The 57,671-nt window shown below is 54.6% G+C and carries 51 protein-coding genes (2 of these 51 cut by a window edge); 14 read left to right on the top strand and 37 right to left on the bottom strand.

Translation table 11 applies throughout. The features are described 5' to 3' along the window. The 34 genes from H5T67_00810 to H5T67_00645 all read right to left on the bottom strand — a co-directional run. On the bottom strand, positions 1-3,542 hold the 5' portion of the coding sequence (locus H5T67_00810) for a DNRLRE domain-containing protein (GenBank protein ID MBC7243859.1). Its footprint begins 115 nt before the window's first position; 3,542 of the gene's 3,657 nt are visible here — the first part of the coding sequence; it begins with the start codon at positions 3,540-3,542; its stop codon lies off the left edge, out of view. Then, entirely contained in the window at positions 3,539-3,739 is a 201-nt protein-coding gene (locus H5T67_00805; protein ID MBC7243858.1) for a hypothetical protein, read from the bottom strand. The genes H5T67_00810 and H5T67_00805 overlap by 4 nt, the downstream gene beginning before the upstream one ends. Positions 3,740-3,917: 178 nt before the next feature. Beyond that, complete coding sequence (locus H5T67_00800; protein MBC7243857.1) at positions 3,918-7,736, bottom strand: hypothetical protein; 3,819 nt, start codon at positions 7,734-7,736, stop codon at positions 3,918-3,920. 168 nt (positions 7,737-7,904) lie between these two features. Further along, complete coding sequence (locus tag H5T67_00795; protein MBC7243856.1) at positions 7,905-11,723, bottom strand: AAA family ATPase; 3,819 nt, start codon at positions 11,721-11,723, stop codon at positions 7,905-7,907. 259 nt (positions 11,724-11,982) lie between these two features. Further along, positions 11,983-12,450, bottom strand: coding sequence for a YbaK/EbsC family protein (locus tag H5T67_00790; protein ID MBC7243855.1), 468 nt, complete (start codon positions 12,448-12,450; stop codon positions 11,983-11,985). Positions 12,451-12,489: 39 nt separating this feature from the next. Continuing rightward, positions 12,490-12,768, bottom strand: coding sequence for a MoaD/ThiS family protein (locus H5T67_00785; protein ID MBC7243854.1), 279 nt, complete (start codon positions 12,766-12,768; stop codon positions 12,490-12,492). A gap of 20 nt (positions 12,769-12,788) precedes the next feature. Beyond that, on the bottom strand, positions 12,789-14,672 hold the full coding sequence (locus H5T67_00780) for an aldehyde ferredoxin oxidoreductase family protein (protein ID MBC7243853.1): 1,884 nt from the start codon (positions 14,670-14,672) through the stop codon (positions 12,789-12,791). Positions 14,673-14,699: 27 nt separating this feature from the next. After that, positions 14,700-16,373: a dihydroxy-acid dehydratase gene (ilvD, locus tag H5T67_00775; protein MBC7243852.1), complete on the bottom strand. Its 1,674-nt coding sequence runs from the start codon at positions 16,371-16,373 to the stop codon at positions 14,700-14,702. 15 nt (positions 16,374-16,388) lie between these two features. Beyond that, a complete protein-coding gene (dapA, locus tag H5T67_00770) occupies positions 16,389-17,273 on the bottom strand; it encodes a 4-hydroxy-tetrahydrodipicolinate synthase (GenBank protein MBC7243851.1) in 885 nt (294 codons plus the stop codon). 12 nt (positions 17,274-17,285) lie between these two features. Continuing rightward, positions 17,286-18,329, bottom strand: coding sequence for a proline racemase family protein (locus H5T67_00765; GenBank protein ID MBC7243850.1), 1,044 nt, complete (start codon positions 18,327-18,329; stop codon positions 17,286-17,288). Between the two features lie 137 nt (positions 18,330-18,466). Next, a complete protein-coding gene (locus H5T67_00760) occupies positions 18,467-19,381 on the bottom strand; it encodes a dihydrodipicolinate synthase family protein (protein MBC7243849.1) in 915 nt (304 codons plus the stop codon). A gap of 99 nt (positions 19,382-19,480) precedes the next feature. Further along, the gene (locus H5T67_00755) at positions 19,481-20,515 is read right to left on the bottom strand and encodes a proline racemase family protein (protein MBC7243848.1); all 1,035 of its coding nucleotides are present in this window, start codon (positions 20,513-20,515) and stop codon (positions 19,481-19,483) included. Between the two features lie 63 nt (positions 20,516-20,578). Beyond that, positions 20,579-21,715: an FAD-binding oxidoreductase gene (locus H5T67_00750; GenBank protein ID MBC7243847.1), complete on the bottom strand. Its 1,137-nt coding sequence runs from the start codon at positions 21,713-21,715 to the stop codon at positions 20,579-20,581. 22 nt (positions 21,716-21,737) lie between these two features. After that, positions 21,738-22,175, bottom strand: a complete 438-nt coding sequence (locus H5T67_00745; protein MBC7243846.1) for a DUF126 domain-containing protein — start codon at positions 22,173-22,175, stop codon at positions 21,738-21,740. Then, positions 22,160-23,440 carry an aconitase X catalytic domain-containing protein gene (locus H5T67_00740; GenBank protein MBC7243845.1) on the bottom strand — a complete coding sequence of 427 codons (1,281 nt, stop codon included), beginning with the start codon at positions 23,438-23,440 and terminating at the stop codon, positions 22,160-22,162. The genes H5T67_00745 and H5T67_00740 overlap by 16 nt, the downstream gene beginning before the upstream one ends. 42 nt (positions 23,441-23,482) lie before the next feature. Beyond that, positions 23,483-24,274: a 3-oxoacyl-ACP reductase FabG gene (locus H5T67_00735; GenBank protein MBC7243844.1), complete on the bottom strand. Its 792-nt coding sequence runs from the start codon at positions 24,272-24,274 to the stop codon at positions 23,483-23,485. A gap of 13 nt (positions 24,275-24,287) precedes the next feature. Next, positions 24,288-26,030 carry a hypothetical protein gene (locus H5T67_00730; protein MBC7243843.1) on the bottom strand — a complete coding sequence of 581 codons (1,743 nt, stop codon included), beginning with the start codon at positions 26,028-26,030 and terminating at the stop codon, positions 24,288-24,290. A gap of 377 nt (positions 26,031-26,407) precedes the next feature. Beyond that, a complete protein-coding gene (locus tag H5T67_00725; protein MBC7243842.1) occupies positions 26,408-27,736 on the bottom strand; it encodes an aspartate aminotransferase family protein in 1,329 nt (442 codons plus the stop codon). 25 nt (positions 27,737-27,761) lie between these two features. Then, positions 27,762-28,475 carry an ABC transporter ATP-binding protein gene (locus H5T67_00720; GenBank protein MBC7243841.1) on the bottom strand — a complete coding sequence of 238 codons (714 nt, stop codon included), beginning with the start codon at positions 28,473-28,475 and terminating at the stop codon, positions 27,762-27,764. After that, complete coding sequence (locus H5T67_00715) at positions 28,456-29,277, bottom strand: ABC transporter ATP-binding protein (GenBank protein MBC7243840.1); 822 nt, start codon at positions 29,275-29,277, stop codon at positions 28,456-28,458. The genes H5T67_00720 and H5T67_00715 overlap by 20 nt, the downstream gene beginning before the upstream one ends. A 59-nt stretch (positions 29,278-29,336) precedes the next feature. Then, positions 29,337-30,263 (bottom strand): branched-chain amino acid ABC transporter permease, encoded by a 927-nt coding sequence (locus tag H5T67_00710; GenBank protein ID MBC7243839.1) that lies wholly within the window; start codon positions 30,261-30,263, stop codon positions 29,337-29,339. Positions 30,264-30,424: 161 nt separating this feature from the next. Continuing rightward, entirely contained in the window at positions 30,425-31,387 is a 963-nt protein-coding gene (locus tag H5T67_00705; GenBank protein MBC7243838.1) for a branched-chain amino acid ABC transporter permease, read from the bottom strand. A 96-nt stretch (positions 31,388-31,483) separates the two neighbouring features. Beyond that, the gene (locus H5T67_00700; protein ID MBC7243837.1) at positions 31,484-32,776 is read right to left on the bottom strand and encodes a branched-chain amino acid ABC transporter substrate-binding protein; all 1,293 of its coding nucleotides are present in this window, start codon (positions 32,774-32,776) and stop codon (positions 31,484-31,486) included. A 147-nt stretch (positions 32,777-32,923) separates the two neighbouring features. Continuing rightward, positions 32,924-33,814 carry a 4-hydroxy-tetrahydrodipicolinate synthase gene (gene dapA, locus H5T67_00695; GenBank protein MBC7243836.1) on the bottom strand — a complete coding sequence of 297 codons (891 nt, stop codon included), beginning with the start codon at positions 33,812-33,814 and terminating at the stop codon, positions 32,924-32,926. Then, positions 33,807-34,970 (bottom strand): FAD-binding oxidoreductase, encoded by a 1,164-nt coding sequence (locus H5T67_00690; GenBank protein ID MBC7243835.1) that lies wholly within the window; start codon positions 34,968-34,970, stop codon positions 33,807-33,809. The genes dapA (H5T67_00695) and H5T67_00690 overlap by 8 nt, the downstream gene beginning before the upstream one ends. 4 nt (positions 34,971-34,974) lie before the next feature. After that, positions 34,975-35,262, bottom strand: coding sequence for a (2Fe-2S)-binding protein (locus H5T67_00685; protein ID MBC7243834.1), 288 nt, complete (start codon positions 35,260-35,262; stop codon positions 34,975-34,977). A gap of 10 nt (positions 35,263-35,272) precedes the next feature. After that, positions 35,273-35,770, bottom strand: a complete 498-nt coding sequence (locus H5T67_00680) for a 4Fe-4S dicluster domain-containing protein (GenBank protein ID MBC7243833.1) — start codon at positions 35,768-35,770, stop codon at positions 35,273-35,275. Further along, complete coding sequence (locus tag H5T67_00675) at positions 35,767-36,855, bottom strand: FAD-dependent oxidoreductase (protein ID MBC7243832.1); 1,089 nt, start codon at positions 36,853-36,855, stop codon at positions 35,767-35,769. Before H5T67_00675 ends, H5T67_00680 begins: the two co-directional genes overlap by 4 nt. Next, a complete protein-coding gene (locus H5T67_00670) occupies positions 36,842-37,171 on the bottom strand; it encodes a (2Fe-2S)-binding protein (GenBank protein ID MBC7243831.1) in 330 nt (109 codons plus the stop codon). The genes H5T67_00675 and H5T67_00670 overlap by 14 nt, the downstream gene beginning before the upstream one ends. A 78-nt stretch (positions 37,172-37,249) precedes the next feature. After that, positions 37,250-37,990 carry a FadR family transcriptional regulator gene (locus tag H5T67_00665; protein MBC7243830.1) on the bottom strand — a complete coding sequence of 247 codons (741 nt, stop codon included), beginning with the start codon at positions 37,988-37,990 and terminating at the stop codon, positions 37,250-37,252. A gap of 758 nt (positions 37,991-38,748) precedes the next feature. Further along, positions 38,749-39,999 carry a glucosyl-3-phosphoglycerate synthase gene (locus tag H5T67_00660; GenBank protein MBC7243829.1) on the bottom strand — a complete coding sequence of 417 codons (1,251 nt, stop codon included), beginning with the start codon at positions 39,997-39,999 and terminating at the stop codon, positions 38,749-38,751. Positions 40,000-40,582: 583 nt separating this feature from the next. Continuing rightward, positions 40,583-40,915, bottom strand: a complete 333-nt coding sequence (locus H5T67_00655) for a cyclic-di-AMP receptor (protein MBC7243828.1) — start codon at positions 40,913-40,915, stop codon at positions 40,583-40,585. Positions 40,916-40,918: 3 nt separating this feature from the next. Beyond that, positions 40,919-42,268 (bottom strand): glycosyltransferase family 4 protein, encoded by a 1,350-nt coding sequence (locus H5T67_00650; protein MBC7243827.1) that lies wholly within the window; start codon positions 42,266-42,268, stop codon positions 40,919-40,921. Positions 42,269-42,271: 3 nt separating this feature from the next. Then, the gene (locus H5T67_00645) at positions 42,272-43,546 is read right to left on the bottom strand and encodes a glycosyltransferase family 4 protein (GenBank protein MBC7243826.1); all 1,275 of its coding nucleotides are present in this window, start codon (positions 43,544-43,546) and stop codon (positions 42,272-42,274) included. A 277-nt stretch (positions 43,547-43,823) separates the two neighbouring features. Here H5T67_00645 and H5T67_00640 point away from each other — a divergent pair, with 277 nt between their 5' ends. The 11 genes from H5T67_00640 (at position 43,824) to H5T67_00590 (ending at position 51,820) form a co-directional block, all read left to right on the top strand. Further along, the gene (locus H5T67_00640; protein ID MBC7243825.1) at positions 43,824-44,492 is read left to right on the top strand and encodes an HAD family hydrolase; all 669 of its coding nucleotides are present in this window, start codon (positions 43,824-43,826) and stop codon (positions 44,490-44,492) included. 66 nt (positions 44,493-44,558) lie between these two features. Beyond that, positions 44,559-44,912, top strand: coding sequence for a Rieske 2Fe-2S domain-containing protein (locus H5T67_00635; protein MBC7243824.1), 354 nt, complete (start codon positions 44,559-44,561; stop codon positions 44,910-44,912). Between the two features lie 251 nt (positions 44,913-45,163). Then, positions 45,164-45,901 (top strand): PTS sugar transporter subunit IIC, encoded by a 738-nt coding sequence (locus H5T67_00630; GenBank protein MBC7243823.1) that lies wholly within the window; start codon positions 45,164-45,166, stop codon positions 45,899-45,901. Positions 45,902-45,903: 2 nt separating this feature from the next. Beyond that, positions 45,904-46,728 carry a PTS system mannose/fructose/sorbose family transporter subunit IID gene (locus tag H5T67_00625; GenBank protein ID MBC7243822.1) on the top strand — a complete coding sequence of 275 codons (825 nt, stop codon included), beginning with the start codon at positions 45,904-45,906 and terminating at the stop codon, positions 46,726-46,728. 94 nt (positions 46,729-46,822) lie between these two features. Further along, the gene (locus H5T67_00620; GenBank protein MBC7243821.1) at positions 46,823-47,545 is read left to right on the top strand and encodes an SIS domain-containing protein; all 723 of its coding nucleotides are present in this window, start codon (positions 46,823-46,825) and stop codon (positions 47,543-47,545) included. A gap of 32 nt (positions 47,546-47,577) precedes the next feature. Further along, on the top strand, positions 47,578-47,994 hold the full coding sequence (locus H5T67_00615; protein MBC7243820.1) for a PTS sugar transporter subunit IIA: 417 nt from the start codon (positions 47,578-47,580) through the stop codon (positions 47,992-47,994). A 25-nt stretch (positions 47,995-48,019) separates the two neighbouring features. Then, positions 48,020-48,523, top strand: a complete 504-nt coding sequence (locus tag H5T67_00610) for a PTS sugar transporter subunit IIB (protein MBC7243819.1) — start codon at positions 48,020-48,022, stop codon at positions 48,521-48,523. A 128-nt stretch (positions 48,524-48,651) separates the two neighbouring features. Beyond that, entirely contained in the window at positions 48,652-49,377 is a 726-nt protein-coding gene (locus tag H5T67_00605; GenBank protein ID MBC7243818.1) for an SIS domain-containing protein, read from the top strand. A gap of 8 nt (positions 49,378-49,385) precedes the next feature. Then, the gene (locus tag H5T67_00600; protein MBC7243817.1) at positions 49,386-50,669 is read left to right on the top strand and encodes a neutral/alkaline non-lysosomal ceramidase N-terminal domain-containing protein; all 1,284 of its coding nucleotides are present in this window, start codon (positions 49,386-49,388) and stop codon (positions 50,667-50,669) included. 1 nt (position 50,670) lies between these two features. Next, positions 50,671-51,114 (top strand): hypothetical protein, encoded by a 444-nt coding sequence (locus H5T67_00595; protein ID MBC7243816.1) that lies wholly within the window; start codon positions 50,671-50,673, stop codon positions 51,112-51,114. Positions 51,115-51,139: 25 nt separating this feature from the next. After that, positions 51,140-51,820: an MtnX-like HAD-IB family phosphatase gene (locus H5T67_00590; protein MBC7243815.1), complete on the top strand. Its 681-nt coding sequence runs from the start codon at positions 51,140-51,142 to the stop codon at positions 51,818-51,820. Here H5T67_00590 and H5T67_00585 read toward each other — a convergent pair. Both H5T67_00585 and H5T67_00580 read right to left on the bottom strand, forming a co-directional pair. Then, a complete protein-coding gene (locus tag H5T67_00585) occupies positions 51,817-52,416 on the bottom strand; it encodes a hypothetical protein (protein ID MBC7243814.1) in 600 nt (199 codons plus the stop codon). The two genes, H5T67_00590 and H5T67_00585, sit on opposite strands and share 4 nt — an antisense overlap. Before the next feature lie 66 nt (positions 52,417-52,482). Continuing rightward, positions 52,483-53,544 (bottom strand): SIS domain-containing protein, encoded by a 1,062-nt coding sequence (locus H5T67_00580; GenBank protein ID MBC7243813.1) that lies wholly within the window; start codon positions 53,542-53,544, stop codon positions 52,483-52,485. Between the two features lie 175 nt (positions 53,545-53,719). On the opposite strand from H5T67_00580, the gene nagA reads away from it, so the two are divergent. Next, entirely contained in the window at positions 53,720-54,889 is a 1,170-nt protein-coding gene (gene nagA / locus H5T67_00575; protein ID MBC7243812.1) for an N-acetylglucosamine-6-phosphate deacetylase, read from the top strand. A 76-nt stretch (positions 54,890-54,965) separates the two neighbouring features. On the opposite strand, the gene H5T67_00570 is transcribed toward nagA, so the two are convergent. After that, positions 54,966-56,096, bottom strand: a complete 1,131-nt coding sequence (locus H5T67_00570; GenBank protein ID MBC7243811.1) for a Gfo/Idh/MocA family oxidoreductase — start codon at positions 56,094-56,096, stop codon at positions 54,966-54,968. A 735-nt stretch (positions 56,097-56,831) separates the two neighbouring features. Here H5T67_00570 and H5T67_00565 point away from each other — a divergent pair. Together H5T67_00565 and H5T67_00560 are read left to right on the top strand one after the other, a co-directional pair. Further along, positions 56,832-57,560, top strand: a complete 729-nt coding sequence (locus H5T67_00565; protein ID MBC7243810.1) for an alpha/beta hydrolase — start codon at positions 56,832-56,834, stop codon at positions 57,558-57,560. Positions 57,561-57,626: 66 nt separating this feature from the next. Then, positions 57,627-57,671 carry the 5' portion of an alpha-glucosidase gene (locus H5T67_00560; protein MBC7243809.1) on the top strand. The gene runs 1,665 nt beyond the window's last position, so 45 of the gene's 1,710 nt are visible here — the first part of the coding sequence; the start codon lies at positions 57,627-57,629; its stop codon lies off the right edge, out of view.

The raw sequence follows: 57,671 nt of genomic DNA, 5'->3' as shown, positions 1-57,671 counted from the left end.
ATGCGATAGCCAGAATTGGTCCACAATCCGAGGTTAGGCGTCCAGCCAGTGAGTGTGCCGTCCTCAAAGTGGTCAGTGAAGCCAGTCGGCGGCGGTGGGAATATCTTCAAGAGCACCGGCAAGTGCAACTGGTAACCGATAAAGACGGTAACTTGGGCGCTGCTCTCCATGCTGTCACTGTCAACAGCCGTGAGTGTAATGACATGCTTGCCCGATGACAGCGATTGCACCATTATCTCGTCTCCGCTGCCCAGTGGGCCATCGCGGTCAGAGTACCAGTGCATGAGCAAGTCAGCAAGGGGGCTATCCTCCCGGTCGAAAACGAGACCGCTCAGCATCAAGGATGTCCCCGGAGGAACCACTAGGCCGTTCTCCGGCACGGCGATAAAGACCTGCGGCGGCTTGCGCTGCACTGCAAATGGCTCACTTGTTGCACTGGACGTGCGCACTCCATCCGAGGCGTAGACTCTGACTCGTGCTGTCTCCGTGCCTGGGAACTGATCTCCGCGCACTAGTAACTCTGGCTCCTGCAGGCGGGTGGCGACAACCTCCCAGGTTTCGCCATTGTCGCGGCTGAAAGCCACGTCGAACCATAACACGCTGCTATCTGGATCACTAGCTTGCCATTCAATGTGGTACTGCCCGTCGGGAACCCACAGTTCCCCACCCTGAGGCAAAGTCAGTTCTACCGTCGGTGGGTGCGCGCTGACGATCCGCTCTGCCAAGAGCTGCTCCCCCTGCCGGATCTGAATCCTGGCTGTGTCAGGGTACCAAGGCAGGATCTCGTAAAACGGAAGGCTGCTGTTCTGCGTTCCCGGCGCTGTCGCCCCCGGCAGCAGAGTGTGCGTCGTAGCCTGCACGTTAAAGCGGCGCTCGAACAGGGTCGAACCATTCTCCGCCAGCAGGTGCAGTTGATATGGTCCCGTGCCTGGTCCGTCGTGGGAGCCAGCCGGGCGCTCCAGGATGGACCATGGATCAAGACTGGCCTCTCCTGCACCGATGAAGCCCGAAGCGAATAGATAAGGCCGCAGATCAGCGTTCGAGCCGTGCGAGTCTCTCATTTGAACGCTTGCTCTATCATCCTCTGCCTTGCTGGCTGCCGCCGTGCTCCCACGGTAAGACAGTATGGCGCGATAGGTGTACTCCGACACCCATTCGTCTTGGCAATAACTCATCAAGTCATACGAGGTCTTGGGCACCACGTAGCCATCGGGATACGATGGCACCTTGTCCCCGCCGGCAAAGTTCCAATCCCAGCCATAGTCGGCGATTATGGCATTGGCATAAGGGTAGGGCGCTGCTACCTCGCCATCGGGTAGTCCACAGGGGGCATGCCCCCGGTTAAAGTTGTGTCCTAGCTCGTGCACCAGAATGTCGGCGCCATCCTCCAGGTTCTCGTGTTGCACGGGCACGCGGCCAATGGCAGCATGGCCTGCCATGTAGGCAAGGCCGGAGATGCTGCCCTGAGCTACCTTGAACGGTATCATACCATACCAGTGTGCATCGGATGGCATCGAGGGATTCTTGTTCCTTAGGTCATTGATCTTCGCCAAGAGTTCGCTCCAGCTTGCTTGCTCCGGTCCGATCGCCTGGCTCCAGTTCAGCACAGGATTCGGGGGCAAGTACCACTGGATGTCCCCCACCGGTAGCACCTTTTTCAGGTAGCCCTGCAGGTTCCCAGGCATGGTCCAGTCTACGATCTCGTTCTTTCCACCCTCTGCGTACCAGATCCAGATGGGCACGATGCGCAGGGGAGGGGTGGTGACGAAGTTGAGGTTCACCGTCTTTTTGTTGTTGTTATAGTTGCTCTCGGGAATGGTGCCAAATGGATTCACCTCCACTTCCAATGTTCCCGAACTAGACACGCCGTGGAGGTAAAAGTTGAGGGTGTCGTTGAACTGCGCTCGGTCGGGGGTCAATTTGGCAGTAATGGTGGGGTTGATAGGCCAGGCAGTGAGCTGTTGCCCGCCTACCTTGGCAATGGCCCGCGCCGAAACATTGGGTACGTCTTGCATGGAGCCGCTGACCTTGATGTACACGCGGGCAAAGGTCATCTTCCCGGCAACCATGGGCACGGCATTGTCTGGGCAGTTGGGGTTGTCCTTGCACTGGATGGACTGTGTTACTTCGATGGCATCTACCTGCAAATCCAGGGCAATGGGCGTGGGCGATTTGGTGGGGGTGGGAGTCACAATGTGCGTGCCCAACGGGACATAAACGGTCAGGTAAGGGGGATTGCTGCCCTCGCGACTGGAAAAGATGCGCGTCCAGCCAGCGCCCTTCTCCTCGCCGAGTAGAGCCATGCCATAGTTCCAGGCAGGGTGGCTGACCCACTCCTGGACCAGCGCGGTCGCGTCCCAAACCCGGTAGCCGGGCTCCAGGCCTACAACCTGGTCAGCGCTGGCAACCAAGGCGTGGCCAGGCTGTTTGTTCCACGTGACAGGTGGCAGAATCCAGCACAGGGGTCCCTCGCACCATTCCTCTTGAATTGCGTGCACTGCCATGCACACCTTGGCGTCTCCCCCTGCTTCCTGCAAATAGACGTGCAGTGTGGCTTTAAGGACCTCGGTGTTCCAGGGGATGGCCGAAAGGTCGAAGAAGAGCAAGGCTTGCTCCGACAGGGGAGTAGCGCCGGCCGTGTAACTCGTGTGCAGCATGCTGGAGTTACCGTAGTTGCTGCTGGGCGAACCCTGGCTGATGTGCGCGTCAGCGACCGCAGGGAACGTGAGCAGTCGTTGACCGACGAGAGATGTGACAAAGAACTCGTTGCTGTCGTAGACACCGGACCCAACCTGCTCAAACTGCAGCCAGCCCTCGCTGGTGAGGCGGCCGCCGCTCTGCGAGTTCGCGCCAGCTACATGGATATCTTCGTTTCCCAGAGCCAGGTTGAGATAGAGCTCCTCATCGCTTGACGGAATGGCCGATTCGAGCACGAAGCGTCCTAACCCATCGGTGCGCACCGTAGTCACGAGTGTGCCTATGTCGCAGTAGATCGGTGCTTTCAAGAGGTGCACAGTAATGTCGGGTAAGGGGTGCGCCCGATTGCCCGGCTCACCTAGGTAGACGACCCCGCTGAAGGTACGCGGGATGAATTCGACGGGCCGCGTGTGCGTTGGCGTGGGCACGACGGTGGTGTTGGTAGGCGTGGCAGTCCACGTCGGTCCGGTGTCAGGGCCAACAGGAGTGAAGGTGGGCGTGGGTGTACGCGTGCGTGTGGGCAGAACGGTGGTGTCGGTAGGGGTAGGCGGTTTGACGTCAGGACCAACAGGAGTGAAGGTGTGCGTTGGCCCGACGAAGGTATCCGTGGGTGTGGGTGTGCGCGTCGGCCGGATGACCGTGTCGGTGGGCGTGGGCGTACGCGTTGGTCGGATGACCGTGTCAGTTGGCGTCGCAGTTTCCCGTACCTGTAGCCAGGACTTGCTGTCAGTTCGCTGCACGGGCAGGCTCTCGTGTTCTGCGACAGGCGTTACCTCCATGCGGAGGTTTCCTAAATTGAGAGCGAACACGACAAATACAAGAACAAGCAACTTCAGAATCCTCATCCTGTACTCTCCTTCCCTCGGTTCATCTCCACGAAACGCCCGATAAAGTCCAGCATGCCCTCTGTATCAGAGAATATGGCACTTTCTCTGCTTTGCACATGCTCAATCCGCCCTCGCCAATGGGCTCCTTCGGCTGACCGCTCCGTCCACAGGCGCACAACGAAGGTATTCATCACAGGGAGCGATCCTCGTTCCATGTCTTTTTCCTTTATCTCCGCTTTCCTCATCGTAGTAGAACAACCAGTTAAGCAACCGTGCCCGCTGGCACGGCCTGCCTGAGGCACCTGTGCTCTGACAGGCAAGGGACGGTTGTCACCGCCGTAGCCGCGAGGTGCCTTGCGCAGGGCTAGCCCACTGTTCCTTCTCTTTCCCGTTCTAGCGGTTGCGTCGAACAAGCGACAGGTACAGCGTATAGCCCAACGTCTTGAATACACCGCCATCTGTCCCAGCATAGACCGTGGCTGGATGCTGCGGGTCAATCGCCAGAGCCTTGACGTTGTTAGTGGTCAGCCCAGCGTTGACTGCCCTCCACTGCTCCCCACTGTCGGTGCTCTTGAATACGCCCCTGACCCAAGTTCCGGCATAGAGCGTGGTTGGGGTCTGGGGATCAATCGCCAAGGCTCTGACGAAATTGCTGGTCAGGCCAGTGTTGACTTCCCTCCAGTTCGCCCCGCCGTTGATGCTCTTGAACACGCCACCATCTGTCCCGGCGTAAAGCGTAGCTGGATGCTGCGGGTCAATCGCCAGGACAGCAACCTTAGCATTGGTTAGGCCGGTGTTGACTGTGCTCCAGTTCCCCCCGCCATTTGTGCTCTTGAATACACCGCCACCCCAGGTTCCGACATAGAGTGTCGCTGGACTCTGCGGGTCAATCGCCAGGGCATGGGCATGCGTATCGGTCAGGCCAGTATTGACTGCCGTCCAGTAGACCCCGCCGTCTGTGCTCTTGAACACACCGCTCCCAGTCGCAGCGTAGAGGGTGGTTGGGGTTGTCGGGTCGATTGCCAGATCCTGGATGTAGGTATTGTACAGGCCAGTGTTGACTGTGCTCCAGTTGCCCCCGCCGTTCGTGCTCTTGAACACCCCGTCGCCGTGTGTCCCAGCATAGAGCGTGTCTGGATGCTGTGGGTCAATCGCTAGAGCGTCAATGAATGTATTGGTCAGGCCAGTGTTGACTGTGCTCCAGTTGCCCCCGCCGTTCATGCTCTTGAACACCCCGCCGCCGTATGTCCCAGCGTAGAGTGCAGCCGGATTCCGTGGGTCGATCGCTAAGGCATAAACCCAGTGGGCGAGCAGGCCACTGTTGACCGCCGTCCACTTCCCCCCACTATCGGTGCTTTTGAACACGCCGCTTCCTGTCCCGGCATAAAGTGTGGCCGGGTTCTGCGGATCGACCGCCAGCGTCTCAGGGTAAGCATTGGTCAGGCCAGTGTTGACCGCGCTCCAGTTGCCTCCACCGTCTATGCTCTTGAATACGCCGTCGCCGACTATGGCAGCATAGAGCGTAGCCGGATGCTGCGGATCAGTCGCCAGGAACTGGACGTAGATCAAGTACGTATGGTGCCAGTGGGGCAGCCCGCTGTTGACCGCGCTCCAGTTGCCTCCGCCGTTTGTGCTCTTGAAGATGCCGTCACCCCACGTTCCGGCGTAGAGCGTGGCCGGCGTGTGGGGGTCGATCGCCAGGGTCCAAACAACGGTAGCGGTCAAGCCGCTGTTGACCCAGTTCCCGCCGCCGTCTGTGCTCTTGAACACGCCGCCATATGTCGCGGCATAGAGGGTGGCCGGCGTCTGCGGGTCGACCGCCAGAGCCTGAACCCAGGTATTGGTCAGGCCGGTGTTGACTGCCGTCCAGTTACTCCCGCCATCTGTGCTCTTGAATACACCGTCCCATGTCGTCGCGGCATAGAGTGTAGCTGGCGTCTGCGGGTCGATCGCCAGGGCCTCGATGCAGGGCCTGGGCAGGCCGTTGTTGACCGGTCTCCAATTCCCTCCGCCATCCGTGCTCTTGAACACACCGCCCTCAAATGTCCCAGCGTAGAGGGTTGTTGGCGTCTGGGGGTCGATCGCCAGGGCCCAAAAGTAGGTATTGGGCAGACCGGTGTTGATTGCCGTCCATTCTCCCCCACCATTGATGCTCTTGAACACGCCGTTCCATGTCCCAGCGTAGAGGGTTGTCGGCGTCTGCGGATCGATCGCCAGGTCCAAAATGCCTCCACCTTCAGGCCCAATGCTGATCCAAACAGGCGGCCCAGGCGGAACGCCAGAGGCCTGTGTCTTGAACGCGCCGCTGCCCCATGTCCCGGCATAGACTGTGGTCGGTGTCTGCGGGTCGATGGCCAATGCTCTGACGTAGGTGTTGCTCAGGCCGGCGTTGAGCGCGCTCCAACTTCCGCCGCCGTCCGTGCTTTTGAACACGCCGCCGCCCCCTGTCCCGGCGTAGAGCGTGGTGGGTGTCCGTGGGTCGATTGCCAGGGCCACAATGTAGGTATCGGTCAAGCCAGCGTTCACGACGCTCCAGTTCCCGCCGCCGTCCGTGCTCCTGAACACGCCGGCGGGTGTCCCGGCATAGAGAGTGGTAGGCGTCTGTGGATTGATCGCCAGGATCCTAACGTATGGACTGGCCATGCCGGTGTTAGACACACTCCAGCTCGCCCCGCCGTTCGTGCTCTTGAAGATGCCGCCACCCCACGTCCCGGCATAGAGCGTAGCCGGTGTCTGCGGGTTGATCGCTAAGGCCATCACGTTGGCATTCGCCAGGCCGGTGTTCACCGCGCTCCAGCTCCCCCCGCCGTTTGTGCTCTTGAATACGCCACCGCCTGTCCCCGCATAAAGCGTGGCTGGCTGCTGCAAGTCGATCGCCAGGGCCCCGACATAGGGATTGGTCAGGCCGCTGTTGACTGCGACCCAGTTCGCCCCGCCGTTCGTGCTCTTGAACACGCCCCCGGCATGTGCGCCGGCATAGAGCGTGGCCGGGTTTTGCGGATTGATAGCCAAGACCATCACGTCGGTATTGGTCAGGCCAGAGCTGATTGCACTCCAGTTCGCCCCGCCATCGGTGCTCTTGAACAATCCTCCCTCCGTTCCGGCGTACACTGTGGTGGGTGTCTGAGGATCGAGTGCAATGGCCCTGACGTTGGTAGCGATAAGGCCGGTGTTGACCGCGCTCCAGTTTCCTCCGCCGTTCGTGCTCTTGAATACACCGCCTCCGTCTGTGGCAGCATAGAGCGTAGCCGGATTTTGCGGGTTGGTGGATAAAGCCATGACGTTGCCATTGGCCAGGCCGGTGTTGACCGCGCTCCAGTTTCCTCCGCCGTTCGTGCTCTTGAACACCCCGCCGCCGTATGTCCCAGCGTAGAGTGCAGCCGGATCCTGGGAATTGATTGCCAGGGCTATCATGTTGCCATTGGCCAGGCCGGTGTTGACTGCACTCCAATTTGCCCCGCTGTTGGTGCTCTTGAAGACGCCGCTACCACCTGTGCCAGCATAGAGTGTGGCCGGGTCCTGAGGGTTGATTGCCAGAGCGTTGATGGGGTAGACAGTGGTTAGGCCGGTGTTGACTGCACTCCAATTTGCCCCGCTGTTGGTGCTCTTGAAGACTCCGCCTGCGGATGTCCCGGCGTAGAGCGTGGCTGGGTTCTGCGGATTGATCGCCAGAGACTGGACGTAAGCACTGGCCAGCTCTGTGCTCACGATGCTCCAGTTGCTGCCGCCATTCGTGCTCTTGAACACGCCGCCACCCCAAGTGCCGGCGTAGAGCGTGCTTGGCGTTTGTGGGTCGATCGCTAGAACCCTGACATCGGTGTTCGTCAGGCCGGTATTGACCGCGCTCCAGCTTGCGCCGCCGTTGATCGTCTTGAGCACGCCGGCGGGCGTCCCAGCATACAGTGTAGCCGGTGTCTGCGGGTGGATCGCAAGGGCCTGGACGTAGCTATGAGCCAGTTCAGTCAGGCCGGTGTTGACCGCAGTCCAGCTTGCGCCGCCGTCCGTGCTTTTGAACACGCCGCCGCCGAATGTCCCGGCATACAGCGTGGCCGGATGCTGCGGATCAACTGCCAGGGTGCAGATGTTTCCACCTTCGGGTCCGATGCTGGTCCACACATTAACCTCGGCAGGGGCGCTACATGGCTGAATGAAGCTCATCAGGAAGGCCAGTAAGCTAATTATCAGTATCTTTCGTGTGGTTGTACATCGCATGATATACTCCCTTCAGGGTGGCAAGGTTTCTCAACACTCTCATACCAAGGTCAGGGTTTTGGGTGACTGAATCATAGTATCAGCACGGACCTTGGCAGGTTTGTCCGGCTCCAATCTGGTACTATCGCCAGTTTAGCACAGGGGTATCAAAAAAGCGTCAAATTCCGCTCAATGTGCAGCGATAATGACGTCCTTCCAGAACCACCATCTGAATGGTGATAAGGGGAGCTTGACCCAGGGCTTGACCAGGAGGTGCAGCCGCTCGTGAGTCAGGGGGATAAGCGCTGCCTCCGCGATCAGGATGCGCTCGGCTTCTCCAAACAACTGCATGCGTTCGACAGCCTGCGGTGTTTGCCTGGCTTTTTCCACTAGCGTGCTGTACGCCGTGTTTTGCCACCCTGTCCGCTGCCATTGCAAGCAGACGCGTAGGAAATTATCGGGGTCGGGGTAGTCAGCCGCCCAGCCACTGAGGAAAAGGTGGGAGGATTTGTCTTCCACCCTGTGCATGAAGCTGGGCAGAGTCGGCAGCTCGAAGGGAACCAGAATGTGGAGGTGCTCTTGCCACTGCCTCTGTAATTCGCTGGCTAGAGGCCCCGTACGTGGATAAGCGTCGCATTGCAGCTCCTGGCTTGGAAAGCCACTCCCTCCGGGGTAGCCAGCTTCCGCAAGAAGTTGTTGAGCTCGCTCTAGGTGGTAAGGCAGAGCAATGCCTGGTGAATAACCGAGCATGGCTGGTGGCACTAAACCACCACTTGCCGGCGAGTGGATACCACCTGTGGCTACATTGACTAGCCTCTCCTTGTCAATAGCCAAGGCAAGAGCCTGTCGTACACGCATGTCATCAAAAGGCGGTTTCCTTGTGTCAAAGGCCAGATACCAGGTGGTAGGACATGGGACGGAGATATAGTCCTCGGCGTGTATCTGGCGCAAGCGGTCCAGTTCGGCTGATACCAGGCCCCGCAAATCGAACAAGTCTAGCTCGTGCGCATCATAGAGAACTTTCGCAGTGTCCCTGCCAAGGAGGCATAGCTCCACGTGTTGCACGTTACCCCTGGAACGACTGGAGTAAGCTGGGTTGCGTACCAGTGTCATGGATTCGCCATGCCTCCAGGCTTCGATCTGAAAGGGGCCATTGACTACCAGATGAGCTAAGTCAGTCCAGGCTGGCCCGTGCTGTTGCACCACAGAGTGCGGAACTGCATAAGCCACCGGGAGAGCCAAAATTTGCAGGAAATAACCCGCGGGTTCGGCTAGTTCGATGGACAGAGTGGTGTCGTTCAGAGCGCTTACGCCGAGCTGTGTCTGGTCAAACATGGCTCCTTCGTGATAAACTTTGGCTCCTTTGATATCATACAGGGCACTGGCCAGCGGCGCGCCAGTTTTAGGGTCCAGCGCCCTTTTCCAGGCAAACTCGAAATCATGTGCTGTTACCGCATGGCCATTGCTCCACCGCGCGTCCTCCCGGAGATAAAAGACGTAGCGGCGACCCCCGTCGAGAACTTCCCAACTCTCAGCGATTGAGGGCAGGATTTCCATGTCCGCGCTCAGCTCCACTAGGCCACAGAATAGCTGGTCTATCACGCCCCCAGAAGCGGTCTCACCTGATAGGGCAGGGTCAAGGGTAGTCGGGTCCCACCATGCCACGCGGAGTGCATGTGGCGCGGCGGCTAGGCGAGCTGGTTGTTGCGCCTGAGCCTTCTTCCAGAGAGTGAATCCCTGCTCGTAGGCGCGGTGGGCCGCGCGAAACTGGAAAGCATTGTGATGAGCGAGTCCTGTCTTCATCCATGTGCGAGCGGCCAGGTCAGGTAGGTCCAACTCCTCCAATAGTGGTAATGCTCTATGATAGAAATCCAGCGCCTCGCTGTGAGCGCCAAGCAGTCGTGCCCGGTCTCCAGCCTGTAGGAGATAGCGGAACGCCTTTTCAGTGAGTTCTGGTGCCACCAAGCGGCCATGCTGAAAGTGAAAGGCAAGCTCACCTGCCAACTGTTCTATCTTACTCCTGTAGATGCACTCCATGGCCTGTCCCACCAAGGCATGTAAGTACTGCCTCCGCCGCAACGGAAGGCTAGCATAGACAACCTCTTGGATCTTTTGATGGACAAAGGCATAGTCACGACCCAGGGGATCCATGTGTTCTTCGATCACTCTATACCGGAGCAAGTCGTCCAAAGCCTGCAGTGTTTCTTCTGTGTCATGCTGCCACGCGGTTCGGAGCAGGTCGAAGTCAAATTCCATACCGGCTACAGAGGCAACATGCAATGCTTCCTGCGCTGCCTCGCTCAGCTGGTTCACTCGGGCCTGCACGGCCGCGCTGATGCTTGTAGGGAGCGGAAGATGCCCACAGCTCAATCGGGCAAAGTCGCCACTCCACACTCCCTCTTCCCTATACAGTGTGCCCGTCTCAAATAGTGCCTGGACGGTTTCCATAAGAAAGAAGGGGTTACCCTCCGTTTCTGCGTGCAAGCGTTTGGCCAAAGGTAGAACGCTGTCCCCTGCGCCCGACATCTCAATGAGCAAGTCCTGCACTGCTGCAGCGGAGAGACAAGCAAGCCTGAGCAGCTTGCAGTATCCCTCCTGAGACAATACCGACATCAGCCCATGTAATGGATGTCCGACACCGACCGATTCTGCGCGGAACGTGCCTACAATCAAAATGGGAGAATGCAAGGTTTGACGGACCAGATAATGGAGCAATTGCAGTGTCGAATCAGTGGCCCAGTGCAGGTCTTCGAGGACCATAAGGATTGCCTCGTGAGAGGATAACTCGGCCACGAATCGGACCACGCTGTCAAACAAGCGTGTCCGTTCTTCATCCAGGCTATTTAGCACTGGTAGCGAAAGCCCTGGGCGGCGCTCGGCCAGTTCAGGTACCAGGCGCGATACCTCAGCTAGCACCCAGGTTGGGAAGCACTCCAGTTCTGTTGCTGATATGGTTGGCAAGATGGAGCGCAAAGATTCGGCGATGGGCTGGTATGGCAGATGCCGCTCGAACTCGTAACAACGGCCCCACAGCAGGCGCACCCCCCGCCAATGCAGACGATTGGCCAGCTCCTGCGCGAGACGGGTTTTGCCCACACCTGCCTCGCCCTCGATCAGCACAAAGCCGCCTTTACCTTCTGTCGCTGATTGCCAGCTCTCCAGCAAGAAGGCTAGTTCGTTCTCTCGTCCAACCAGTCGTGTAGGTTCTGCAATCTGTGGTGGGCCGTATGTGCGCGGAGCTGTCGGCACCGGGTTTGGGGTAGTGATTTGGACAGCATCTACAGCTGGGACTACTGGATGCCGGCCATCCAGGATGCGCTGGTAAAGCTCAGTCGTTTCCGCTGTCGGCTCAACATCTATCTCTTCCCGGACGATGGCACGGCAACGTGCATATTGCTGCAAAGCTGCGTTGCGCTGTCCTAATTGGCAATAGGCCCGCATGGCCGCACGATGCGCATCCTCTCGTAACGGATCACACTCCAGGAGACGGAGTGCAGTAGCCAATGCTGCGCGATGATTTCCCACTGCCTCGTAGCCAGCTATCAGACGCGAGAGGCCTTCCAGGAAGAGGCTCTGCAGCCGGTAGCGTTCGTTGATTACCCAGTCATCATAAAAACCATCGAGGAAATCACCTCGATAGAGCGTTATTCCGCGCTGTAGAGTAAAGAGGTCGTTGGCGCCTAGAGCGGATTCGCATTCGTCTACATCAAGCCATAGGTTCCCTTGTGCGACAAACTGGACGGTGTATACATCGCTCTGGATGAACTGTTCAGTGGGTAGGCAACGACGGATATGCCATAGCGCTGTAGCAAGGGAACGGCGTGCCTTGTGCATTGGTTGTTCTCCCCAGAACAGATCAACCAAGCGGTCGCGAAGTTGTGGCCGGGTGCGGTTCATCACCAAGTAGGCGAGCAAGGACTGCGCTTTACGCGTGGCAGGGGTCGGCAAGGGCTGGCCATCCCAGCTGATCTCCAGCGGACCAAGGAAATACAGCCTCAAAGCAGGCATGGTGAGTCCCTTTCTATTCAGTACTCCGTGGGGAACCCCTCACGAGTGCAGTTGACAACGAAGGAACTACTGCTATCCAAAGACAACAGGCTGTGCCAATGTGATTATAGCACACTCCTGATGCTTATGCCAAATAGCTAGCACGGTTCGGGCAAGTTGTTGAATAGCAGATGTCACCGAATAAGCGGATGCACCATGCCGCTATTCGTGGTGGCACTTATTGATGATCGTCCATCACTGCCCGGGCGCAGCTGGGTGGTTATGCGACAGGGATGACCGTACCACCGGTCATGCGCACCAGAGCAGTGGGCGTGAGGCGGAAAACAGCGTGAGGCGTGCCGGCTGCTGCCCAGATTTCGTCATACTGCAGCAAATCATGGTCAATATAAGTTGGAAGCGGCTGGATGTGGCCAATAGGTGGCACGCCACCAATGGCAAAACCGGTTTGCTCGCGCACATAGTCGGCATCTGCTTTCTCGACGGGCTCGCCGATTAGTTGCGCGAGCATTTTTTCGTTCACGCGGTTAGCACCGCTGGCAAGGACTAGGATGGGCTTGTGCGTCTCTTTGCCACGGAAGACCAGGGACTTGACGATTTGCCCAACGGTGCAGCCCACGGCTTGTGCGGCTTCGGCAGCCGTGTGCGTGCTTTGTGGCAACTCCAGCACTTGGTATGGAAAGCCCAAGTGCTGGAGTGCTTCCTGAACTCTTTGTACGCTGGGTGGCAGTCGCTTCGGTGCTGATTGCTGGCACAACTCCTGCCTCCTCTAGCCTCCCGCTGTAACAGTCATCAATAGGATGCGATCTCCTTCCTGCACAGGCATATCCATGTTAGCAGCGCGGCGGCCATTCACATGGAAAAAGTGCGGTTCCACGAGATCATGTGTCCCTGGAGTGATGAGCGGTCCCAAAAAGGCAGGAAATCTCTGTGCCAGAGCTGCACCAACGTCGCGCAGGGTAGCGCCATCGTTTACCTCTATCTCCGCTTCTGTTTCCTTGCTCAGACGCCGTGCAAGTCCACAATAGAAGCCGATGGTGAGCTTCATAGCGGTTCATCCACTCCGCTTTAGGCCTTAAGTTTTGCAGCCACGTATCCCAGCCCCAGTTCCTCCAGTTTTTCCTTAGTTGGGATACCTGTTTCTTTATTCCATCCCCGGAACTCATAGTAGTAGTCTAGCATTTGGCGGAACTGGTCCTCTGGGATGGCTTCACCCTGATACAGACCTTCGGGAAGCGGCTCCATCAGCCGTGTGGGTAGCACATCGTCTTTTCTCGAAATCCCCTCCCGAACGTTGAAAGCACGGCAAAGGTTGAATGCCCTTTCTCCGACGGTCATCAGTTCAGCCAAGGTGACATCCCATCCGGTTGCGGCTGCTACTATATCTTTGATCGTCTGCAACCTGACGCCGCCTTCGGGCCATGATGCATACATGCACACAGAGAGGCTATCATAGAGAGCCTTAAAGTCCCCTAAAACCTTAACCATCCTGGCTTTCTCTCTCCCCATATCTAGCCTGTCTATTGTCTTGTCTAGGCCAATTTCGGGGAATAGCCAGGCAGGATCCTCGAAGAAGTCGTCGTGTTCGGCTTGAAGGTGGCAGGCTCCCCGATTAGAGACAGCATAGGACAATCCAACGCCTTTCTTTCCTCTGGGTTCGTGCATAGGCACTTCCTGCCCCTTAATATGCATAGCAAAACTCTGGGCGCCTCTGCCAATTTTCTCCGCTGCTCTCTTGACTCCTTCAGCCAGCAGATTGCCAATGCCTTCTCGTTTGGCAATCTTCTCGATGAGCTGGATGATCGCTTGGTCGCTGCCCCAAGTCAGCTCCAGCCCACCAGTGTCTTCCTTAGTGATCAGGCCCTTCTCGTAGCATTCCATGGCAAAGGCGATCGTCACGCCGGTCGAAATGGTATCTAGCGAGTACTTATTGCAGAGTTCGTTGGCCTTGCACAAGACAACCAGGTTGCCGTTCATGCACAGGGAGCCTAAGGCAGCGGCCGTCTCGTACTCTGGTCCACCATAGGTTGGATCAACCTCGTACGGCTCTTTGGCAGCAACTACCAAGTTGCATGTCACGGGGCAGGCAAAACAGGGATCCCGTCTTACCAAGATTGTTTCTGCGATGGTTTCTCCAGTGATGTTTTCATAATCATCGAAGGTGCATTTTTGGAAGTTCTTCGTTGGCAATCGGCCTGTGGCATGGAGGTCATCCAAGTCACCGTCGCTGCCATACTTATGCAATAGGTCTTTGTAGGCACCTTCCCACACTTCCTGATTTGCTTGCTTAGCGAGTTGGAGGACTCGTTCGCGGTCTACAAGCGGGATCTTCTGGGTGCCACGAACCGCAATCGCCTTGAGCTTCTTTGAGCCCATCACGGCACCCATGCCACTTCTGCCGTTAGCATGGTGGATATCGCTCAGCACACAAGCGTACCTCACCAGATTCTCGCCACCTGGCCCTATCAAGGCGATCCGTATATGCTCATCTTTCAGCTCCTCTTTGATCAACCTTTCGGTGTCCCCGGTGATTTTGCCCCACAGATGGCTGGCAGCTCTGATCTCAGCTTTGCCATTGTGGATCCACAGATAGACTGGCTTTTCAGCCTGCCCCTCGATGATAATAGCGTCGAAACCAGCGAATCGGAGTTCTGGCCCGAAGAAGCCGCTGGCGTTCGACTCTCCCCAAATGCCGGTTAGTGGTGATTTGCCCGCAATGACGTAGCGGCAATTTCCGCCGAAAGGCAAGCCCGTCACCACGCCGGCGGCTACAACCAGTTTGTTCTCAGGGCCTAGAGGGTCAATGCCGGGCTTGAGTTCATCAAACAATATTTTCGCACCCAAGCCTCTACCGCCAAGGAAGGCTCTGGCAACGTCCTCTGCCAACTTCTCGACCGTTATTCTGTTGTTGGTGAGATTCACGCGTAGGATTTTCCCCATGTAGCCGAACATTTTCACCCTCCTTCTATGTGGTTTAGTTTAGGTATGTCTCCATTTCTGCATTGCCGCGCCTTGATCGGCTGGCAATGCCATCTGCGCATAAAGTGCGAGGAACCCCGTCTTGGTCTTGGGTTCTGGTGCGCGCCAGTGGGCTAGGCGTCTTTGAATCTCTTCTTCCGGCAACTCCACGTGCAACTGGCGAGCGGGGATGTTAATCTCAATCATATCCCCATCTTCGATGATGGCGATAACGCCGCCCTCCATGGCTTCTGGCGATACGTGACCCACAATGGGACCGCGGTTGAACCCAGAAAAACGGCCATCGGTAATCAGTCCGACCGAACCCTCCAGGCCAATACGATATAGGGCATCGGTAGATAGCATCACCTCCTTCATGCCTGGTGCGCCTTTGGGGCCTTCATAACGCACCACGATCACATCGCCAGGTTGGATTCTGCCTTCTATAATCGCTTTCCAGGCTTCTTGGTCGCTGTTAAAGGTTTTCGCTGGACCTCTGTGTACTAGCATTTCCTTCTTGATGGCAGAGGTGCGCACGATGGCGCCACGAGGCGCGATGTTTCCCTTGAGCACAGCCAGACCGCCCTCGGCTTGCACCGGCTGATCCCTGCTGGAGATAGCAGGGCCCCGGCTTCCACGAACTTGTTGGACATTTTCACCCACAGTCCTGCCATCAACGGTCAAAGCACTGCCGTCGATCAGGTCTCCCAATTCTTTCAGCAATGCAGGGACTCCCCCCGCCTCGTGGAAATCAACTACCGTATGAGGGCCATTGGGGATGACAGAAGCTAAAAGCGGAGTCTTACGGCTGATTTCATCGAACAAATCCAGTTCTATTTGTATTCCAAGCTCTTTTCCCATGCTAATGATATGGAGAGGTGCATTTGTGGAGCCACCAATCGCTGCATTCACGACGATAGCATTCCTGAGGGCTCTCTCATCGAGGATACGAGAAGGACGCACATCCTCTTTCACCAGTTCAACAATACGCTGACCGGACCGGCGAGCCACCTTTAATCTATCCGCTGAGATGGCGGGAATTGTGGCTGAGCCAGATAGAGCCATGCCCATGGCCTCGGTCAGAATTTGCATAGTGTTGGCAGTCCCCATGACCGGACAGGCGCCAGGCCCAGGACAAGAACATTCCTCCATTTCGCGCAGGTCTTGTTCGCTAATGTGCTTCAGGGGGAGGGCACCGAACACTGCCTCATTCACATCGGGGGCTAATACCGTGCCTTCGCGCCATTTTCCCGCTAGCATTGGCCCGCCAGTGACCATGATGGAGGGCAAATCTACCCTAATTGCGCCCATGAGGTGGCCGGGGATAATGTTGTCGCACGAAGCCAGTAGGACCAAGCCATCAAACAGATGCACCATGGACATAATTTCTATGGACGCCGCAAGGACATCGCGGATCGCCAGCTCGTACTTCATGTTTTCTGTCCCGATAGCGATGTTGCCGCAGGTAGCAAAAAGTCCAAACTCGAACGGGACTCCTCCGGCCTGCCAGATTCCTGCTTTTACCACTTCCGCCAGTTGCCGGAGATGCATGTGTGCAGGCGAGGCTTCTGTCCAAGAGTTGGCTACTCCGATCAATGGCTTGCCAAAATCATCGTGTGTGTAGCCAGCACCTTTGTATATCTGCCTGCGGTGTGCCGCCTGTGGACCGACAAAGAAGTTATGCCGTGTTTCCAAGCTTACCTCCTATCCTCATTTCCCGGTTACCAGGTCAAGTGCCGCTTTCAGCCTCTCAAGATCTTCTTCCAGAGGTGGCAACAGAGGTCTTCTGGGCTTTCCTAGCGGACGTCCTAGCAATTCCGAACCGGCTTTCAGGTATTGGACAAACGACCCTTCGAGGTCAAGCATATCTCCCAGGGGCAGCATCCGGTAATACAGCTCTCTGGCTTGGTCAATTTGCCCCTTGATTGTAAGTTCGTACAGCTCAACGCATCGGGCGGGAATGATATTGGCTGAACCAGATACCCAACCATCAGCGCCCATGAGCCAGCATTCCAACATGACGTTGTCGCAGCCAACGAAGACACTCATCTTATCGCCGCATAGTCTCTTAATCTGCCCAACACGCCGGATATCACCAGTGGCTTCTTTGACATAAGAAATATTATCGATCTCAGCCAGCCGTGCCAGTAGCTCTGGACGCATATCCACTCCGCTAGTCACCGGATTGTTGTAGATCATGATCGGGATGCGTACGCTTTCAGCCACAGCTTTGTAATGCTCATATAGTTCCCGTTCGCTGGGGTGGCAATAGTAGGGGGCGACGACCATCAAGCCATCCGCACCGGCCTGTTCTGCATACTGAGAATACATAATGGTATGTTGGGTGGAATTGGCTGCCGAACCCACCAGCACAGGCACCCTGCCACGCGCTTGCTCAATGGTGATGTCCACCACTCTCTTGTGTTCTTCGTCAGACAGGGAGGCAAATTCCCCTGTGCTGCCCGTTGCGATAATGCCATGAATCCCCTCTGCAATCAAAAAGTCTATATGTCTCCTCAGTGCTTCCTTGTCCAACGATTCATCGGCTTGGAAAGGAGTGAGCATGACCGCATAGACCCCACGCCACTTTTCCATTACATAGCCTCCTTAGGAGCCAAAATCAACGCCGTACAGTTTTTCCTGCTTTCCCAGCAGAAACCCGGTGGGGAAGGGGTCTCTGGGGTCGAGCACGAACTGTTGGATGCCCATGATATAGGCGCTGCCTTTGATCGTGGGCACGACCGCAGCAAACGGACCGACCTTGGTCTCCTCAATTAGCCGACCGTAGAAAAGGCTGCCGATAATGCTCTCGTGGACGAATTCCTCGTGCAAACCCAATTCTCCCTTGGCGTAGAGCGTAGCCATCTTGGCGCTTGTCCCAGTGCCGCAAGGAGAGCGGTCTATGCCAGCAGGGGGCACCACAACCGCGTTCTTCAGCGTGGCTTTTGGGTGTGTTGGCGGCGCAGAGAACTCTACATAATTGATACAATTGATTTCTGGAGCTTCTGGGTGGTGGATCTCTACCTGTTCATTGACTGCTTGCCAAATCTTAGTGCCACATGAGATAATTTCGTTCGCATGCTCTGGTGAGATCTCCAAGCCTACACTCTCTGCGGGCAGGATGGCGTAAAAATTGCCGCCGTAGGCAATGTCCACCTTTACCCGCCCTATTCCTGGGACATCCACCTCTACATCTGCTTTATAGAGAAAGGAGGGGACGTTCTGAATGGTTACAGACTCCGCCATGCCATCTTTCACTGCCACGTCGGCTTGGACTATGCCGGCAGGGGTGTCGAGCACAATCCTGGTCATCGGCTCTTTCACTGTCACCATGCCCATTTCCACCAAGACGGTGCAAATGGCAATGGTGCCGTGCCCGCACATGGTCGCGTAACCACCTGGCTCTAGGTAGAGCACTCCAAAATCTGCGCCATCCACTGTGGGTGGAATGAGCAAGGAAGCATACATGTTGCTATGCCCCCGAGGTTCGTGCACGAGAAAGGTACGGAGGGAGTCCAAATGGTGGCGCACGTATTTCAGTTTCTCCAACATAGTCTCCCCAGGGATGGGCGGCACTCCTCCGATGACCACTCTCTCTGGGTTGCCCCCGGTATGCGAGTCAATTGCGGTAAGTATTCTGCTGAATTTCATCGCGATCGTCCCCTCCTAATTTCTGCCTAATAGGCTATCTTGTCCGAACGGGCATCGCCTATGGCGTCCCCTGCATGTCGAGATGCAGAATGGTAGGTGCGCTCTCGAGCAAGGGACCAAACTATCGCTTATGAAGCTTATTCTATTGAAGCGAGTTCAGTTAAATATCTTTCCAGCACTTGGTGCACTGCTGGGTCCAATGGTTGATAAGGCGCTCTGGGACGGCCAGCTTTCTGTCCGCCAATCTCAGCGGTCGCTTTGAGGTATGCCACCTCATTTTCGGAAGTGAGGTAGCCGCAAAGTTGCGTGAACTTGCGGTACAAGGGTATCGCTTTGTTCAGATCCCTATTCATACAGGCATTGTACAAAGCCAGCACCGCTTTTGGAACGGCAATCCCGAATAGCGACACGATTCCCTTGCCCCCTAACAGGACATCGCTGAACAGCCATCCCTCGCCACCGGAGAAGACGTTGATCTTGTCGGCTATTTTGGTGAGCACATTCACCCGATGCCAGACGTCGCCATTGGATTCCTTTACTGCCTTGATGTGCTCCAGCTCTAGGAGCCTGTCCCAGAAGGCAGGAGTCATGTTGAATCCCCTGGGAAGAGGCGGATAGTTGTAAGCCATGATTTGAATCTCATCCACCACCTCGTTGATGGCGCGATAGTGTTCGAAAACAACCTCCTCGGTGGGGTTAATCACGTAGGGAGGCGCAATCATGACCCCATCGGCACCGGCGCGTTCAGCATACTTGGTTCGGCGAATACATTCCTTCGCATTCTGGAAGGTAGTTCCCACAACGACTGCCAGCCTTCCAGCTGCGGCTTGCACTGCCGCATCTACAACCAGGTTGAATTCTGCTTCGCTGGGGGCATAGAATTCTCCCATGCAGCCGAAGATGATGAAGCCATGGACGCCCGATTTGGCCAGGAACTCAACGTTATGCGCCAGTCCATCCAAGTCAGGCTCCTGGTTTTCTTTTATAGCAAAGGGTAGCAGAGGGAAAACACCTTCCAATGGCTTGCGAGCACTTTTTGATTGCTTGTCCATAAGCGAATACCTCCTCGATAATTTGATTAGCCTTGTATTTTGACCTACTGAAGGGCGAAACCATCTTTTGTTCGTCGGGTGCTGGTTTACCAGTCTAGTCTAGAACTCGGCACCCCATTTGCTCTTTGGCCCCACATAGAATCCATGCGGCCAGGGATCCCTGGGATCGAGCACGAATTGCTGAAGACCGCTGATGTAGGCGCTGCCTCTGATCGTGGGCACGACTGCAGGGAACGAACCTACGGTTGTTTCCTCTATGAGTTTGCCATAGAAAAGGCTGCCAATGATGCTTTCGCTGACAAACTCTTCATTCAATTTGAGTTCACCCTTGGCATAGCGAGCAGCCATTTCTGCTGATGTCCCCGTACCACATGGGGAACGATCTATGGCTTCAACCCCATAGAGGACGGCATTCTTTGCCGTTGCTTTCGGATTGGTGGACGGTGCTACAAACCGCACGTGAGTGCAGCGGTCAATAGCCGGGTTTTCCGGATGCGCGATTTGTACCTGATCAAAGACCGCTTCCCTTATCTTCGAACCCTTGTCCACGATCTCTTTGGCGCGTTCGGGGACCAGTTCCAAACCTACGCTCTCTGCAGGGAGAATAGCATAGAAATTTCCGCCCCATGCAATGTCTAGCCTCACTTTTCCCAGTTCGGGCACGTCAACCACCACATCGCGTTTATAAAGGAAAGCAGGGACATTTTGGAAAGTCACATCCTGTACCTGGCCGTTTGCAACGCGCACTTTTGCTCTGACGAGCCCAGCTGGGGTATCCAGGACAATATTGGTCACCGGTTCCTTGGCTTCCACCATGCCTGTTTCCACCAACACTGTGCAGGTAGCAATAGTCATATGTCCACACATGGGCAGGAAGCCGCTGACTTCGATGAAGAGCACCCCCACATCTGCTTCTGGATGCGCCGGCGCAGTGATGATGCTACCAGACTGGATGTTGCTGCCACGCGGTTCAAACATGAGCATCGTGCGCACATCGTCTAGATTCTTCTGCGCCCACAGCCATTTCTCGACCATGGTTTTCCCAGGAATAGGAGGGATTCCGCCTATGACAACTCTCGCTGGCTCCCCTTCGGTGTGTGAATCCACCGCTGTGATGAGTCTATTAAATCTCATCGTTACGTGCCTCCTTTTAAGTATTGATAACGAACAACCAGATTACATGCCCCGTAAAACGAATCAGGAATTCACGAACCTCGATAACGATAACTGTTCTACAGGCAGATCAAGTTTCTGCCCCGTGATCATTTGACTAATCAGTTTGCCGGTGATGGGCCCCATCGTGATCCCCTCTCCCTCATGCCCTGCGGCGATGTAAAAGCCTGGCACCTCCTCGACTCCATCAATGATAGGGAGGAGATCAGGCGTGTACGGCCGCAGCCCTGCATAGATGCGAATGGCGTGGACATTGGCAAGGGCCGGCAGAAAGCGAAGGCAGCGGTTGATCATGGAACGTACCACCTCGTGGTCCACAGAGCGATCGAAGCCTGCGAACTGCCGACTGCTTCCCAACAAGATGTTACCACTGCGTGTTTGTCCCAGCACCATCGCGACAGCAATTCTGTGCGCATCCTCTTCTACTGCCTCAAAGTAACTGGCATCCAATAGGTAGGTATTGATCATGGGAGGGACAGGCTCCGTTACGACGATGTGGCCTTTGCGTGGAATCACGGGTATTTCCACGCCCACCATTTTCCCGATGGAAGCACTCCAAGCTCCTGCGGCATTCACGACGGCTTTTGTTGGGATCCGCCCAGCCGTTGTAAACACGGCCGTCACCGCTTTGCTGGCTGTAAGCTCAATGCCTGTGACTTCGGTGAAGGTCAGGATCGTTGCTCCCCTCTCTTTGGCCGCTTTGACAAAAGCCAGCGTAGCTAGAATGGGCTGCACCTTGGCATCATCCGGGAAGAAAAGCCCTCCCACTAACTCAGATGATAAATAAGGCTCCGACTCGTGCAATTCCTTTTCGTTTAGGAGCTGGCAACGCATTCCGCTGCGCTGCACCAGTTGCATAGTGCGTTCCAACGCTTTCATGCCCTTAGGGCTATCTGCGATGTAAATATTCCCCACCCGATCGTATTCGATATCCAGAGGAAGCTGTTCAGCGAGGTCAGCATAAAGCTTTCCACTGGCTATGGTTAGGTCTCTGCCAATTCCTGAGTTAATGTGTCCGATGCCGAATTGGCAGGCTCCTGAGCAACCAGAGGCTATTCCACCCCTCTCCACAAGGTACACCCTGAGCCCTGCAAGAGAGAGGTAATAGGCGCAGCAAGCGCCAATGATGCCCCCGCCAATTACCACTACGTCAGGAGACATAGCTCCAACCTACGATGTATCTTCATGTGGTCAAGTTGTCCTTCCTACGGAGGGTAATCGTGCCGTCCAGCGTGATCTCCAGATAATCGCCCTCCTGGATCGTTTGAAAGTCTTCCGCTGATACAACAACGATGGGAACAGTTTTGTGATATAGCTCATCAGCCACAATTGCGCCCAAAGCCAGGATCGGATCCACTTTTAGGTTGATGATAGCGGCTGGGGCTGTTCCCGCTTTTACGCTCTCCACGAGGATAGCGCTGGCTGTGCTAGAGCCCCTGCCTTGTGGAAAGACGAATACTTTGCCCGTAACAATAGCTCCTGAACGCTCATGTCGCCGGTCAATGATCTCTCCGGTGTAGGCATTCAAGCCGCCCCACAAGCTCAATGGTTCTTTGGATACTACAGCTACTCCCTTTGCTGAACCAGGTATGACCGGTTTCCCAATCATGATTCTTTCCACAGTGTTTCTCTCCTAACAACATGTCCTTCTACTGCAGATTGTACACAATCCGCCATGCTCCCAAGGGCAACCTGCACTCCCAGCTCGCCAGGGGCATAGTAGGCTTGCTTTCCCGAGTTGGTCATAATCACTTTCGTCGTTGGGGAAAGTATTGGGCAGTGGAAATCGCAAGTATCCAAGACAATTTGGACGCCAAAGCCCGTCAGCAGCGTGATCAAGTTGCTCCTCTGCAGCAGAGAGTAAGTGAGCTGATTGGTTAGCACAATAAACCGCACTCTTGAGTGCACTGTTCGGCCCTCTTGGGCTTCGATCAAACGTGCCAGTTGCTGAAACTCCGCAAAAGAGAAGTGGGGGCAGCCAAGGACAATGGCATCGAGTGGGGTATCCGCTTTTGCTGTGGAGAGTTCTCTCAGTGCGGCTACCAACTCCGCTGGACGAACAGGAATGACCTTTTCTGGGGCCGTATTCTGGAAGGCTTGTTCCAGAGTAGGCGCCTCTGGGGTTATCCCCTCCGCATGGAAGAGGGCAACAGCCCCTGAAGAAGCCGCTGCTGCCCCCAGAGCTTTGAATTGGTCATCGTTAACCTGCGCAGGCAGCCCCGCGATGACCGGGATCTTGTCCTCTGCGATGCGTCCCAAAAAATGGCCCAATAGTGGGTAGAAGATGTCATTCATCATTGCTTCTGGCTCGATATCCACCAAGCGCAGCAAGAGCTGGCCCTTGCGGTTGGGAGTGAGGTGCAGGCCGTATTTGGGAACTCTGCCAGTGATGGCAGCGCAAATGTCTATATAGTCCCCATAGCGATTGGTTCTTGCGCCTAGGACAGAATTGGCGAATACAATTGCATTGGATTCAGCCCAAGCGATTTGTTGGCCGAACCTCGGCGTTAGGTAGCCTTGATACGGTGCGCAAGTACAGGTAGGGACACAACCCATGTGAATATAAGCCTGAATCTGACGGAGGGCACGACTGGCATAGTCCTCAGGGATGTGCCATTTTTGCCACTGCTGCGTGTCGAGTGGCACCATGTTAAGGGTGGTCGGTATGGAAACCTTTCCACCCAATGAAGCTAGAGTCTCCGCAAACTCCAAACTAGCTTCGCTCAGCAGCCCTACGCCGTCAATGTGTGCCAGGCTTACGTCGATCATTTCCTCGGCGCCATATACTTCAGCCATCCTGACCAGGATAGACATGGCTAGCTTTGCTGCCTTGCCATACTCTCCTCGTAACATGCGTTGATCTTTTTCGCTGAGTTTCAGTGACATTTTTGCCTCGATTGCATAAAGAGCTTAGCCTGGCGCGAGCTCTCACGCGCACTCGGCCAGTTGGCGAACTAGGTAGAACATACTCACCAGCGATCCTCCATCAGCCGTGATGTCCGCACCTGTGATATAGCTGGCGTCATCGGAAGCGAGAAAGACCGCGACTTTAGCCATCTCTTCGGGCAAGCCGTGCCGATTCATAGGCACTGCTCGATTCCTTGCAGCCAGGAGTTTCTCGCTAGGGAAGGCAGCGCGCTGCAAAGGCGTCATGATGGGCCCTGGGCTCAGGGCATTGACACGGATCCCATACTTGGCCCACTCAACGGCGAGAAGGCATGTTAGTGCGAGCACGCCGGCTTTGCTGGGTGAGTAGGCACCGCCGTTGATTTCAGGCATGTGGCCAGATATGGAAGCTACGTTGATGATAGATCCACCTGCTTTTCTCTCAATCATGTGTCTGCCCACTGCCTGACAGCAGAGAAAGACGCCCTTCAAGTTCACATCTATCACCCGATCCCAGTCCTCTTCTCTCAAATCTTCGATGGGGCTAGGGATGAAGATGCCTGCATTGTTGACCAAGATGTCAATGGTGCCAAAGGCCGCCAGAGCCTGTTGCACCATGCGGGTGACCTGATCGCACTTGGAGACATCTGCCTGGACGGCGATCGCTCGACAGCCCAGTGCTCGTATTTCCTGTGCCACGGCCTCTGCCGCTGTCATGTTTCGGTCGCAGTTTACAATCACATCAGCGCCAGCTTCAGCTAATGCCAGGCTGATTGCCTTGCCTATCCCCTGGCTCGCGCCAGTTACAAGCGCGGTCCTGCCTTTGAGTTTCATCGTCGAACTCCCCTTAGCCGAACATCTCCCCCAGTCTATCCAGTAGCTCCTGGATGGTCTGGCAGGGGATGAATCCCAGCGCAGCAATCTCATCAGAGACATCTACCGGCAGTGCTTGACCCTCGACTGCCTGGTTGAGCTTTCCGCCCATGAAGAGGGGCACTTTTAGTCCTACTCTGTCCATTTCGCTGCGCAAGGCTTTGCCTATTTCAAGCGCGAGGCCGTTGTATGTGCCCACGACGATGGCGTCTGCTGTCTCATTGGATGCTATTTTAATGATGTCAGCAGGGCTTTTCTCTGAGCCAGCCATAATGGGCATCATTCCCATAGCATCCAGCGCCCTACGGATGATAAATAGGGCATGCTCATGTACGTCTGTAGAGGCAATCACTATTTTGGCTGTGCGCTCTGTTTGTTGAAGTTGGGCGATGATTGCCTGGCTTGTCTGATATGTGCGTGCAAACATGTCGGTAAGCTGTATGGGTTTCCTGCCCCTTGGCCAAGTGTCATCTAGAGCGCCAGCACCGTATTCCCGCTCAAATCTCTCAGCCCCCATCTTCTTCAATACAAAGAGCATTTCGAGCGGGTTGTGGATATCCACCCCTTGAGCTTGAAGGCCCCCAAGGGTGCGTTCGAATACGCCTCTTCCTGCTTCAATCAATCTGTCTTTTATCGCCTTGGCTTGCGTGAGATCGAGATAAGGTGCCAGATGGCGAGCTGAGTCTTCCACGCGCCTGGCTAGGACGTGAACTTGCAGGATTTCCTGAGCAGAAGGGATGCGTATTGCTTCGGTAACTGGCAGGGGAACCAGTGCATGGCCAGTGGGACAGACGAGTTGCGCTACCATATCCCACAGCAGGTACTCTGCATTCAGGCCGAGGTTTCTATCCAGGTCCTCACTGAAGGAAATGGTATCGCCGTACCACATGGAGCCTACGCAGTCTTCACCGTGGATGTCTTTGATAATCATCACCCACGCCACTCTCATCAGAGGGTCAGCGGTAACCCCACCAAAACAGTGTGCCAATTTGGCTTCGAAAAGTTCTTCAACGATATATTTTTCCAAATATGCCCAACCTGCTATGTCAGCATAGTCGTTGAGCAGTGAGCCAAAGCCGTCATCGAGGTAGGAATGCACCAGCGTGCCCTTGTCTTTCAGCCTGCCCATTACGTATAGTGCTTTGGCTGTTTCCACGGTTGTCGTGACCTCATCGCTCCATTGCGGAAGACCGTGTGCGAAGTACTGCGAGAGGTTTCCTATGGTCGTGATTCCGGCGCGCAGCGCGTTCTCGGTATTAACCATGGAAGCGGGGAAACCGATCATGAAATCCCCCGCATGAGGTTGGATGGGTACAACCTGTCCTACCTCCATCCAGTCTTCTAAGGATTTCAACTGCGGGCCCGTCTCACGCGGCACGGAACCGCGCATCTCTGGTGGATAGCCCATGACGCGGTCGAGGCACAGGCCAAATCGGTCTATTCTGGAGTCTCGTTTCGACATCTCATCGTGCAAATAGAGCAGGGCTGTCTTTGTCTCTTCCCAGCTATCTAGGCCAATATGAGCATGTAGCATGATTGTACCTTGTCGCATGGCACGCCTCTTGTACTCAATCTCCGAGGAAACTCCATGCTCTTTGAAAAAGAGGGTGCGTCCAATTTCGACCTTGCTGGCCCGCTCTTGTGCCTCCGCAGATACTTCTTCCCATGAAGGAAGGATTCTTTTTGCTTCCTGAACGATGGCTTTTATTTCATCCATCCGGTTGCCCCTTGTCTATAGTGACACTGTCTTCATCGTTCGCCTCGCGTGTCATTCTGAGCGCAGCGAAGGTGCTCTTTGCTACTGAGAGGGATTCTGTCCAAGCTGCACGAGATGCTTCAGTTACGCCTCAGCATGACACAAGGTGAGTTATCGCGTGATACGCTTGTGCCCCTTCTGTATCATTCCAAGCACAGCGAATAATCCTTCGCCACTGAGGCGGGCTCCGCCCAAATTGGGCGAGATACTTCAGCTACGTCTCAGCACGACGCAAGTGGCTATACTGTCCTGTGTATCCACCAGCCGTGCTATTGTAAGAATATTTGCTTCCATAAGGTAGGAATAGATATGCCCTGACAATGCAGGGGCCTCGCTTGTTATGATTCTATGTCTCGCAGAGCCTGTCTCATCGCATCGATGGTGAACTCTACGTGCTCCATAGTATGAGCTGCTGTGGCGATGGAGTGCAGTACTGGAGAGGGGCTTAGGTACACCCCGTACTTGAAGAGTGCCTGTGCGAATCGCTTAAATTTGGCTTGGTCCACATATGCACAGAACTCACGGTAATCGCGGATGGCGGGTTGCTCTGTGAAGAAAAGTTGTAACATCGCACCTACGTTCTGCACGATCGCTTTTGTGCGTCGTTCTGCAAACAAGTTACGCAGCCCGGCCGAGAGCTCTTGTGCGATACGTTCCGCGTGACGCAAGGCTACGCCGTCGTTGCGGTTCAGTTCCTGCAGGCCGGCACGCGTCGCATACAGCCCGATGCGCGATGCGTTCTGCGCCCCATAGTGCAGCACACCACCCCAGGATAACGCTTCCATGATCTCAGCTCGACCAACCAAGGCAGCCACTGGCAACCCATTTCCCAGCGCCTTACCTAGTGTAGAGATGTCAGGTTCGATGCCATAGTACCTCTGGCAAGTGCCAGAGGGGACATGCAGATTCGTTGTAACTTCATCGAAGATGAGGAGGATATCGTTGGCACGGGTCAGGTCGCGCAATCCTTGCAGATAGCCTGGCTCTGGCGGTATGATGCCCATATTGCACATGACCGGCTCGGTGATGACGGCAGCGATTTGTCCTCGATAGGTGTGAATGGCTCGCTCTACCGCTCGTAAGTCATTCCATGGCACAATAATAGTATCATCTAGCGCATGCTGGTTCAACCCCGAGCTTTCGATCAGTTTGATGGGGTCATTGCGGTGACCCAACCTGGGAAGCTCTGCGGGATGAACACTCGCCAAGAAGTCGTCATACCAGCCATGATAGTGTCCCTCAAATTTAATGAACTTGGGCCTGCCGGTGTAGCCTCTCGCCAGTCGGATGGCGGCCATAGTCGCCTCAGTGCCGGTGTTCGCAAAGCGCACGCGCTCTGCGCTGGGTACCATGTGCTGGATTAGCTCGGCTACCTCTATTTCGATTTCAGTGGCGGCAGCGAAGTGAGGGCCGGTGGCTACTGCTTCGTTCACCGCTTGGACGATGGATGGATGAGCATGCCCCAGTGGCTCCAGGCCGTAACACATCATCCAGTCTACATAGCAGTTGCCATCTACATCATAGAGATGAGCACCTTCACCACGCGCAATAAAGAGCGGGTATGCTCCATAGTTGGCTGGGCCTCGTGAGGGGGAGCTGACGCCTTCGATCAACACACGCAGGCTACGCGCGAAGAGTTCTCTCGATCTATCCGTTGCGGGGGCCATCCACTTGCCTTCTCAACTTGCTTTGCTACTTGCCGCCGAGATATGCTTTGATAACTCTTGCATCGTGGAGGAGCTCCTGCCCCGTTCCTTCCAGGGTGATGTTTCCGACTTCTAGCGCATAGGCGCGGTCGGCCATGGACAAAGCGGCGCGGGCATTCTGCTCTACCAGAAGAATGGTGACCCCCTCATCGCGGATTTGCTTGATGGTGTCCAAGACAGTCTCCACCAATTTTGGCGCCAATCCCAGGGAGGGCTCGTCCAACATGAGAAGTCTGGGCTTGGCCATGAGCGCTCGACCAATGGCTAACATCTGTCGTTCCCCTCCGCTCAGGGTGCCAGCAGATTGGTGCAGGCGCTCCTCCAATCTGGGGAATAGATTGAAGACCCGGCGCATTGCGTCGGCGGGCTTGCCCTCGCTGCGTCGGCTATAGTAACCCAAGAGGAGGTTTTCTTCTACCGTCATACTGGTGAACAACCTCCTTCCTTCTGGGCACTGCATAATGCCGAGATTGACAATTTCATGCGAGGGCATGCCTTGGATCTCTTTTCCATCAAAGATGATTTTCCCACTGGATGGTTTCAGTGCTCCAGAGATGGTCATCAATGTGGTTGATTTGCCAGCCCCGTTGGCGCCGATCAAGGCTACAATTTCGCCTTCTTTGACCTCGAAGGATATCCCTTTCAGAGCAGGGATCCCGCCATATTTGGTTACCAGATTTTCAACTTGCAGCAAGCTCATGCGCCCACCTTCCTAAGTATGCTTCTATGACTCGCTCATCGCGTTGTATCTCCGCAGGAGTGCCTTCTGCGATCTTGACCCCATGGTCCAGAACAGCTATCCAGTCGGAAATGCCCATCACGACGTTCATATCGTGCTCTACGAGCAGGACGGTAACTCCCTGGTCTCGAATGGTGTAGATGAGCGAGATCATCTCCTCCTTCTCGGAGGGGTTCATGCCTGCAGTTGGTTCATCGAGCAGCAATAGCTTTGGTTCAGAGGCCAGTGCACGCGCGATCTCCAGACGTCTCTGATGGCCAAAGGTGAGGGCGCCTGCCAACTTATCTCGATGTTCCGCTATGCCGACAAAACGCAGCAGTTCCAAAGCTCTTTCGCGGCTCCATTTTTCTTCTCGCCTTGCCTTCGGCGCGCGCACAATAGCATCCCAGACACCGTTTGTCGTCCGACAATGGGTACCGACTTGCACGTTTTCCAACACACTCATGTTCTTGAAGACACGGATTAACTGGTAGGTGCGGGCAATTCCCAACTCAGTTACCTTGTGCGCTGGCAAACCAACGAGTTTTCTTCCACAAAAAGTTACCTCACCGGAGGTAACAGGCAAGACGCCCGTGATGAGATTGAACGTGGTGGTCTTTCCGGCACCGTTAGGGCCGATGAGGGAGAAGATTTGTCCCTGGTGGATCTCGAAACTTACCTGGTTCACCGCTCTCAGTGCACCGAAATCCTTCGTCAAATCCTTCACTACCAGGAAGTTATCTAAGGGATTTCTGGTTTCGCTCGGGCTATTACCCGTGCTCATATCGCCAGTGGCTAAAGCCATGACATGAACCTCCGTTTTTGAGATAGATAGCGTGCTTCTTAATCAGATTTCTCCGTTTCGACCTCGCCTTTCCAATAACGCCTGGGCAATAGCCCTTGAGGGCGGAAAAGCGAAAAGAGGATCAAGAGTAATCCATAAATGAGCGCTCTGGCACTTTCTAGAGGCGTGCCGCGCAGTGGTTCTGGCAAGATTGTCAACAATAGCGCGCCCAAAACCGCGCCATCGGCATTACCTAGCCCGCCCACAATGGCCATAGCAATGATCAACCACGTCTCCCGGGAGGTAAAACTTTCCGGGCTGACGAAAGTTTGCATACCGGCAAAGATAACACCTGCCATGCCTACCGGAGCCACTCCTATAGCGCAGGCGAGCAACTTCAAGCGCTTCGTATCTAAGCCCGAAGTTCGAGCGGCTTCTTCATCGTTGCGGATAGCCATCCATGCCCTTCCAATACGCGAATCTTCTAGACGTTTGATGATCCAATACATCAGGGCACAGAGAGGCAAAATAAGGTAGTAGTAATCGCTGACGCTTTTAAATGTGAAAAAGGGCAGCCTAATGGCATCAATGTTGATGATGCCATAGGAAGCGTTGGTGAACTTGAGGTTATTTACGAGAATTCTGAAGATCTCGGCAAAAGATAAGGTCACCAACCCTAGATAATCGCCGACGAGTGATATCGAGGGAATACCTAGTAGATAAGATACTAGGGAAGTCAAGCCAACTGCCACAGGGAGAATGACCAGAAAGGGCAGGTGCACGTTGTGCAGTGGAGAGGCCATCATCGCATAGCAGTACGCTCCTATAGCAAAAAACGCTGCAAAACCCAGATTGAAGAGGCCTGTATAGCCAAACATAAGGTTGTATCCCAATGCCATCATCACATAAAGGCCTGCGATGTCAATAATGCGCAACCAATAGTTGCTGGTAATGATCTTGGGTAGCGCCAAGAGCAGGACAGCCATAGCAACTAGGAGCAGTCTTTTCCCCCATGCTTTCTTGGAGAGCACGCGCCAGTATTGCCGCACTTGATTCGGGGAAGTACCCAATGATTGGGTAGTCGCTCGATCGTCATTCTTTTGGTTGGACACTTTTTGTCTCTCCTTATACTGATCTTGTAGCCATTTCAGGCTTTCACGATTACTTCTGGCTTACCGAGAATTCCAGAAGGCTTGATCACCAGGGTGATGATAAGCACGAGGAAAACAAAGATGCGTCGGTAGTCCGCTCCCAACAATCCGCCCGTCAGTAATGGGAGATAGCCACCTCCGACGGCTTCCAACAAGCCTATAAGTAGCCCTGCGATGACGCAACCGCGCATATCGCCAATGCCCCCGATGACTGCTGATGCCCATCCCAGGATCATGAGCTGGTAGCCGGTGAGATAGTACGTCTGCCCATAATACATCGCATGCGATATGCCGGCAACTGCACCTAGAGAAGCGCCAAGTGCGAATACCGCCACAATAACGCGGTTCACGTCAATGCCAAGCAACCCGGCCATGTCCCTATCCGCGGCGACAGCCCTGATACATCTCCCCAGGGTGGTCCTGTTGACTAAATAGAACAGGCCAATCAACAAGAGGATGGTCAGGATGGCAATGAACACCTGGAGGTTAGAATACGTGGCTCCTAGAATTGTGAAGTATTTTTTCTGCAACAGCGAGGGAAAGCTTTTCATTTCGCGTCCAAAGACAAGCATCATGGTATTGGACAAAGCGATGGAGACGCCCAAGGCGCTGACTAGAACGGTCAAGATGGAAGCGCGTCTCAATGGACGGTAGATTAGCCTTTCTATGATGAGGGATGTGATCATGGAACACAGCATTCCGCCCAAGAAAACCATCCCTAGCACCAACAACAGCCTTGTCCCCATCAATGGGGGGTCAATAATGTTGAGGCGGCCCTTGGTAATGCCCGTTGCGCGCAGCAAGAACAGGGAGAACATCGCGCCCAAGACGCATAGGTCGCCATGGGCAAAGTTCACCATTTTCAAGACACCATAGACCATGGAGTAGCCCAAAGCGATCAAGGCATAAATCATGCCAATAGTTAGACCATTCAAGGTTTGCTGTACAAAAGTTGTCATTGTATCGTTTGCCCCTCCTTAGGAATGCTAATGAAAGTCGGCAGTTGGTGGGCTTGGTTGGCAAGCACGCTCGCCAACCAAGCCCAATGCAGACTGTTATTTCCCCAGCAACGACTCTACCAGGGTTTTGTATTCCTGATAGGACATGGTTTGGTAAGGTGGTGTACCCTGCCAGACATATACAACTTTCATTTGCAAGTCAGGCTGGAGTTCCCAGACGAAGGCAACGGGGTACTTGGGTTCGCCAGTTGCATCCCATGCCAAACCACCCGGATGGACAATGCTGGGGACTTCGATTTCATGCAGGGCTTTGATGATGGCCTCCCTGTCGGTTGTGCCAGCATGCTTGATCGCAGCCGCTAGAGCATAGACGATATCATAGTAGACAGGAGACCATTCCTCGGGATCTCTACCCCATCTCTCCTTGAAGGCGGCGGTGAATTTGCGCGTCTCGGGCCTGAAGTCGAGAGGCGGAGCAGCCGTAGGAGCCAGTGTGCCAATACCCCTTTCCTTCACTGCGTCGACGTATTCCGAGCTGGTGGCTTCGGCAGCGATGTAATGCTGCTTCATGCCCAAGTCCGCCATCTGGTTGCACACCAGGGCACTCTCGGAGTAACCAGCGAAGTATACCGCCTCAGGTTTCTCGGCATTGACCTTGGTCAGAGTGGGGGTAAAGTCCACAGCATCCTTGTCCACGCCTTGGAAACTGGTTACCTTCACGCCCAGCTCCTCGCACCGCTTGGCAAACACCGTGGCCACGGCTTCGCCCCACATCGTCTTGTTGTGGATGACGGCGACGGACTTGATACCGAGCTTCTCGACCACGTAATCCGCTCCGGCATACCCAGTGATGAGATCATTGGCGCAGGTGATGCGGAAGACATGATCGTAGCCCATGACGGTGATACGGGGGTTACTCCCGAGCTCGAGCTGCGCCAGGCGGCACTCATTGTAGATGGGCAAGGTGGGGATTGTGGTACCACTGAAGGTGTGGCCAATAACAGCGACGATTTCAGGGTCTTCACACAACTTGTGCGCCACTGCCACGGCTTGCGCAGGATCGCCGGCGTCATCCATGACCACCAGTTCCAGTGGGCGGCCCAGAACCCCACCGGCGGCGTTGATCTCCTCTACTGCCAGGATAGCAGCATCCCGCACCATCTCCCCGAACACATAGGTGTCCGCCCCGGTCAGGATTACCGGCAAGCCAATTTTGATGGGTTTGGCAGCCGGAGGCGGTGTGGCTGTAACCACAACGATCTTTTCTTTCTCGACGATCTTCTCCTTTTCCACGATCTGTGGCGTGGGCGTAGGAGACGGGGCGCAGGCGGACACGAACACGCTGAGCACAAGCACGACAAGCACAACCTTGAGCAATTTGCCTTTCATTTTTTCACCCTCCTTTGGTTTTTGAGTTTTTGTTGCAACCACCCATTCTGAAGCAGCGTAGGCATTTCCTTCGCTACCACCTCCTTTCCTTTTCAGGGGTCGGAATTGAACCGCTACCCAGCCCTAAGGGCAAGGGATGCGGACAAGCTATCCAGGTAATGCAGCCAATATTTCCTTGAGATGCTCGATTTCCTCCTCAGGTGGGCGCAGCAATGGCCGCCTGGGTGTGCCAATGGGATGGCCCAGGATTTCCAACGATGCTTTCACATATTGCACAAATTGACCCGATTCCAACGCAGTGAAATAAGGCAGCAGTTTGAAGTACAGTTGCTTCGCTTTATCAAGGTCTTTTTTCACGGCTGCAAGTTCATACAGTTGCACGCATTGCCTCGGGATGGCGTTGGCAGGAGCTGCTACCCATCCTGGAACACCGATAGCGAACATTTCCAAGGCAAGGTTGTCGGCTCCGCAGAAAACGGTCATTTTATCCCCGCAAAGTCGCATAATCTCGCTCACACGCCGCATGTCGCCGGAGCTTTCTTTGAGATAGGCGACATTGTCCAATTCTGCCAGGTGTGCGATCAGGGCAGGTTGCATGTCTATCCCGGAGGTAAAGGGATTATTGTACAGCATGATCGGCAGGTGAATGCTCTCTGCGACCGCCTCATAATGATAGTATACCTCACGTTCGGTAGGATGGCAATAGTACGGAGGTACGATCATTACACCATCCGCACCAGCTTTTTCTGCGTATTGGGAGTACATGATGGTGTCCCGCGTCGACACTGCTGCTGTGCCAACCACTACTGGCACTCTGCCTTTTACCTCGTCTATGGTGATATCTACAATCCTTTTGCGTTCGCTTTCAGATAGGGCGGCGAATTCGCTCGTGCTGCCTGTAGGGATGACCCCGTGAACTCCGGCATCAAGCAGAAACTGGATATGCCTTCTCAATGCCTCTTCATCGAGTTCGTCATCCTCGGTAAACGGCGTGCAAACCACTACATAGACCCCGAACCATTTGTTGTGCTTAGCCAAGTCTGTCCTCCTCTTGCCGGTGAGAAAAACGGCGCAATGATAATGGTTCCAACGGCACAGTGGGTGCCTTGCTGGTAATCATCTCGCTGATCAGCTTCCCTGTGATAGGGGCCATGGTAATCCCCGCGCCTTCATGCCCCGTGGCGATGTAGAAACCCTTCACGCCATCGCCTTCGCTGATGATCGGTACTAGGTCTGGGCTGTATGGCCGCAAGCCAGCATAGGTGCGGATGACATGGATGTTGGCGAGAGCTGGCAAGAAGCGCAGATTGCGCGCCAGTTGGGCGCGGATGACCTCGGGTCTCACTGTGCGGTCAAAACCACCAAAATCTCGGCTGCTTCCCAGCAAGAGATTGCCGCTGTGCGTCTGCTGGATATTGGCCGACATGGCGACCCCACTGGTCGCGCCCAGCGTTTGCATGTAGCCCGCTGCTAAAATGATTTTGCAGTTGATGAGGTTATCCGGCACGGGTTCAGTTACGATAATATGCCCTCGACGAGGGATTACGGGTATCTCCAGCCCTACCATTGTCCCAATGGCAGCACTCCAGACTCCCGCAGCATTCACCACTATTGCGGTGGGAATGCGCCCTGTCGTAGTATCAACAGCTGTTACTTTTCGCTCTGCTGAAAGCTCAATACCGGTGACCTCAGTGAAGGGACGGATCTCGGCACCCATGTTCTTAGCTGCTTGCGCCAAAGCCAGTGTGGTCAGGATGGGGTTCACCTGCGCATCCTCTGGAAAATAGGCTCCACCTGCTAAATCGGGTGCCAAATTCGGCTCCAGGCGACACAGGTCTGTGCTCGTCAGCAATTGGCAGTCCAAGCCTCGTGCCTGCAGAGAGTGCACGGTGCGCTCGAACGGCTCCCAATCCCCCGCGTTTTCCACGAGTGCCAGGCTGCCGGTTCTGCGGTACTCGATGTCGAAGGGCAGCTCTTCGGCCAGCGCTTCATACAGGAGGCGGCTTGCTTTCTCCAATTGCAGATTGATGTCAGGCTCTTCCCAGAGGACAATGTGGCTTTGACCAGCCCGGGAGGTCCCCGAGGCTAGGTTGCCTTTCTCCACCAAGCACACCCTAACTCCCTCACGGGCTAGGTAGTAGGCGCAAGAACATCCTACAATTCCGCCGCCTATGACCACCACATCAGGAAGCATTATCTTACCCTTCATCATCGCCCGTGGCGAGCACGCCGATAGGCACCGGCCTCACCGGTGGGCGGAACGTGGCTGGCATGATTTCTCCCATGGGCTGTCCTGTTTGTTGAGCAAGAATCTGGCTCACCAGCCTACGGCAGGTCTTGCCTTGGCAAAGGCCCATTCCTGCCCGAGTGCGCATTTTTACTTCGTTCACTGTACGTGCTCCCTCTGCAATGGCTTCGAGAATCTCTTTCAGAGAGACCTCTTCGCATCGGCAGATAATCACCTCATCCTCTGGTTCTAGCGACATTCCGTCTCTTCTACCTCCTGATGGCAATGTTGCGCACTGCCATAGCGCATTCTTTAGGTACAGCGATCGTGATCACTGGAGTACGATCAAATTTCTTCGGGTTCAGCACTTTCAGCACGCGAGCGGTGCATACTCTTTGCCCCTCTCGATTTAAGCCATCAACGATTTCACCCTTTTCGGGAAGGGGTAGAAATTCATAGGGCAGTTGCACCGTGGCCTCTGCCTCTGAATACGTCATGTCTATCACAAAGATGGCCTGTCCGGGACAGGCGGCGATGCAGAGGCCACATCCGGTGCATTTATCCTCCACTAACACGGGCAAATTAGTGATGGGTTCGCCTACCTGGATTGCTTCATTAGGGCAGGCTGCTTCGCACGGATTGCACGGAATCTCCTGTGCACACTCAATGACTACCACGGGGCCTTGTTCCAGCCTCTCTTTAGAAGGCATACCAGGCAATGTGGCTAGTTCCTCCAAAGAGAGCGCACCGTCTTTCGCTAGTGTCATTGGCTACACCTCTGATTCAAGTGTTCTTTGCCTTGTTTTCTGGCTCCGCCAAAGGGCCCACTGCGCAGCTCATCCAGCCGTCTCAAAATTTGTTCCTTCTTGCATGCTGCTTCTTCAGGGGATAGATAACCCAAAGCTTCTGCTACAGCGATCCCAGCCAGCTTTCCTTCTTCCATAGCTGTGCTTGCCTCTTCTATCCCAGACATATCCCCTGCGACATAGATGCCAGGCACAGTGGTCTCCATGTTCTCATTGTGCACTGGTATGTGTCCCCCAAGCTGAGGAATATAGTCGAATTGACACCCTGCCATCCATGCTAATTCGGAAAGCGGCGTAAGCCCTAAAGCGAGGCAGATAACGTCTACTTGATATACCTTTTCTGTCCCAGGAATTTCATGCCAGCTTTCATCCAGCCCGATAGAGACCGCTTCCTCTACCTTCTCCTTGCCCCGCGCCTCTTTGATCGTCGTGGAGGTGAGGATGGGCACGCCGTGGCGTCTGAGTTTGCTGGCATGCACGCCGTAGCCGCCCACTTTGGGCATTGCCTCCAGCACAGCAACTACTTCCGCCCCTGCTTGCAGCAATTGATAGCTAACAATCAAGCCCACGTTTCCAGAGCCTACCATCAGTACCCTCCGTCCGGGGAGCACGCGATGGATGTTCACCAGAGTCTGTATGGCTCCTGCACCCATGACTCCGGGGAGGGTCCAACCCGGGAAAGCCAGCGCGTTCTCTGCTGCTCCTGTAGCTAGGAGGATTTTTTGCGCCTTGAGCGTGAGATTTTTCTGCTCATGGATAATGCCCAGGGTGTGGTCAGAAAAGATACCCCAGACGACCGAATTGAGCAGAACTTGAACGCCGCATGCTTCCACTTCGCGGAGCAACTTCGCGCCGATATCTATGCCACGGATACCGGCATAATGCTCCTTCGAGCCGAAGAATTTATGGATTTGTTTGAAGAGCTGTCCTCCGGGTTTCTCGTTTTCGTCGATCAGTACTACCTGTACCCCGGCACGGGCTGCTTCGATAGCCGCCGAAAGCCCCGCTGGTCCGGCACCCACGATGGCAAGTTCAGTCTCCTTCATGGAAGGGCCTCCTAAATTCGCCCAGTCCATGCTGAGTTTGGATCTTCATCCCTGCCTTGACCGGCGTGACGCAGGTTCGGACATTTGGGATGCCATCTACCGTCATCATGCAATCTGTGCAGCGACCGATGGCGCAGAAGACGCCCCGCGACTCATGCCGCTTCCGCGTATAGCGAAAGATGTGTTTCCCTGCGGCCAGCAAGGCCGCTGCAATTGGCTCTCCCTCGATTGCTTGGATGACTTGGCCATCCACTTCGATCTCGACCAAGCGTGGCTTCTTCATTTCCCCTAATATAGGGTGTATCTCAACGCGCATATTTGCTCCTTCAACTACGAGTCAACGATGCCCCATGATTAGGGACCGATTTTATTGTAAAAACACACGCAATGCGTGCTACAATACGACATAAGGTTGGCTTGAGCGCGCGAGGTCGGCTTCGATCATGAACTTTTCGACCATGTCCAGATGTTCCTTCATCCGCGTTGCAGCCAACTCTGCGTTTTGTGCCTCGATGGATTTGTAAATATGGTGGTGCTCCTGAACTGCTTGCCGCCATCTTCCCGGTGTGGCTAAGGTGGAACCCATCATGAGGGTAAGCCATAGTTTTTGGCCCATCAATTCGTGCACAATGGTCATCATGCGTAGCAGGACAGGGTTCTCCGTGGCTTCGGCAATGGCTAGATGAAATTTACGATCTCCTTCGTAAAAAGCGTGTGCGTCCGTAGGAGAGCTGCCTACCCAATTCAGTGTTTCTTGAAGGTGGCCCAGGGATGCTTCGGAACGCTGTTGGGCGGCGAGGGCAGCGATAGCGGGTTCTACCGCTTTTCTGGCTTGTAGGATGATGAACGGGCTTTCCAGATCCTGTTCCGGCCAAGCGTTACCAAGGGCAAGGGCGGTGGAGGCGCCAGGAGAAATGAAAGTGCCCTGCCCAGGCCGGGTTTCAACCAAACCTAGTATCTGCAGGGCACTAAGGGCTTCTCGGAGGGAGGCGCGGCTAACCTGTAGTTGTTCGGCCAATTCGCGCTCAGGCGGCAATTGGCTCCCTTCGGGGAATACGCCTTTGAGGATCAGAGCCTTGATCTGATCCGCTATGTGCATATATACCCTTTGCGTCTTGACCGGACTAAAAACCATTTGGCTCCCCAACAGTCATTGTTCCCAGACGCACTTTGTCAGGTCTGAAATCAAGGGCCAATGCCAATTGTGCTTACGGCAAGCCAGGAGTCAATCGCCTAGTGAATTTTTCCAACATGATGATGCTTCCCGCTGCTTTGGTTGGCCAGGTGTAATTATCATGGTCTGATGGTCAGACCACAATTTATTCTATTATAACATGCTTTCTAAAATTTGTCAAATTTGGCGTGCGCTTGCGCCCAATAGATTGTTTCGCTCTAGACAAACTACCAGTCTGCCCTCGCCCTTAAGTCCTAATAGGTCTAGGCTATTTCTCCTCCTGAGAAGGAAGAGCTCACAAGTTACGGAACATGCATCATGTTTTGATTGCTGCGTGCACCTCGGCTCATGGTTTCTCCAGTGCTCCCATGCTCCCGCGCTCCCGTGCCCATATCTAGTGTCCTATCCTCGGATCGAATGTCTGCAACATCGGTTTGGGGGAACGTTTAGCCAAACGAGGACTTGCTTTTAGTTGCTGCCTCTAACGTAGATGTAGGAACCAGGCAGTTTCCGCATCCGATTTATCAATCCAAGTCTTGAGCGATAAGCGATTCATATAACTTCAATTTGTCTGCTAATCCTGCTTTAATCACCTACGAATTAGGCTTCATGAGAGTGTTGAAAAAGTCGGAAAGACTTTACAATAGCCACAATATGTTGTATGGCCAAGCATTGTAAACACAACATGTGGCTATGATTTCAAATAACTCCTATATTTTTCAACACCCTCCTTCATCACGATGGAATTTGGTGCGGTAGGCGGGTATAGTGATCATCGGAGGACGCTCGTGTTCGGTGATCTCTTCCTCATCTAGGCAAAACCGCCCCGGTTCACTGCGGATGATCTTCATCGTGCGGGTCAGGTCATCCAGCAAGCGCACTTGGGCGCGCGACTCCAGGCGCGAGGCAAAAACCTGTAGGATAGCGAAAGCCATCTTACTTAAGTCGCTTAGCTCCTGGTGCTGGTGCGTGCGCATCTCCAAATTGGATTGAGCAATCGCCTGCAGGCCATGTTGCCGCAACAGATCCACCAGTAGGCCAGCTTCGACACCGTAGCCAACGAAGAAGGGTACGCATTCGAGTGCGCTCCGCCGCCCGGCATACTCGCCTGCTAGAGGCTGCACAATCCCCGAGAGTTCAGGGAAAAAGAGGTTGATCATAGGTCGTGCCAGCAACTCGGTCACTCGCCCCCCGCCGCTAACTTCTACCTTGCTTCCTACTCGAATGGGACGTTGATAGAAACCTTTCACATACTGGATGCGTCTCCAGTTCAGCAGTGGTCCCAGGATGCCGATGACAAAACGCGGATGGATGTTGACAATGTCGGTGTCAATCCAGGCAATGATGTCTCCTTGGGCCACGTAGAGGCTCTTCCACAGTGCTTCTCCTTTGCCACTGTAACTGCCCACTTCATCCGCCAGTACCTCTTGGTGAATATAGACTGGTACGCCCAAAGAGGAGGCAATTTCGCGGGTGCGGTCAGCGGAGCCGCTGTCCATGAGGATGATCTCATCCAGGAGAGGGTGTTCCTCCATCAATGCCGCCTTGATTGTGGTGATGACCTTGCCCACCGTCGCTTCCTCGTTGAGTGCTGGAAGCACCAAACTGATGGTCAGTCCCTGTGCCCTTTTATTGCGCACCAGTTGTTCCACATCTCTGAATTCGCTCCAGTGGAAAGTATTCGTCGCAAACCAACGACTCACCTGCTCGGAAAGCGAAGGCCGGCTGATTGTCTCGAGAGGAAGCAGCACTTCTGGGATTTCTTTGCCCCCTGGGTAGAAGGAACGCACCAGAAAAATGGGTAGCTCCGTTTGAGCCAAAAGCTCAGCAGGCACTCTGCCCAAGGTGCTTGTGGTAGCCGATTCAGGCAGCGTGGTTCCGATGACGAGTGCGTGGTAGTCGGTGGCGAGTCGCCGGATAACCCTCAACGGGTTGCCGCTGAGCGAAACAACCCGCGAGATGAAAGGCATTCTGTCTTTTAGTCGCTTCAGGGCTGGCATGGGCTCAGTCCCGCTTTTGACGGCTACTACATCAATTTGCTCGCCGCTGATGCGGTGCAGAGCCAGGGCAAGGCGCAGCATCAGTTTCAGGTGTGGTCCACCGCGGATCGCCAAAAGGACGCGGTCGTAGCGATGCACTGCACCGCGGGAAAGGATCAGATCGCATGGCGCATGGCTGAGTACCTCTTCTAAAGAAGCGCCCAACACAGTTGTGCGTGTTTTGTCCCAAGTAAGCAGCAGCAGATTTGCAGGGTTGTCTTGGAGTTCGCTGAGGACGTCCAACCAGGGTATGTGGCTCACTCTCACACGCGGCATGAGGTACAGGGGGAGATAGGATAGGTCCTTCACCAATGTGGTCAGTGTTTCCCGGATTTCCTGCGCCGGCAGGGCTGCTTCACTGAGGGAGTGTCCTTCCGGCACGATGACCACACCCATCAGGTCAATCTGGCCACCCTCTGGCGGGAGGAGATGGCTGGCAAGCGTCACCAGGTCAGCGTGTGCATCCTCCTTGCGCAAAGGGAGCAAAATGCGGTATTTGGACATCATGACTCCTTTACAGGTGCTCGAAGCGTTCCACATTCAGCACGAAGGCTGTTGCACCACCCACTGCTACCTGCACTGGCTGCGTCCAGCCCCGTGCTGTCGCCACATCGCTCAAGGGCACCACTGGCGAGACAAACTCGCGTCGCGGCCGGCAGCATTTGCGCAAGATGGCCAGCACGGCGTTTACCTTGTCATCTTCAACGCCAATCAGGATGGTCGTATTGCCGCGCACCAGAAATCCACCTGTGCTGCTGATTTTGGTAGCGCGGTATCCCTCGGCCATCAGGGTATCCAAGAGTTCTTTGGCATCTGCACTTTGGACAATGGCCAAAATGAGTTTCATCTTTTACTCCTCGACTTGTTCTTCTATTAATGGGATAACCCGGTTGTTGACGATCGTTTCCCAACGGTATTCCTGCAATACCCGACGACGCAGGCGGAAAGCAGGATCGGCCAGAAGTTTGCTCGCAATCAAAGCTGCTACGTGTGCTGGATCGGCTTGGGGCGAGAAATAGTGAACCTCTATTCCCCCTGTAGCCTCTAGCGGGGGAATGCGGCTACAGAAAATGGGCAGGCGCAGCAATCCTGCTTCGAGCATCGGGATGCCAAACCCTTCCCCTAGGCTAGGGAAGAGCAGGGCATCTGCTATGAGATAGAGGTTAGCCATTGTTGCGTTATCAGGCACCAGTGGTTGCTTTTCCTCGCCCAGTTCGTAGACAAAGTGCGCTGCATTGAGCAGGTTCAAATCACGGCGCAGAGATTGCAGCTCTGCTAGGTAGGCTACATTGGCTGGGTTATGCGGGCCTGGAGGGCCGGTCACTACCAGCCGTGCATCCAAGCCTGTCTGCTCCCGCAATGCAGCCAGCACTTGGACAGCCAGTTGGATGTTCTTGCGTCGGGTGATACGTGCTGGTAACAACAGCACCAAGTCTGCGTCAAGCAGGTGGTAAAACGACTCAATATGTTGTGTCGTCTCCGTCCAACGGAAAAAGGTGGGAAGGTCTACTCCGGGTGGCACTACTTTCACTGCTTCAGGGGCAATACTATAGAGAGCCGCCACTTCTCTTCGACGTGGCTCTGAGACCGTGACCTGGGTCACTCCTGGCCAGGGTTGTCGCAGCAAATCCCAGGGGTAACCTGTATACATTTCATCCTTATACTGGCGGCTTTGCCAGGCCAAGTCGTGATGCCAGGCCAAGGTGCGTGGGTGAGGAGGCGGCTCTTCGGTGAGCAACCGGTGCAGTGCCGCGGTCAATGGCAGGTTCTTGTGCAAAGTAAAGAGGTTGTGGGCAATGAGTACATCCGTGTTCGCGATGTAGGGGCGCAAGAGATCTGTGACGCGATCGCGTAGCATTCCAAACTGTGGAGTGACCTGCCCACGATCCAGCTCCTCTTTGACCGCCAGCACCTGCGGATGGCGCGAGTCCATCTCTGGTAGGACGTGAAGGGCAACCCGCGGATGAAAAGCTTCGCCACGTCCAGCGATCACTCGCACTTGGTAGCCAGCCTGAGCAAGCAAGCGCGCATGATGGTAAATCGTGTGCTCTACCCCGCCCACGATGGGTGGTGCCGAATAGTGCAAAATGGTGATACGCGCCTTCGCTGCGGTGCCAGGCAGCTGGTTCACCACCTGCGCGTCAATGAGCTCTTCTGATCTCGTTCTGCTCGCTGACCGATTTACGGCTGATTTGGCCATGGCTCAAGCCCCCAAACACTGATCTACCAGAGCAGCCAAGCGCCTTTCCAAAGCACGGTAGGAATAGTAGCGTGTCCCTAGTGCATAGTTGTGGTCAACCATTTCCTTGGCCAGATTGGGGTTGTACAGCACCGCTCGCGCTTCACGGACCGTATTCTCATCAATGAACTCATCGAAACCAATGACACGGAAGCCCTTGGGCTGGATATCGGTCTTGAATATCTCGTAAGTGCTCATCACGATGGGGCGGCGGTAGTAGATCGTCTCCAGAAAGGCGTTGCCGAATCCTTCGACAAGCGATGGGTACGTCACCAAATTGGCCTGCTGGTAGGCATCTGCCAGGGAATAGATAGGACGTCCATCGGCAGTCCATCCGCGGTCGTAATGGATGCGGTCTGAGGCGAAGAGCACCCGCACGCCAACCAAGCGGGCATAATCGCGAAGATAGGCTTCGTAGGCGTGGCCTTCATCGCCGGCCTCGTGTGAGATGACCAGCACACATGGGGCATCCAGACGTCGTGCCAGTTCAATGGAGTGTTCGATGCGCTTGCGCGGGACGATGCGCGTCGGCTGCAAGAGGAAGAATTCATCAGCAGCGATACCCAGCTCAGAACGCATTTCCACAGCGTAGGCATCTGGCTCTGGTGGCGGTGTGTCAAAGTCCATCACGTTGGGGATGAGCACCGATCCATTGCCTGTGCGCAAGGCCAGTTGTTGAGCGGCAAAAGAGTTGATGACGACATGGCAGATGGAAGGCAATGCGGGTGGAAAAGCAGCTCGTAGGTAGTCCGCAGCGCCAGAGAGGGCATAGCGATGGCGTTCCCAGTAAAAGTCATGGTGATGGGCGATAGTGTGCAAGTTGGTTTCAGCGATGAGCTCGGTCAATGCCAGTCCAAGGGGGACGTTCATGGGCAGAGACAAGGCGTTTTCCACAATCAGCAGCCGGATGCCAAAGGTGCGCACAAACTTGCGCAAATGCCTCTTCAGGAATTGGGTCAATCTCTGCACGGCTCGTGAGGTCTTAGGTGACCTGATGTAGTCATCAAAAAGATCTGCATGAACGGCACGGATATCTGGGTGGTTAAAGTGTGCTTCCTCCACTACGTAAGAACGCTCCTGAGGCCGATCAGACTCTCCTACGAAGTAGAAGCATTCGAAGCCAAAGCGCGTCAGGATGTCAGCCCATTTGCCTACCTCGAGCGAAACACCATCCGTTCCGGAGAGGCGCGTGGACACAAACCCTATTGCCACTTCCCGGCTCCGTGATTTTCTTCTCATGTTTTCTCCCGCGTCAATTTTGACATAACGATACACTTGGCCAGGCATTACTTGCCTGCCGTAAATACTATAACATATCCAACCAAGTTGCGCAAGTAGGCGTGCAGTGGAACTGCGGCTGCGAGCTGTAATACCATTTTTCGCTCCAGAGCGCGCTCTTATTGCGATGCGCGTGTTCTTGTGCAGATTAATAGAGGGATAATTTCGTTATGTCCATGGGAGTTTGACCAGAGTCGTGTTTCATATTAAAATTTGACTAGCTCACCAAAGTGGAAAGATGACAATGTTAGGGGATATCTCACAGATACAGGCTCTGTTGTTTGACCTCGATGGTACACTGCTGGATGCTTTCGACCAGTACGCGCTCTCTTTGATCGCTGCAATAAAATATTTCCATCTCCCGACGCCAACACGTGAACGCGTGCGCCAATTGATGGGAAGTTCTGGAGACTATGCTCTCCTCAGCCTGGGAGTACAACCTGAGCAGGTTCAAGAGGCGCATTGGCGCTGGGTGGAGTGGGCGCAGGCTATTGCTCACTTGGCGCGTCCTTTCCCCAGCGTGGTGCCTTTGCTGAAGCGCCTGCGTCATGCTGGCTACCGCTTGGGCATTGTCACTTCGCGCCCACACCGCAGTGTCAAGGTCACCCCATCGGCAGTGGAACTGGTTTCGCTGGTGGACCTGCTGGTGGCGCGCGATGATACGGTGGAGGGGAAGCCCCATCCAGAGCCTGTGTTGTATGCCTTGAACAGGCTTTCCCTGTCGCCAGAACAAGCCGCCTATGTGGGCGATGCGCATTACGACATCGAGGCGGGACGGCGCGCTGGTTGCCTCACTATCCTGGCGACATGGGACGGCATGCACCTCGATCCAAATGGTAAGTACCAACCTCATTTTACGGTTGCCTCGCCTGATGAATTGGCTGACCTGGTGCTAAACAGAAAATAGGGTGAATAGCAATACTGCAGTGGTCAGCGTGAATGGAGGATCTCGTGATTACGGGGAGGATTTATTATGGAATGGAAACCTATAGGCCCAGAGAACATGCTCGCTGATGGCATGATGACCGAGATAAAAGTAGGCGATATCACTGTACTTCTAGCTCGGGTGGAAGGCACCTATTACGCTGTCCAGGGTCTTTGTCCACATCAGAAGGCACATCTGGCACGCGGAAAACTGGGCGGATTTGTTGTTACTTGCCCAGGACACAAGTCGCAGTTCGACCTGCGTGACGGACGCAATCTGGTGTGGCTTCCTAAGCTCCCCCCACTGGCGCGTCGGATGGCTGAAGCGCTCAAGAAACCAGAAGGACTGCAGGCCTTCCGCACGCGAGTGGAGGATGGGCAAGTGTGGGTTGAGATTGGCTAAACGACATCCTGTTCGCCCAAGATGAAAAATTTGACAATTTGGCCAATCTGGAGTATTTTATAGATAACTGCGTGAATATTCCGCACGATGGAGGCGGGTCATTGCTGGGCCGCTATCGCGTGAGTGTAGGCCCTCGTCCAAGCTAGGCCTCCATGGGCGGTGGAGAGGAGGTGATGCCTATAAGCACAAAGCAGTAGGTGCGTCATCGGTTTAGGACTCTCTTACCCATATCTTTTAGAAGGAGGTAATACATGCTAACGGCTTTAGTTTTGGCGATTTGGGCCTATTTGTGTATTTACGATATCCTTGGTCCGTGCTTCTTCCTCGGATTTCGCCCTCTGATCGCTGGCTTTGTTGCAGGGATCCTCGTGGGCGATGTCCAGACAGGCATGATGGTCGGCGGCACGTTGGAGTTGATGGCTCTCGGCGTTTATACCTATGGTGGTGCCACGATCCCTGATTATACGGTTGGGGCGATCCTGGGCACGTATTTTGGCAAAGCCGTGGGCTTTGAGACAGGGGTTGCTTTGGCTATCCCAGCGGCTCTGTTGCTGACGCAAGTGGATATCGTGAACCGCTTCCTCAACTTTGTCTTCGTGCACCGCGCAGACCGCTATGCAGAGGAGGGCAATGCCACTGCCTTTGACCGCATGATGATTTTCACAAGCCATATTATTTGGGGCTTGTCACGAGCTATTCCCGTGTTCCTGGCAGTGGCCTTTGGCGAAGGGCTGGTGAAAGGCGTGTCCAGCTTCTTCGAGGCAAATCCCTGGTTTGCCAAGGGCATTACCGTCACCGGCGGAATTCTGCCTGCTCTGGGATTCGCAATGCTGCTCAAGATCTTGCCTGTCGAGCAATATCCCGCTTTCTTGTTGATTGGGTTCGTGATGTATGCTTACCTCAAGATGCCCCTTGTTGGCATCGCGCTGGCAGCCTTTGCTATTGCATTGGTCTTCCAGCAACTGAAGTATCGGCCTAAGGAGGCATAACCATGGCACAGAAGAAACTCACCCGTGCTGACCTGATGTCGGCGTTTTGGCGTTATGTTTTCCTGTTCCAGTGCGGCTGGAACTATGAACGCATGCAGTCTGTAGGTTACTGCTTCTCGATACTTCCTGTCTTGAAGAAGACCCGCCCCGATCCAGAGGAGTTCAAGGAAGCCTTCATTACCAACCTGAACTTCTTTAACACCAACCCGGTAGTAGGTGCTCCGCTGATTATTGGCGCACACATCGCGTTGGAGGAGGCAGGGGCATCTCTGGAGACAACGGAGGGCCTTAAGGTTGGCCTGATGGGTCCGCTGGCTGGCGTGGGTGATACCCTGGTCTGGGCGCTCTACAATAGCATCATCTTCAGCATTGGCTCTGTCATGGCCCTCCAGGGCAACGCGCTGGGGCCAATTCTGGTCATCCTGCTGGTCTTCTTCCCCTATCTGGCTGTTCGTTACTGGCAGTTCTTCTGGGCATACAACCAGGGTACGAACATTGTGGCACAGTTGGGTAGCGGAGCCATCCAGCGGATTACGGAACTGGCTACTATTGCTGGGTTGATCGTGGTGGGTGGCTTTGCGCCCTCCATCGTGCGCCTAACCACTCCGCTCAAATGGGCGCGCGAAGTGGTTGTGCGCGGCGAAAAAGTGACACAAACAGTTGAAGTGCAGCCCCAGTTGGATGCGATCATGCCGTATTTGCTGCCTGTGTTGGTCACCTTCCTGGCGTATTGGTTGCTTAAGAAGAAGGGCTGGAGTCCTACGCGCGTGATCGTCGTCCTGGTGATCATTGGCTTTGTGGGCGGTGCACTAGGGATCTTTGGCTAAAAGCGAACAGCGCTGACAACCCCTGAAAACAGCGAGGTAATTGGGATGCTTGCCTTCCCAGTTACCTCGCAACTTTGCATAAAAAGGACAAGACATGAAGTACATAGAATATCTCGATGAAGTATGCAAGTCCATACAAAGAATGAAAGAGACACAAAAGGAAGCCATACGCAAGGCCGCGGCACTCGTGGGCGATACGATTATCGGCGGTGGTCTGGTATACACCTTTGGCAGTGGCCATTCGCAACTGCTATCGCAAGAAGTCCATGCGCGTGCTGGTGGATTATACCCCGTGGTGCAGATCGTGGATCCCATGTGGGGTCGTGCTGAGCGTCTAGAAGGTTTTGCCGATGTCTTGCTGAAGGGCTTGCCGCTCAAAGCTGGCGAGACGATCTTTGTCATCTCCAATTCCGGACGAAATCCGGAACCTATCGAAGTAGCCATGCGGGCTAAAGAAATGGGCTTGCATGTGATTGCGGTTACTTCGTTAGCCCACTCCAAAAGCGTATCATCGCGCCATTCCAGTGGCAAGAAATTGTACGAACTTGGGGATGTGGTGCTGGACACGGGGACACCGCCTGGCGATGCCTGCTTGGATTTCGAAGGCTTGCCTGTGAAGGCAGGAGCCGTGTCCACTGTGCTTGGCGCCGCCCTGATGAATGCTGTGATGGTTGAGGCTATCCAGTATATATTGGATAAAGGGGAAACTCCTCCCGTGTTGATGAGTGCGAACCTGGATGGCTCTGACGAATACAATGCCCGCGTAATGGCGCGTTATCAAACGCGTGTAGGCAGCGTATTTGGTTTGCACTCATAAATAGGTTATCATTTATAAAGATTGGGGGAAAGTTGGTTGGAATTGTCGTTGTCTGTCACGGCGCGATGGGAGATGGGCTGCTGGATGCATCGCGCATGATCGTTGGTGAGCAGAAGGGTGTTGTGGCGGTCAACCTGCGCGAGGAAGACAGCGTGGAAAGCTTGATGGATCGCGTTGCGGCAGCCGTAGAAAAAGTGAATAGTGGGGATGGCGTCCTAATCCTGGTGGATGTTTTCGGAGCTAGCCCCTTCAATGCCAGTGCCCGATTGGCCATGCAGCGTGATCAGATCGAGGTAGTATCTGGTGTGAGCCTGCCCATGCTGCTGGAAGTTGCTGTCCAACGAGAGGGTCAGAGCCTGGCAGAGTTGGTGGAGGTCGCGCGCGAGGCAGGGATCAGCAGCATCCGTACTTTGTCAGAGACTTTGGGCAGAAAGCCCGTTGAGCAATAAACTATAATGAGCTTGAGGGAGTAACATGCCAGTCATTCATGTACGTATGGATAATCGCTTGATTCACGGCCAGATCCTGGTGTCCTGGAACGCCGAGTTCAAAATCGACCACATCATCGTGACCAACGACCAGGTAGCCGCCGATCCACTGCAAGTAACACTTTTAAAGGCGGTGGCGCCTATTGGCGCCAAAGTATCGGTGCTTTCCATCAAGGACTGTGTAGCTTATTGCAATGGCAATCCTGAGGCGGAGAAGGAGAACATCTTCATTATCGCCAAATTCCCGGAGGACGGGTTAGCTCTAGTGGAAAATGGTTTGAAAATGCCGGTCCTGAACCTGGGCAATCAGGCTTTTGTGCGCGGTTCCAAAAAGATTTCCAATACGGTGTATCTGACGGAATCCGGCGTGAAGGCTTTGAAGAAGCTGCATGAGATGGGTATCCGCATCACCTGCCGCATGATGCCCTCGGATCCAGATACGGAGTATTGGCCTGTTATTGAAAAGACCTTACCGGAATGGGCCAAGTAGTGATGCTGCCTGCATGGTGTGATGTTTTTGCCAGGGGCCTGCGCTATAGGCAGTGAAGGCTCCTTTCTTTGTGACTACTTTGTGGACAATACTCATTGCCAATGGAGGTCTAGGTGGCAAACAAAGCATTGGAGTATACAAAAGTGGTACAAGAGGTATTGCAGCGGATTGTCGAGACCCAGATGGAGCAGATCGAACGTGCTGCAAAGATCGCTGCCGATGCTATTGCTCAGGATGGCATTCTCTACACCTTCGGCACTGGCCATTCGCATGTCATTGCCGAGGATGTAGCCTACCGTGCTGGAGGGCTGGCCCCTGTAGATGCTATCCTGGAGCCCAGCCTGACTGGGCATTCCAAGGTGTGGCAAAGCGAGTACATGGAACGCGTGGAAGGAATGGCCGAAGTGATCCTGAACTACTATGGCATTTCTTCTAAGGATGCTCTTGTCGTGATTTCCAACTCGGGACGGAATGCTGCTCCCATCGAGATGGCGGCAGGAGCCAAAGCCCGGGGCGTGCCAGTAATCGCTATCACGTCCTTGGCTCATTCCAAAGGGACGACCTCACGCCATTCTAGTGGCAAGAAACTGTACGAATTGGTAGATGTGGTGATAGACAATTGCTGCCCGAAAGGGGATTGCCTGCTCCATCTGCCTGGTTTGCCGGTGCCAGTAGGAGCCGGGTCCGGAGTGGCCGGCATGTTTATCATGCATACCATTATTGTGCAAACTATCCAGAATCTGCTGGAACGCGGCATTCAACCGCCTGTATTCATGAGTGGCAACCTGGATGGCAGCGATGAGTACAACCAGGCGCTCCTAGACCGCTACAAAGGGCGCATCAAGATCTGGTGAGGCGAGGTATGAGAAAACAACTTTTAGCAGGAGCGGTGGAGGTGGATATCACTCCCCCGGTGGGCGCGGGCTTTGATGGCTACAGTGCCCGTCAGGGAACCAGCCTAGGTGTCTTGGATCCACTGCTGGCACAACTCTTGCTGCTGAAATGCGGCGAGGATCAGATCGTGCTCATCAGCATGGACCTGTTGGGAGTGAGCCTGGATTTCACTCAGCGGGTGCGCGCAGGCATCGAACAAGCGATCGGAGTGCCGACTCACTGCACGATGGTCACCTGTTCGCATACACACTCGGGGGCTGGAGGATTTTTGCCGCATATACCTGGTATCCATACCGCTCCCGACCCCGACCTTCAGCGGATGGTAGAGCGCAAACTGGTAGGAGCAGCAATCTGGGCTCAAGAGTGCTTACAACCGGCGCGACTGGGCGTTGGGAAGGGTGAGGTAGAGGGCATTGGCCTCAACCGCAATGACCCTGAAAGCGGGGTTGTGGATCATGACGTGGTTGTGCTGCGTGTGGATGATGCCTCCGGTCAGCCTATCGCGGTTGTCATGAATTATGGTTGCCACCCAACAGTGTTGGGTTACCAGAACCTGTTCTTCTCTGCAGACTACCCAGGAGCAGCGCGGGCTGCATTGCGCAGCATTTACCCGCATACTGTTTTCCTGTATACTAACGGAGCTTCGGGAGACATCAGCACGCGCTTTACCAGGCGGGGTCAGTCCTATGACGAAGTAGAGCGTATGGGACGCATCTTGGCTGGCGAGGTGCTCAAAGAGATGCAGCTTATCGTGATGCAGGACACAGTGCGTCTAGGAGCTCATGTCACTGAGGTGGAGCCCAAGTTTCGATGTTTTCCATCCTCCGATGAAGCGCAGCGCGAGTTGGAGCGATTGCAAGCCGAACTGGAAGCGTTAAAAGCAGCCGGGGCAACCCATGGCGAAATTCGTCGTGCCACTACGCGAGTTGAGGGTGCCATGGGCCAAGCAATGATGGCCAAACAACTAGACAATGTCAAGCCACGAAGTAGCCAGGTCCAATTGCTGCAGATAGGCGATCTGGCGCTCGTTGGGTGGCCCGGCGAGGCCTTCACGCGTACCGTGATGGAGATCAAGCAGCAAAGCAAGTATCCATACACGGCGGTGGTCAGTTATGCCAATGACTACTTGGGCTATTTCCCGGATGCTGTCTCGATAGCCGAGGGGACCTACGAAGCGCTCATCAGTCCCTATGGTGCGGATGCTGCCGAGGAGTTGCGTGATGTGGCATTGCGCTTGCTAAAAGAGGACTGACATGTTAGGGATCGATCCACAATTCTTGCTGAGATTTTTTGGAGTTGTTTTCACCGCGTTAGGCGTGGCTGCGCGGCTTGGTTTGTGGAAGAATTGGTACTGGCGTTCGCGAGGAACGGCCTATGGCTACATCCCTCTGGGGCTGCTATTCCTAGTATATTCTTTTCATTCCACGGTCGAGGCACGGTTAGGTTCGTACTATATCTTGTACCAAGGTCTCTTTGTGCTCTTGATCCTCTGTGGACTGTGGTGGACGGTACAGCCACCGTCTTTTATCAAGCCTGCCTGGGTGCGCTGGGTCGAAGCATATCCCAAAGAGATCTATGACGCCATGATGAAAGCGGTTGAGCAGGGCGAAAAGTGGGAGCCTCACGTAGCCAGTCCAGAGAAGTTGGAAAATTGGGTCAAATCCCTGCGCGGCAAAAAGCGCAGGGCCAAGGGCTAAAAATATAGCAGTGAGTGCGTGCCACATGGCTCTGCTGCTGAATTCCCAAGTGGCCGTGTTGTGCGATTTCGATGGCACAGCAACGCCTTGCATTGTGATTGATATGCTGTATCGCAGATTTGCCGCTCCCTCTTGCCTGCAAATGGTCAAGCTTTGGGAGCAGGGCAAGATCAGCACCCCAGAGGAGATGAGGGCCTGTTTTGCCACTATAACTGCCGGTCGTGCCGAGATGGAGCATCTACTGGACTCGGTTCCTTTGGATCCTGCTTTCCCCGATTTGGTGAGTTTTTGCCAGCAACAAGGTTACCCATTCGCTATTGTCAGCGATGGGCTGACTTGGTATATCCGCTATATCCTCGAACGTCACGGTATCCACCATGTGCAGGTTTATGCCAATGAAATTCACTTTGGACCCGATGGATTGCATTTGTCTTTCCCTTGGTATAGCGCGGAATCTCCATTGCGCGGCACATCCAAATTGGCTTTTGTGCGACGCTATAAAGCAGAGGGTTTTCAGGTCGTGTTTATCGGCGATGGCTTGTCCGATATCGAGGTTGTGGGAGCAGCCGATGTCTTGTTCGCACGAGCAAGTCTATTAGATTATTGCCGTGAGCAACGCATTCCGGCAATGCCTTTCTCGAACTTGTCCGAAGTGCTGGATAACCTTCGTGGCAGCGAGGCATTGAATAAGCAACGAGGGCTCTAGCGCTTCGGAGGTTTTTCTCCCTTGCGACGCATGCTTTCCTCAGCGGCCTTCACGCGCGCATTGAAGATAAGACGTGGCGGTATACGAGCCAACATGCCTAGCAGAAAAGTTCCACCCCATACAAGCGCCACTATTGCCACGATCCAGATGGGCGTGAATCCACGATAGTAGAGCACATAAGCCTGAATAGCATAAGCGGGATAAGTAAGCCAGACCAGTGTGCTCAGCGGACGATAGAGCTTGCGGTCAAAGTAAAACTGAAAGAGGCTTTCTAACAGCACCAAAGTGGCAATACCGGCTACAATGCCAGCGCGTAAGTTGAACAAACTGGTTACAGCTACAATGACTAGCACAGCTACATCGTGGGGGATAGCCTGCCAGCCGATGCGTTCCTGCTCATAGCGCTTGGCTTCGATGACCTGGCGTAGCACATCTTTGAACTCTGCTTCACCAAGCAGGGGAAAGTCGCGCAGCAAGCGTGCTTGCTCTTCGGCGCTCAATCTCTCTAGTTGACCAATCTTATAATCATAAAGTTGTCGTGCCAGCATGCGTCCTTGTTCTGTGCGTGCGTCTGATTTGCTGCCTTTGCGTGGCATGGATTCGCTCTCCTTCCATCGCATATAGAGGGCATTCCCCCTGGCTTACATCTCAAGAATCAAAACTTAACGCGATGTATCCACCCAATAGGATAAGTGGGGTGGTTGGTCTGGATTCAATCCCTGGGCTAGGGAACGGTAATATGCCATGTATTGAATCGCGGGCATGTAGAGCAATCCTCGCGCCAGTTCATTCAGGCCCGAGTTCAATTCCAGCACATAATCTGCATGCCCTCGCAGTTCTCCGTCGGCTCGGTCGCAAAGAGCCCAGGTCACGCCTCCCAGGGCTTTCATATCGCGCAGGAAATGCTTTTCTTCTTGTTGAGCAGTATCTGACATAAATGCTATCATCAACATCTGCCTATCCACGGTGGATTGTGGGCCATGGCGGAATTCGAGCATAGGATAAGCATCAACGGGCAGCAGCGCCATTTCCTTGATCTTCAGTTGGGCTTCCCGTGCTAGACCAAAGAATGGCCCATTACCAACGCAGGCATATTTGATTAAATCGGTACGCTGCCCCAGTGTCTTGCCCAGATCATGATAAGTTGCCAACTGCGTCTGGCATAGCGTAGGCAAGCGACGCAATGCTTCGAGGGTGGTGGTGTCATCCGCAACGATCGCGGCAAGCAGTTGTGCGGCCAGTGTCATTCCCGTGAATGAGCGAGTGGTAGCCACGGCGCGATCTCTAGCAGGGGTGAGAATTAGAGGCAGGTCGCACTTCGTAGCCAATGGGCTATCTTCGGTACAGGTAATACCGATGACAGGAATGCCATTGCATTGCAAATACTCCAGAGCATAGATGACTTCTGTAGTCCTGCCTGAGCGCGAAATCAGTATCGCTAAAGAGTTGCGCTTGCTGAGCAAGACATTTTGGGGAAATAGGTAAATCTCTGCTGCTGCAGCAGCACGTGCCGAGAGGCCTGTTTGCATTTGCAGTACGGATGCGGCGTAAAGCGCGGCGTTCAGACCGGAGCCACATCCGCTGCAAATCACTTCATCTACGTTGGCGAGCTGCCTCTTGATTTCTTCTGCGCGCTTGGTAACTAGGGGAATGATCTCCGCCCAGATTTTGTCCTGACTTGCGATTTCGTCACGCATGAATGCGCCGCGTGTGTAATTGGACATAAAAGCCTCCATTGTCGAATGGCTTGCGCAATGGATTATACAAGGCGGAGAGGGTGTGGTCAAACTGGCAGTTTCACAGCAGTTGGATAGCGCTGGTTTGACTTAGGATGTAATCATGCCTAAGATGTGAGCACTGCAAATGGTAGCCAACAAGGAAAAGGAGGAATAGCTCGCTATGGCAATGGTGCTTTACTATGCAACGGTGTTTACCCCGACAGAGGTCATCGAGCGTGGGGCCGTAGTTATTTCCGATGACGGCCGCATCGCTTACGTAGGGCCAATGGAAGGGGCACCCCGTGCGGATGGACTGCGTATGGACATGCGTGGTCGCATTGTCGTCCCAGGCTTTATAGACGTGCATGTACACGGTGGTAAGGGCATCGATTTTGAGACGCCTGGGCAATTGGCAGAAGACTTGCGTGCCTATTCTGAGTGGGTAGCCTGCACCGGAGTGACCGGTTTTCTGTGCTCTATTTCCGCTCCTTCTGCGGAGGAATTGGTGCAAATGGTGCGTGCCTATGCTGATGTGTTGGACGCGGGCATGTCTGGCGCAGAAGCCTTGGGGCTGCATCTAGAAGGCCCATATTTAAGCAAGGAGAAAAAGGGAGCGTTTAACCCAGCCTGGCTGCGTCAGCCAGCGATGGAGGAAGCGGAGACGGTGTTGCAGGCTGGGCGTGGCTGGATTCGCCAGATGACTCTGGCGCCAGAACTGCCTGGCGCCCAAGAAATAGCGGCACGCTTCCGTGCCGCAGGAGTGGTCGTCTCGTTAGGACATACGAACGCTGATTACGAATTGGCTAGTGCTGCCTTGCGGGGCAATTTTACTCACGTCACTCATACTTTTAACGCGCAGCGTGGCTTTCAACATCGCGAGCCAGGCGTTTTCGGAGCTATTTTGACCTCTGACGAAGTGACCGCAGAACTCATTGCCGATACAGTGCATGTCCATCCTGGGGCAATGAAAATGCTGATCCGCTGCCTGGGTACCGATCGCGTTGTGCTCATTACGGATGCCATGCCTGGAGCTGGTTTGCCCGATGGGACCTACGAGTTAGTGGGCCACGTTGTCACGGTCAAGGATGGCATCGCGACGCTGGCTGATGGCACCCTTGCTGGCAGCACGGCAACATTGAACCAATGCGTGCGCAATGTCCGTCAGAAGGTTGGAGTGCCATTGCCCGAAGCAGTGAAGATGGCTTCCCTTAATCCAGCCCGTGCAATGGGCTTTTCCGATCGCTTGGGAAGCATCGCTGTGGGCAAAGACGCCAGTTTGTCCGTTATTGATGAACAGGTCAACGTATACATGACCCTGGTCAAGGGGCGGATCGTTTACTCTGGATTTTGAGTTTCCGCGCCAGTTAATTGAAAGAGATTGCCTCAGGGGAGATGGCCAGTTGGCTTTTTGTCCCTTTCAAAGGCTCTTATAATGGCAAGCGGATCAACTCGCCTCCGTGTGCAGCAGAGATATAGGCTGCCTCAATCACTTCTTGTGCGGCGGCACCAGCCCGGAAATCAACTTGAGAGGGTTTCTTCTCCGCCACATTGAGGATAAAATCGTAGGCAGCTGCCAGGTGGGCATTGGTCATATGACCCTGGGAGTATTTGGCACTTGGCCAAATCTGCTCGATGGGACGCTCTCCAGGAATAGGCGGTAGGTTCATGGTTCCTCTTATCCACTGTTGCCGACGCAGGTCATAAAGATAGGCAAAGTTGGGTTCACGTACTTGGAAGAGCAGGGCCCCTTTATTGCCATAGACCTCGAACTCAGTTGCGTCCTCTGCACCGGCAGCCATGCGTGTGACTTCGAGCACGCCCACTGCGCCGCTGGCAAGTTCCAATGTGCAGAGTGCCCAATCATCTACGTCCACTGGCTCTCTTTTTTCACTGCCTGGTGTGGTGCAACGCTCGCAGATGAAGGTACGCATGGCAGCCCGCACCGTCACAATACCACCCAACAGATAGTGGGTCAAATCTACCAGATGAGCGCCCAGATCCATAAAAGCGCCGCCTCCAGCCTGTGCCCGTCGCAAACGCCAAGACATTGGGCGCTCGTAGTCCAAATAGCCGCTGTGAAACATGCGGGCACGAAAGTGGAAAACCTCACCGACCTCGCCTGCGTCAATGAGTGCTTTCATTTGGCGTATGGCAGGCAAGTAACGCAGCACATAGGCCACGTGAGTTAGCGCTCCCGTGCTCTCGGCCAGGTCGGCCATAGCACGGGCATCCTCAAGCGTGCAGGCTAGCGGCTTCTCACAATATACGGCAAGACCTGACTCCAACGCCCTTTGAGCATGTTGACGGTGCAGGTAATTAGGCGAACATATGTCCACAATATCCAAGGGCTGAGCATAGAATTTGGCCTGGTCGGTTGTGGCAAGGGCAAAGCTATTCATCGCTTCTTCTTCGCTGTCTAACCGCGAGCGGAGCACTGCTACGAGATTAGCCACCACTGGTGATTTTGGGAAGCAAAATGGTATGTCGCGATAGGCGATAGTGTGAATCTTGCCAATATATCCCAGTCCAATGAGTCCAATGTTCATCTTCTTCGTCATCTAAAGTCCTCCTAGGAGTTTACATGGCGGTTTCGCAACAGCCTGGCTGCTATGATAGCACATGTTCTATCCGCAAGCAAAGCGATGCCTTTCCACGGCGGAGCGTTATTGTCAAATTGCCGAGTGAGTGATAAATGGTAAGGGCCACATATTCGTAGGGCGGCTTTTCTAGCCGCTTTCTTCTGTCATTGCGAGGGCGCTTTGCGCCCGAAGCAATCTCGTGAGTGAGAGGTGATGAGTGAAGAGGGCAGCATATTCGCAGGGCGGCTTTTCTAGCTGCCTTCCTCCGCTTGGCGTGGGCAACAGCCCACACCGGGTCAGTTGGGGGATGACCATCAACGAGTGGGGAACGAATAAACGAATGAACCTGTGATTCGTTGATTTGTTTTGGCGCAGCCATTCGTTGATGACATGGTGCGGAAATGTGCCTTACCCTGCTCGGCGTGGGCAACAGCTCGCGCCAGGAGAAGGCGGACTGTTGTCCATCTGGAGCAGGCATTGTAAGGAATACGGCGCGTGGGAGCCGCCTCTGCAAAGTTGTAGCATCCTGGGCTCCCACGCCCAGGGAAGAGAAGCCAGGTTTCTCCCAGAAACCTGACTTCTCGATTGTGTCATCCCTGGCGCTTTTGAGTGCTGAAGCGCTCATTTTCATAGGGTTACGTTTGACTTGTGGCAAGAACTATCTAAGATTGTAGACAACTGTTTGTAGCAAGCGAAGACGCGATGGGAGGGTACATGCGGGAAAACATAGAACTTGTAGGGAATGTCGGTCGTCTGGCGGCTCATTTCTACTTGCCAGAGGGCACGCCGCCTTTTCCCACCGTGGTGCTATGCCATGGGATTACTAGTTGCAAAGAAAATTATGCTGACATCGCGCAATTCCTCCAAGGAGAGGGCTTTGCTGTGCTGGCCTATGATTGCCGTGGGCATGGGCAGAGCGAGGGTGCATTGGATGGCCAGGCCTGGCAGGATGTGGGCACGATCTTGTCCTATCTGCAGAGCCGGCTCGAGGTAGACAGCGGGCGCATTGCATTGGTTGGATCGAGCATGGGCGCGCACAACGGACTGCGTGCTGCTGCCGAGTATCCGTCTTTGCGCACAGTAGTTGCTTTCTGCACCGCTGCCGGGGAGCAACTCAAATCTGGGCTGCTCAATGCTGACTACTGGCATTGGATCCATCTCTCCGGCGGGAAGGTGCGCGTGACCTTACCGGATTATTTGCTCTATCTAGAGAGTGCGGATATCTTTGACCTGCCGGCACGCATCAGACCACGTCCCATTTTCTTCATCCACGCCTGCGACGATGAATTCGTCCCATATACGGTCAGCGAACGCTTGTATGCGCTTGCCAGTGAAGATAGCCGTCTATGGTTGCTGGATAGCGGCGGGCACACTGGCCCACGCCATGACCCCCAGGTGCAACGCGAGGTGGCGGAGTGGCTGCATGATAAATTGGAGCATTGAGGCAAATGCGATACTATAGAACTTGATTCCCTCTATCTCAATGGTCTCGTCAAGGAAGGAGAGGCAATGACCCGGTTGAAATGGTGGCAAAAGGCAGTCTTCTATCAGATT

It is taken from the genome of Chloroflexota bacterium (assembly GCA_014360905.1).
Lineage (GTDB): Bacteria > Chloroflexota > Anaerolineae > UBA2200 > UBA2200 > JACIWX01.
Note: the sequence above shows the minus strand (reverse complement) of the source record. Positions and strands in the feature narration are given on the sequence as shown.

Bases quoted from the DNA above. Each gene is read 5' to 3' on its own strand.
- H5T67_00805 (MBC7243858.1), bottom strand. From the start codon at position 3,739: ATGGAACGAGGATCGCTCCCTGTGATGAATACCTTCGTTGTGCGCCTG.
- H5T67_00800 (MBC7243857.1), bottom strand. From the start codon at position 7,736: ATGCGATGTACAACCACACGAAAGATACTGATAATTAGCTTACTGGCC.
- H5T67_00795 (MBC7243856.1), bottom strand. From the start codon at position 11,723: ATGCCTGCTTTGAGGCTGTATTTCCTTGGTCCGCTGGAGATCAGCTGG.
- H5T67_00785 (MBC7243854.1), bottom strand. From the start codon at position 12,768: ATGAAGCTCACCATCGGCTTCTATTGTGGACTTGCACGGCGTCTGAGC.
- H5T67_00780 (MBC7243853.1), bottom strand. From the start codon at position 14,672: ATGTTCGGCTACATGGGGAAAATCCTACGCGTGAATCTCACCAACAAC.
- dapA (MBC7243851.1), bottom strand. From the start codon at position 17,273: ATGGAAAAGTGGCGTGGGGTCTATGCGGTCATGCTCACTCCTTTCCAA.
- H5T67_00765 (MBC7243850.1), bottom strand. From the start codon at position 18,329: ATGAAATTCAGCAGAATACTTACCGCAATTGACTCGCATACCGGGGGC.
- H5T67_00760 (MBC7243849.1), bottom strand. From the start codon at position 19,381: ATGGACAAGCAATCAAAAAGTGCTCGCAAGCCATTGGAAGGTGTTTTC.
- H5T67_00755 (MBC7243848.1), bottom strand. From the start codon at position 20,515: ATGAGATTTAATAGACTCATCACAGCGGTGGATTCACACACCGAAGGG.
- H5T67_00750 (MBC7243847.1), bottom strand. From the start codon at position 21,715: ATGTCTCCTGACGTAGTGGTAATTGGCGGGGGCATCATTGGCGCTTGC.
- H5T67_00740 (MBC7243845.1), bottom strand. From the start codon at position 23,440: ATGTCACTGAAACTCAGCGAAAAAGATCAACGCATGTTACGAGGAGAG.
- H5T67_00735 (MBC7243844.1), bottom strand. From the start codon at position 24,274: ATGAAACTCAAAGGCAGGACCGCGCTTGTAACTGGCGCGAGCCAGGGG.
- H5T67_00730 (MBC7243843.1), bottom strand. From the start codon at position 26,030: ATGGATGAAATAAAAGCCATCGTTCAGGAAGCAAAAAGAATCCTTCCT.
- H5T67_00725 (MBC7243842.1), bottom strand. From the start codon at position 27,736: ATGGCCCCCGCAACGGATAGATCGAGAGAACTCTTCGCGCGTAGCCTG.
- H5T67_00720 (MBC7243841.1), bottom strand. From the start codon at position 28,475: ATGAGCTTGCTGCAAGTTGAAAATCTGGTAACCAAATATGGCGGGATC.
- H5T67_00715 (MBC7243840.1), bottom strand. From the start codon at position 29,277: ATGAGCACGGGTAATAGCCCGAGCGAAACCAGAAATCCCTTAGATAAC.
- H5T67_00710 (MBC7243839.1), bottom strand. From the start codon at position 30,263: ATGGCTGTCCTGCTCTTGGCGCTACCCAAGATCATTACCAGCAACTAT.
- H5T67_00705 (MBC7243838.1), bottom strand. From the start codon at position 31,387: ATGACAACTTTTGTACAGCAAACCTTGAATGGTCTAACTATTGGCATG.
- H5T67_00700 (MBC7243837.1), bottom strand. From the start codon at position 32,776: ATGAAAGGCAAATTGCTCAAGGTTGTGCTTGTCGTGCTTGTGCTCAGC.
- H5T67_00690 (MBC7243835.1), bottom strand. From the start codon at position 34,970: ATGCTTCCTGATGTGGTGGTCATAGGCGGCGGAATTGTAGGATGTTCT.
- H5T67_00685 (MBC7243834.1), bottom strand. From the start codon at position 35,262: ATGTCGCTAGAACCAGAGGATGAGGTGATTATCTGCCGATGCGAAGAG.
- H5T67_00680 (MBC7243833.1), bottom strand. From the start codon at position 35,770: ATGACACTAGCGAAAGACGGTGCGCTCTCTTTGGAGGAACTAGCCACA.
- H5T67_00675 (MBC7243832.1), bottom strand. From the start codon at position 36,855: ATGAAGGAGACTGAACTTGCCATCGTGGGTGCCGGACCAGCGGGGCTT.
- H5T67_00670 (MBC7243831.1), bottom strand. From the start codon at position 37,171: ATGCGCGTTGAGATACACCCTATATTAGGGGAAATGAAGAAGCCACGC.
- H5T67_00665 (MBC7243830.1), bottom strand. From the start codon at position 37,990: ATGGTTTTTAGTCCGGTCAAGACGCAAAGGGTATATATGCACATAGCG.
- H5T67_00660 (MBC7243829.1), bottom strand. From the start codon at position 39,999: ATGCCTTTCATCTCGCGGGTTGTTTCGCTCAGCGGCAACCCGTTGAGG.
- H5T67_00655 (MBC7243828.1), bottom strand. From the start codon at position 40,915: ATGAAACTCATTTTGGCCATTGTCCAAAGTGCAGATGCCAAAGAACTC.
- H5T67_00650 (MBC7243827.1), bottom strand. From the start codon at position 42,268: ATGGCCAAATCAGCCGTAAATCGGTCAGCGAGCAGAACGAGATCAGAA.
- H5T67_00645 (MBC7243826.1), bottom strand. From the start codon at position 43,546: ATGAGAAGAAAATCACGGAGCCGGGAAGTGGCAATAGGGTTTGTGTCC.
- H5T67_00640 (MBC7243825.1), top strand. From the start codon at position 43,824: ATGACAATGTTAGGGGATATCTCACAGATACAGGCTCTGTTGTTTGAC.
- H5T67_00635 (MBC7243824.1), top strand. From the start codon at position 44,559: ATGGAATGGAAACCTATAGGCCCAGAGAACATGCTCGCTGATGGCATG.
- H5T67_00630 (MBC7243823.1), top strand. From the start codon at position 45,164: ATGCTAACGGCTTTAGTTTTGGCGATTTGGGCCTATTTGTGTATTTAC.
- H5T67_00625 (MBC7243822.1), top strand. From the start codon at position 45,904: ATGGCACAGAAGAAACTCACCCGTGCTGACCTGATGTCGGCGTTTTGG.
- H5T67_00620 (MBC7243821.1), top strand. From the start codon at position 46,823: ATGAAGTACATAGAATATCTCGATGAAGTATGCAAGTCCATACAAAGA.
- H5T67_00610 (MBC7243819.1), top strand. From the start codon at position 48,020: ATGCCAGTCATTCATGTACGTATGGATAATCGCTTGATTCACGGCCAG.
- H5T67_00600 (MBC7243817.1), top strand. From the start codon at position 49,386: ATGAGAAAACAACTTTTAGCAGGAGCGGTGGAGGTGGATATCACTCCC.
- H5T67_00595 (MBC7243816.1), top strand. From the start codon at position 50,671: ATGTTAGGGATCGATCCACAATTCTTGCTGAGATTTTTTGGAGTTGTT.
- H5T67_00590 (MBC7243815.1), top strand. From the start codon at position 51,140: ATGGCTCTGCTGCTGAATTCCCAAGTGGCCGTGTTGTGCGATTTCGAT.
- H5T67_00585 (MBC7243814.1), bottom strand. From the start codon at position 52,416: ATGCCACGCAAAGGCAGCAAATCAGACGCACGCACAGAACAAGGACGC.
- H5T67_00580 (MBC7243813.1), bottom strand. From the start codon at position 53,544: ATGTCCAATTACACACGCGGCGCATTCATGCGTGACGAAATCGCAAGT.
- nagA (MBC7243812.1), top strand. From the start codon at position 53,720: ATGGCAATGGTGCTTTACTATGCAACGGTGTTTACCCCGACAGAGGTC.
- H5T67_00570 (MBC7243811.1), bottom strand. From the start codon at position 56,096: ATGACGAAGAAGATGAACATTGGACTCATTGGACTGGGATATATTGGC.
- H5T67_00565 (MBC7243810.1), top strand. From the start codon at position 56,832: ATGCGGGAAAACATAGAACTTGTAGGGAATGTCGGTCGTCTGGCGGCT.